This is a genomic window from Clostridium lundense DSM 17049 (assembly GCF_000619945.1).
Taxonomy (GTDB): domain Bacteria; phylum Bacillota; class Clostridia; order Clostridiales; family Clostridiaceae; genus Clostridium_AO; species Clostridium_AO lundense.
The window spans coordinates 1-57,671 of record NZ_JHVC01000016.1 but is presented as its reverse complement, the minus strand read 5'-3'; the positions used below and the strand labels follow the sequence as shown (position 1 = coordinate 57,671).

The 57,671-nt window shown below is 29.6% G+C and carries 42 protein-coding genes, 2 rRNA genes, 1 riboswitch and 1 other annotated feature; of the genes, 14 read left to right on the top strand and 30 right to left on the bottom strand.

What is annotated here, in order from left to right; translation table 11 throughout:
* The first annotated feature begins 32 nt into the window (after positions 1–32).
* The 3 genes from T514_RS0116720 (at position 33) to T514_RS27010 (ending at position 1,778) form a co-directional block, all read left to right on the top strand.
* Positions 33–1,115 carry an endospore germination permease gene (locus T514_RS0116720; protein ID WP_027625805.1) on the top strand — a complete coding sequence of 361 codons (1,083 nt, stop codon included), beginning with the start codon at positions 33–35 and terminating at the stop codon, positions 1,113–1,115.
* 204 nt (positions 1,116–1,319) lie between these two features.
* Positions 1,320–1,487: a zinc-ribbon domain-containing protein gene (locus T514_RS0116715; RefSeq protein ID WP_027625804.1), complete on the top strand. Its 168-nt coding sequence runs from the start codon at positions 1,320–1,322 to the stop codon at positions 1,485–1,487.
* A gap of 135 nt (positions 1,488–1,622) precedes the next feature.
* Positions 1,623–1,778, top strand: coding sequence for a DUF5670 family protein (locus tag T514_RS27010; protein ID WP_169735828.1), 156 nt, complete (start codon positions 1,623–1,625; stop codon positions 1,776–1,778).
* Between the two features lie 303 nt (positions 1,779–2,081).
* Here the strand turns inward: T514_RS27010 and T514_RS0116705 are convergent, their stop codons facing one another.
* Positions 2,082–3,725 (bottom strand): peptide chain release factor 3, encoded by a 1,644-nt coding sequence (locus tag T514_RS0116705; RefSeq protein ID WP_423219363.1) that lies wholly within the window; start codon positions 3,723–3,725, stop codon positions 2,082–2,084.
* Between the two features lie 216 nt (positions 3,726–3,941).
* Positions 3,942–4,946 (bottom strand): tryptophan--tRNA ligase, encoded by a 1,005-nt coding sequence (gene trpS / locus T514_RS0116700; RefSeq protein WP_027625802.1) that lies wholly within the window; start codon positions 4,944–4,946, stop codon positions 3,942–3,944.
* Between the two features lie 170 nt (positions 4,947–5,116).
* Positions 5,117–5,359: a binding site (T-box leader), on the bottom strand.
* A 222-nt stretch (positions 5,360–5,581) separates the two neighbouring features.
* Here trpS and T514_RS0116695 point away from each other — a divergent pair.
* Positions 5,582–5,776 carry a hypothetical protein gene (locus tag T514_RS0116695; RefSeq protein WP_027625801.1) on the top strand — a complete coding sequence of 65 codons (195 nt, stop codon included), beginning with the start codon at positions 5,582–5,584 and terminating at the stop codon, positions 5,774–5,776.
* A gap of 53 nt (positions 5,777–5,829) precedes the next feature.
* On the opposite strand, the gene T514_RS0116690 is transcribed toward T514_RS0116695, so the two are convergent.
* From T514_RS0116690 to T514_RS0116675, 3 genes are all read right to left on the bottom strand, one after another.
* Entirely contained in the window at positions 5,830–14,466 is an 8,637-nt protein-coding gene (locus tag T514_RS0116690) for a glycoside hydrolase family 94 protein (RefSeq protein ID WP_027625800.1), read from the bottom strand.
* 102 nt (positions 14,467–14,568) lie between these two features.
* Positions 14,569–15,867 (bottom strand): diaminopimelate decarboxylase, encoded by a 1,299-nt coding sequence (lysA, locus tag T514_RS0116685; protein ID WP_027625799.1) that lies wholly within the window; start codon positions 15,865–15,867, stop codon positions 14,569–14,571.
* A gap of 138 nt (positions 15,868–16,005) precedes the next feature.
* Positions 16,006–16,172: riboswitch (Lysine riboswitch) on the bottom strand.
* A gap of 91 nt (positions 16,173–16,263) precedes the next feature.
* Positions 16,264–17,565: a M18 family aminopeptidase gene (locus T514_RS0116675; RefSeq protein ID WP_027625797.1), complete on the bottom strand. Its 1,302-nt coding sequence runs from the start codon at positions 17,563–17,565 to the stop codon at positions 16,264–16,266.
* Positions 17,566–17,906: 341 nt separating this feature from the next.
* Between T514_RS0116675 and T514_RS0116670 the strand changes: the two genes are divergently transcribed.
* Complete coding sequence (locus tag T514_RS0116670) at positions 17,907–19,085, top strand: cation diffusion facilitator family transporter (protein WP_027625796.1); 1,179 nt, start codon at positions 17,907–17,909, stop codon at positions 19,083–19,085.
* Positions 19,086–19,178: 93 nt separating this feature from the next.
* On the top strand, positions 19,179–20,270 hold the full coding sequence (locus tag T514_RS0116665) for a PRK06851 family protein (RefSeq protein WP_027625795.1): 1,092 nt from the start codon (positions 19,179–19,181) through the stop codon (positions 20,268–20,270).
* 37 nt (positions 20,271–20,307) lie between these two features.
* On the opposite strand, the gene T514_RS0116660 is transcribed toward T514_RS0116665, so the two are convergent.
* From T514_RS0116660 to T514_RS0116620, 9 genes are all read right to left on the bottom strand, one after another.
* A complete protein-coding gene (locus T514_RS0116660) occupies positions 20,308–22,440 on the bottom strand; it encodes a HelD family protein (protein WP_027625794.1) in 2,133 nt (710 codons plus the stop codon).
* Between the two features lie 21 nt (positions 22,441–22,461).
* Positions 22,462–24,456 carry an ATP-dependent zinc metalloprotease FtsH gene (ftsH, locus tag T514_RS0116655; protein ID WP_027625793.1) on the bottom strand — a complete coding sequence of 665 codons (1,995 nt, stop codon included), beginning with the start codon at positions 24,454–24,456 and terminating at the stop codon, positions 22,462–22,464.
* Positions 24,457–24,644: 188 nt separating this feature from the next.
* Positions 24,645–26,009 carry an alanine/glycine:cation symporter family protein gene (locus tag T514_RS0116650; protein ID WP_027625792.1) on the bottom strand — a complete coding sequence of 455 codons (1,365 nt, stop codon included), beginning with the start codon at positions 26,007–26,009 and terminating at the stop codon, positions 24,645–24,647.
* A gap of 169 nt (positions 26,010–26,178) precedes the next feature.
* Positions 26,179–26,874, bottom strand: coding sequence for a response regulator transcription factor (locus tag T514_RS0116645; RefSeq protein ID WP_027625791.1), 696 nt, complete (start codon positions 26,872–26,874; stop codon positions 26,179–26,181).
* A gap of 92 nt (positions 26,875–26,966) precedes the next feature.
* On the bottom strand, positions 26,967–28,433 hold the full coding sequence (locus tag T514_RS0116640) for a sensor histidine kinase (RefSeq protein ID WP_027625790.1): 1,467 nt from the start codon (positions 28,431–28,433) through the stop codon (positions 26,967–26,969).
* Between the two features lie 9 nt (positions 28,434–28,442).
* Positions 28,443–29,195 carry an ABC transporter permease gene (locus T514_RS0116635; RefSeq protein WP_027625789.1) on the bottom strand — a complete coding sequence of 251 codons (753 nt, stop codon included), beginning with the start codon at positions 29,193–29,195 and terminating at the stop codon, positions 28,443–28,445.
* The gene (locus T514_RS0116630; RefSeq protein ID WP_027625788.1) at positions 29,182–29,907 is read right to left on the bottom strand and encodes an ABC transporter ATP-binding protein; all 726 of its coding nucleotides are present in this window, start codon (positions 29,905–29,907) and stop codon (positions 29,182–29,184) included. The genes T514_RS0116635 and T514_RS0116630 overlap by 14 nt, the downstream gene beginning before the upstream one ends.
* 215 nt (positions 29,908–30,122) lie before the next feature.
* Complete coding sequence (locus T514_RS0116625) at positions 30,123–31,355, bottom strand: hypothetical protein (protein ID WP_027625787.1); 1,233 nt, start codon at positions 31,353–31,355, stop codon at positions 30,123–30,125.
* Between the two features lie 202 nt (positions 31,356–31,557).
* Entirely contained in the window at positions 31,558–32,322 is a 765-nt protein-coding gene (locus T514_RS0116620) for a MerR family transcriptional regulator (protein WP_027625786.1), read from the bottom strand.
* Positions 32,323–32,571: 249 nt separating this feature from the next.
* Between T514_RS0116620 and T514_RS0116615 the strand changes: the two genes are divergently transcribed.
* The gene (locus tag T514_RS0116615; RefSeq protein WP_027625785.1) at positions 32,572–33,303 is read left to right on the top strand and encodes a FadR/GntR family transcriptional regulator; all 732 of its coding nucleotides are present in this window, start codon (positions 32,572–32,574) and stop codon (positions 33,301–33,303) included.
* 59 nt (positions 33,304–33,362) lie between these two features.
* Here the strand turns inward: T514_RS0116615 and T514_RS0116610 are convergent, their stop codons facing one another.
* The 10 genes from T514_RS0116610 to T514_RS0116565 form a co-directional block, all read right to left on the bottom strand.
* Complete coding sequence (locus tag T514_RS0116610; protein ID WP_027625784.1) at positions 33,363–34,301, bottom strand: AEC family transporter; 939 nt, start codon at positions 34,299–34,301, stop codon at positions 33,363–33,365.
* A gap of 85 nt (positions 34,302–34,386) precedes the next feature.
* Entirely contained in the window at positions 34,387–35,652 is a 1,266-nt protein-coding gene (locus T514_RS0116605; RefSeq protein ID WP_027625783.1) for a Glu/Leu/Phe/Val family dehydrogenase, read from the bottom strand.
* Positions 35,653–35,673: 21 nt separating this feature from the next.
* Positions 35,674–36,048 (bottom strand): DUF1667 domain-containing protein, encoded by a 375-nt coding sequence (locus tag T514_RS0116600; RefSeq protein ID WP_027625782.1) that lies wholly within the window; start codon positions 36,046–36,048, stop codon positions 35,674–35,676.
* Positions 36,045–37,286: an NAD(P)/FAD-dependent oxidoreductase gene (locus T514_RS0116595; protein ID WP_027625781.1), complete on the bottom strand. Its 1,242-nt coding sequence runs from the start codon at positions 37,284–37,286 to the stop codon at positions 36,045–36,047. The genes T514_RS0116600 and T514_RS0116595 overlap by 4 nt, the downstream gene beginning before the upstream one ends.
* A complete protein-coding gene (locus T514_RS0116590) occupies positions 37,286–38,743 on the bottom strand; it encodes an NAD(P)/FAD-dependent oxidoreductase (protein WP_027625780.1) in 1,458 nt (485 codons plus the stop codon). The genes T514_RS0116595 and T514_RS0116590 overlap by 1 nt, the downstream gene beginning before the upstream one ends.
* Positions 38,744–39,144: 401 nt before the next feature.
* On the bottom strand, positions 39,145–41,727 hold the full coding sequence (locus T514_RS0116585; protein ID WP_051542097.1) for an ABC transporter permease: 2,583 nt from the start codon (positions 41,725–41,727) through the stop codon (positions 39,145–39,147).
* Positions 41,727–42,407: an ABC transporter ATP-binding protein gene (locus T514_RS0116580; protein WP_027625778.1), complete on the bottom strand. Its 681-nt coding sequence runs from the start codon at positions 42,405–42,407 to the stop codon at positions 41,727–41,729. The genes T514_RS0116585 and T514_RS0116580 overlap by 1 nt, the downstream gene beginning before the upstream one ends.
* A gap of 110 nt (positions 42,408–42,517) precedes the next feature.
* Complete coding sequence (locus T514_RS0116575) at positions 42,518–43,558, bottom strand: sensor histidine kinase (RefSeq protein ID WP_034869471.1); 1,041 nt, start codon at positions 43,556–43,558, stop codon at positions 42,518–42,520.
* Complete coding sequence (locus T514_RS0116570; protein WP_027625776.1) at positions 43,551–44,243, bottom strand: response regulator transcription factor; 693 nt, start codon at positions 44,241–44,243, stop codon at positions 43,551–43,553. Before T514_RS0116570 ends, T514_RS0116575 begins: the two co-directional genes overlap by 8 nt.
* A 104-nt stretch (positions 44,244–44,347) precedes the next feature.
* Positions 44,348–45,106 (bottom strand): GGDEF domain-containing protein, encoded by a 759-nt coding sequence (locus tag T514_RS0116565; protein ID WP_027625775.1) that lies wholly within the window; start codon positions 45,104–45,106, stop codon positions 44,348–44,350.
* Positions 45,107–45,510: 404 nt separating this feature from the next.
* Between T514_RS0116565 and T514_RS0116560 the strand changes: the two genes are divergently transcribed.
* The 3 genes from T514_RS0116560 to T514_RS0116550 all read left to right on the top strand — a co-directional run bounded on the left by T514_RS0116560 (position 45,511) and on the right by T514_RS0116550 (position 47,790).
* Positions 45,511–46,494 (top strand): asparaginase, encoded by a 984-nt coding sequence (locus T514_RS0116560; protein WP_027625774.1) that lies wholly within the window; start codon positions 45,511–45,513, stop codon positions 46,492–46,494.
* 19 nt (positions 46,495–46,513) lie between these two features.
* A complete protein-coding gene (locus T514_RS0116555) occupies positions 46,514–46,975 on the top strand; it encodes an Lrp/AsnC family transcriptional regulator (protein WP_027625773.1) in 462 nt (153 codons plus the stop codon).
* 89 nt (positions 46,976–47,064) lie between these two features.
* The gene (locus tag T514_RS0116550) at positions 47,065–47,790 is read left to right on the top strand and encodes a hypothetical protein (protein ID WP_027625772.1); all 726 of its coding nucleotides are present in this window, start codon (positions 47,065–47,067) and stop codon (positions 47,788–47,790) included.
* Between the two features lie 99 nt (positions 47,791–47,889).
* On the opposite strand, the gene T514_RS0116545 is transcribed toward T514_RS0116550, so the two are convergent.
* Positions 47,890–48,765, bottom strand: coding sequence for a fumarylacetoacetate hydrolase family protein (locus T514_RS0116545; protein WP_027625771.1), 876 nt, complete (start codon positions 48,763–48,765; stop codon positions 47,890–47,892).
* 87 nt (positions 48,766–48,852) lie between these two features.
* Positions 48,853–50,049, bottom strand: coding sequence for a pyridoxal phosphate-dependent aminotransferase (locus tag T514_RS0116540; protein ID WP_027625770.1), 1,197 nt, complete (start codon positions 50,047–50,049; stop codon positions 48,853–48,855).
* 406 nt (positions 50,050–50,455) lie between these two features.
* Here T514_RS0116540 and T514_RS0116535 point away from each other — a divergent pair, with 406 nt between their 5' ends.
* From T514_RS0116535 to T514_RS0116525, 3 genes are all read left to right on the top strand, one after another.
* Positions 50,456–52,294 carry a sigma-54 interaction domain-containing protein gene (locus tag T514_RS0116535; protein WP_051542095.1) on the top strand — a complete coding sequence of 613 codons (1,839 nt, stop codon included), beginning with the start codon at positions 50,456–50,458 and terminating at the stop codon, positions 52,292–52,294.
* 219 nt (positions 52,295–52,513) lie between these two features.
* The gene (locus T514_RS0116530) at positions 52,514–52,933 is read left to right on the top strand and encodes a bacteriohemerythrin (protein ID WP_027625768.1); all 420 of its coding nucleotides are present in this window, start codon (positions 52,514–52,516) and stop codon (positions 52,931–52,933) included.
* On the top strand, positions 52,933–53,397 hold the full coding sequence (locus T514_RS0116525) for a chemotaxis protein CheX (protein ID WP_027625767.1): 465 nt from the start codon (positions 52,933–52,935) through the stop codon (positions 53,395–53,397). The genes T514_RS0116530 and T514_RS0116525 overlap by 1 nt, the downstream gene beginning before the upstream one ends.
* A 91-nt stretch (positions 53,398–53,488) precedes the next feature.
* Here T514_RS0116525 and T514_RS0116520 read toward each other — a convergent pair whose 3' ends face one another.
* Both T514_RS0116520 and T514_RS0116515 read right to left on the bottom strand, forming a co-directional pair.
* Entirely contained in the window at positions 53,489–54,700 is a 1,212-nt protein-coding gene (locus T514_RS0116520; protein WP_051542094.1) for an MFS transporter, read from the bottom strand.
* Between the two features lie 300 nt (positions 54,701–55,000).
* On the bottom strand, positions 55,001–56,098 hold the full coding sequence (locus T514_RS0116515; RefSeq protein WP_027625765.1) for a glycerol dehydrogenase: 1,098 nt from the start codon (positions 56,096–56,098) through the stop codon (positions 55,001–55,003).
* A 125-nt stretch (positions 56,099–56,223) separates the two neighbouring features.
* Here T514_RS0116515 and T514_RS27395 point away from each other — a divergent pair, with 125 nt between their 5' ends.
* The gene (locus T514_RS27395; protein ID WP_027625764.1) at positions 56,224–57,300 is read left to right on the top strand and encodes a helix-turn-helix transcriptional regulator; all 1,077 of its coding nucleotides are present in this window, start codon (positions 56,224–56,226) and stop codon (positions 57,298–57,300) included.
* An 87-nt stretch (positions 57,301–57,387) separates the two neighbouring features.
* Here the strand turns inward: T514_RS27395 and rrf are convergent.
* Both rrf and T514_RS0116500 read right to left on the bottom strand, forming a co-directional pair.
* Positions 57,388–57,504 (bottom strand): 5S ribosomal RNA (gene rrf, locus T514_RS0116505).
* Positions 57,505–57,584: 80 nt separating this feature from the next.
* A 23S ribosomal RNA gene (locus T514_RS0116500) occupies positions 57,585–57,671 on the bottom strand; the annotation flags it as partial.

Genomic DNA, 57,671 nt, shown 5'->3' with positions numbered 1-57,671 from the left:
TGATAAAATTATTTATTTTGAAAGGTGTGCTCATGAATAAAATAACCTCAAAACAGTTTATATTTCTAATTATGGCTTTAACCATAGTTTCACTGAAAACCTATCCAAGTATTTTTTTAAATAATGGCGGTAGGGATACTTGGATTGCTACTATTATAGCTTCAGTAATAATAGTATTTTATTTTATATTTGCTTTAAAAGTTTTCAAAAAAACAGATTGTTATAACTTGTACCATATATATATCAGTTCTTTTGGCAAAATTTTCGGGAATATCCTATATGCCTTTTTTATGATATCCTTGTTTTTAACTTTAATTGAATGTGCTGGCGTTGAGTCTAGTTCTATGCATACTAATCTACTGTTGGAAACCCCCATATGGTACTTACTATTATTTTTAATTTTCCCAGCCATATATTGCGTAAAAAAAGGATTACGAAGCTTAGTATGTCTTGCAATTGTTGGTATGATATTGATGAATTTAGCTGGAATTAATTTAGCTATATTGACTTCTACTTATAAACACTTTGAATTTTTATTACCTATACTAGAAAAAGGAATTACCTTTAATTTTTTGTTATCAATTCTAAAAATCTTAGGATTATATTCACATATAACTATTACCTTTTCTTATATGGAAAAGGTATCAAAAAAAGATACTCTCTTTAGAGATAGCCTATTAACATTCCTATTCGTTATACAGATGGAAATAGTGGGAGTTCTAGGTATTCTTACTACTTTCCAAGTTGAAAGAGCTGAGGAGTTAGTTTATCCTAAACTTTTACAAACCCAGCTAATAAGTTATTTGAGATTTATTGAAAGTGGTGAATTTTTTGTTATGCTACAAACCATAGGAGGATGGTATATAAAATATATTCTTGTCCTAAACTTAGTGATTAATAATCTAAAAAAAATATATTTTGAAAATAAATATACAGTATATATAATAAGTATTTTAACTTTCATAGCAACTAGCTATATTGCAGATAATCTATTTTACTTCTTTAAATTTTTAAACTTTTATTCATATATTTCTCTTATTAATTTCCTTATTATACCTTTTATTGCTATTATAATATTTAGTTTTAAAAACAAAAAACATATGAAATCTAAGTAAAATTAATCCCTTATTTTAAGAATTTTTAGTTATTATTTAAGACTTTAATATTGAATTTTATGGCTTTTATGCTATAATCATAAATAGAGATAATTTTCTCTATATTAACAAAGTAGGTTAATTTGTTCATGTAATTTAGCTCCTTTGTACTGGGGGAATTATCCATGAAAAAATTAATCCTATAGTTCAAAGGAGGTTTTTATAATGGCAGACAAGACTATTGTTTGTAAGGATTGTGGAAAAGAATTTATATTTACAGAAGGTGAACAGGAATTCTACAAAGAAAAAGGTTTCGAAAATGATCCTGTAAGATGTCCTGAATGTAGAAAAGCTAGAAAAGCTTCAAGAAACAATATGAGAGAAAGAAGATAAGAGAGGTATTTCCTCTCTTTTTATTTTTCTCTTAACTTGTCTATACACAAATATCTATAGGATAAATAACCTCTATTTTGCAAACAATAATATATAAAATTGTTAATAAATTTATTTAAATGGAGGTTATTGAACATGGCATTTCTTAGATGGCTAGGAGGATTCGTTATTCTATTCTGGTTAATAGGATTAATATTTAGAATAGGTGGTAGTTTAATTAATCTACTTTTATTAGTAGCAGCATTAATATTTATTGTAGATGTTTTATTTGGTAGAAAAAAAGGAGTTTAAAAAAGTATAATATACTTTTTTAGAGTACAGATGACAGAGCATAGATGACAGATTAATCAAGCTTTTCTTTCGTTGACACTATAGAAAAGCTTAAATTTAAAAAGTAATAAGTTACCACTTTAGTTTCACACTATTATCCTTTAATAAACTTTTAAAGACTAATTAAAAATTTTTCGTAACGTACATGGAGAAAAATCCTCCTTCTCTGTACTCTGTCATCTATACTCTGTACTCTAAAAAACGTGTAAAATTTGATGGCACTTTTTAGTGTCCTCAAATTTTACACGTTTTTTTATTTGTTGTTTATTCTTCACTTTTGCCTATATCTGATAATACAATATCCTTATTATGATCTAATGCCCAGCTAATTGCCCAATCACTTTGGAAAAGAACAAGGTTTCTATCTTTTAGATCTTTTACTATTTTACTATCACTAGTAATGCTCAACCTGTCGACATCTACATCCTCATTTTCTATCCATCTTACATATCTAAACGGAAGTCTTTCCATTTTGATGTCTACATTGTATTCATTCTTCATCCTATATTCAAGCACTTCAAACTGAAGTATTCCTACAACACCAACAATTATTTCTTCAATACCTATATTTATTTCCTTAAATACCTGTATTGCTCCTTCTTGTGATATTTCAGTAATACCTTTTATAAATTGTTTTCTTTTCATGGTATCTACTGTTCTTACCCTTGCAAAATGCTCTGGAGCAAAAGTAGGTATACCTTCAAATCTAAACTTATTATTAGCCTTACATAAAGTATCACCTATTCTAAAAATACCTGGATCAAACACACCTATTATATCGCCTGCATAAGCTTCTTCTACTATTTCCCTATCTTGAGCTAAAAACTGTTGAGGTTGTGCAAGCTTGACTTTACTATTGCCTTGTACATGAAAAACTTCCATTCCCTTTTTGAACTTTCCTGAACAAATTCTCATAAAAGCTATTCTATCTCTATGGGCTGGATTCATGTTAGCCTGTATTTTAAATACAAAGGCTGAAAAGTCTTCTGAAAATGTATCAATTTCTCCTACATTTGATTGTCTTGCTAATGGAGGTGTAGTTAAATTTAAAAACTGCTCTAGAAATGGTTCTACTCCAAAGTTAGTTAATGCACTACCAAAAAATACTGGAGTAAGTTCCCCATTTCTAACTTTTTCCAAATCAAACTCATCCCCTGCTATATTTAAAAGTTCTATATCTTCTATTAGTTTGTCATGTAATGATGAACCAAGTAAATCTTTAAATACAGGATCATCTACACTGCCTTCTACAGACTCTATAGTATTTTGCCCATGATTTCCATCATCAAATACTTCTATTAAGTTTTTGTTTCTATCATAAACTCCCCTAAAATCAACTCCGGAACCTATAGGCCAATTAACAGGATATGATCTTATACCAAGTACATTTTCTATTTCTTCCATCAGTTCAAAAGGATCTCTACTTTCTCTATCCATTTTGTTAACAAAAGTAAAAACAGGAATTCCCCTTAAACTACATACATGGAATAACTTCTTTGTTTGTTCCTCTACACCTTTAGCTCCATCTATAACCATAACAGCACTATCTGCTGCCATTAAAGTTCTGTATGTATCTTCACTGAAATCTTGGTGTCCAGGAGTATCTAATATATTTATACAATATCCATTATAGTTAAATTGCATAACAGAAGAGGTTACTGAAATTCCTCTTTGTTTTTCTATTTCCATCCAGTCAGAAACTGCATGTTTTGAAGCCTTTCTAGCTTTTACTGATCCTGCAAGTCTTATAGCGCCTCCATATAATAATAGTTTTTCCGTTAGCGTAGTCTTACCAGCATCTGGGTGTGATATTATGGCAAATGTTCTTCTCTTTTCTATTTCCCTTATTAAATCCTCCACTATACTCTCTCCTCTTTTATATTTATACGCAACTATATTTATATACATCAATGATTTTAACTTTTATATATTTAACTGTCAATTAAAAAAGTGCTATACACCTTTTTAATTAACAGTTAAATATAATAGATAACTCATTCAATATTATATTAAGAAAAATTTAAAGTTAAATTTTATTTTATCATTATGCTAAGTTTTCCCTATTTATAATGCCCTAAAAGGTAAAAAATAAGCAGTTTAGTTAAATAACTAAACTGCCTTATGCTATCTAGCTCTTGGAACAAATCCTATTTTTCTTTGCATTTTTGAAAGCATTTTTCCAGCTATATAATTAGCCTTATCTGCTCCATTTTTATATATGGATTCTAAGTAATCTTTATTTTCCAATAACTCTTTTACTTTTTTCTGTACTGGTTCAATTTCACTTATTATTGCTTCTGCTACATCACTCTTAAATTTAGCATATCCTATGCCATCATATTCTCTTTCTATTTCTTCAGCAGTTTTTCCTGTAGCAGTGCTCAAAATATTTATTAAATTTTTTATTCCTGGTTGATCATCAGTATATTTTACTATACCAATACTATCTGTAACGGCTCTACTTAATTTCTTTCTAATTACATCTGGTGGATCCATTATTAATACATAGCTATTTGGGTTATCTGAAGACTTAGACATTTTCTTAGTTGGGTTCTGTAAATCCATTATTTTCGCTCCAGCCTTTGGCATGTATCCATCAGGCACTTTAAAAGTTGGACTATATGTGTTATTAAATCTAATAGCAATATCTCTAGATAACTCTAAATGTTGTTTTTGGTCAATTCCTACTGGAACTAAATCTGCATTATATAATAATATATCTGCTGCCATTAAAACAGGATAATCTAAAAGACCAACACTTACAGATTCACCATACCTTTGAGACTTATCCTTAAATTGAGTCATTCTATTTAACTCTCCAATATGGGTATAGCAGTTTAAAAGCCATGCTGCTTCACTATGTGCTGGCACATGAGATTGAATAAACAATGTATTTTTATCCGGATCTACTCCACATGCGATATACGTAGCTAATACTTCTAAAGTTCTTCTTCTTAATTCTTTTGGCTCTTGTTTTACAGTTATAGCATGTAAGTCTACTACACAATAATAGCAATCATACTCATCCTGTAATTTAACCCAGCTTTTTATTGCTCCAAAATAATTCCCTATAGTTAAATTACCTGAAGGTTGTATACCACTAAATATTACCTTCTTATTTTCTTCCATTTTCATTACCTCCCTATACTTTTTTCAGAGCACAGTTGACAAAGTATAGATTACAGATAATGTAGAAAATTTATCATTATCTGTAATCTGCTATCTGTAATCTGAAAAATTTTATTCTTAGATATCTTTAAATTTCCTATATATAAATAAAAAAGCCCTATAGTAAAAAACCATAGGGCGAACTGACGCGGTGCCACCTAAATTCAAGAAGCTTATTTTACACTTCTTCTTTTAAAATGGATATATCTAACATATCCTTTCTCTATAACGTGAGAATTACGTCTAAAACTACTTTACTTTCATCTAGATTCTCTAGGACCCATTCAGCTTAATCATTATTGTTGTATTCTCACCCTCTACAACTCTCTGTGAATCTGTCTTTAAGCTTACTTGCTTCCCTTCATTGAATATAATTTTCTTTCTTAATATCATATTATATATGAAATTTTTTGTCAATAGTGTTACTTATTCCATAATCCATATAAGCCACAATGTTTTCTGGCAATAATTAATTCTTTATCTAATTTTAAAATTACTTCTCTTATTATTTATTTTTTTACTCTATAAGAATAGTATTTGTCTAATATCAAATACTAAACATAAAAGTATTTATAATTATGTAAGGAGTGATCTATTTGGCAAAAACATATGGTCCAAATGAGAGAGATTATTTAGAAGCTAATCAAAAGATAGTAAAATCTTATTCCAAAGGCAAAAAAGATTATACTAAATTACCTGACAATGTAAGAGATCCAATAGTATCCAACAATATAGCTACTTGGGAGTTTGACAATACATCTAAAGATATGGACGAACATGATTTATTCTAATAAAAGGAATCTCCTGTATTTCTAAAATACAGGAGATTCCTTTTATTAATGGACTATTTAATAACAACTTCAACCTGATGATCTCCGTCACTTAAAAATGGTACTATATCATCTTTTAATATATCTCCATTTAACTTTATACACTCTTCGTTACCTCTACTTACATTAACATTGTATACGCATTTCTCTCTTCTATAAGTCATTTTAAATCCATCCCAAGACTTTGGTATATTAGGTCTAATAGTAAATCCTTTGTCTTTAACTAGTTTAAATCCTAATATACCAGTAATAGCTGTAGTGTACATCCAGCCCGCTGCACCTGTATACCAGCTCCATCCTCCCCTTCCTACATGTGGTTCAACAGCATAAACATCTGCTGTAATTACATATGGTTCTACCTTAAATCTTTGGCAGTCTAAATACGAACCAGTATGATTTATAGGATTAATCATATTAAATATATTCCATGCCTTATCATTAAACCCTAGCATAGTTAAAGCTAATATATACCATACAGTAGCATGAGTATATTGGCCCCCATTTTCTCTAACGCCCGGCACATATCCTTTTATATATCCCGGCTCTAAGGAAGATTTATCAAAGGCTGGAGTCAATAGCTTAACTAATCCCTTATCATATTTTACAAGATATCTTTCTACAGACATCATTGCTTCTTTTGCCCTGCTTTCTCTTCCTCCTCCTGATATTACCGCCCAAGATTGAGATAAAGAGTCTATTTGTGCTTCATCATTTTCCGAAGAACCTAATGGAGTTCCATCATCAAAATATGCTCTTCTATACCAATTCCCATCCCAAGCATTTCTTTCAATATTTTCTATAATGAATTTCAACATTTCATTGTATTTTTCTTCTTTATCTTTATCTTTTTTAAAATTGCATATATTTATAAAATCTTTTAATATGGTATACAAGAACCATCCAACCCACACGCTTTCTCCTTTACCTTCATTGCCTACAGTGCTCATTCCATCATTCCAATCTCCAGATCCCATAAGAGGAATATTATGCTCTCCAAATTTAAGAGATCTATCTATAGCTTTTATACAGTGTTCATATATGCTACCAGCTTTATCAGATTTCCTAGCTATATTATATCTCTCGTCTTCTCCTTCTTTAAGAGGTTCATCTTCTAAATATGGAACCACATCATCTAATATACTATAATCTCCTGTATTATTAATATACTGTGTAGTAACATATGGAAGCCAAAGAAGATCATCAGAAAATCTTGTTCTTATTCCACTATCTACTACAGGATGCCACCAATGTTGTACATCCCCTTCCACAAACTGCCTTGAGGCACTATATAATATTTGATTTCTTGTATATTGTGGTTCTATGTATGATATAGCTAAAGAATCCTGCAGCTGATCTCTAAAACCATAAGCACCTCCAGATTGATAAAATGCTGTTCTTGCCCAATATCTACAAGCTATAACTTGATACATTAACCACCCATTTACTATTATATCCATAGTCTTATCTGGTGTTTCTATTTGTATCTTTCCTAACTTATCTCTCCAATAGTCTTTAACCTGTTCTAATTCTCTTAGTACTTTTTCTATATCACTATATCTTTCAATAACACTATGGATTCTATTAATATTTTCATCTTCTCCTAAAAGTACTACTATATACTTTTCTTCATCAGGTTTTAATATTACTTTACTATTTATAGCCATACATGGATCTAGACCAGCTCCAACAGAACCTGAAAGTCTTACTTTCTTAAGTGCCTGAGGATTTTCAATAAATCCCTCTTTACCAATAAAGTCCCCTCTATTTCCTGTAAAAGATATATCCTCTCCTCCAGCCACCTTTAAATATGCTACTAAATTTCCGAAACTACTGCTATAAGGATTTTGTGCATACATATACTCCTTTTCCTTGTCTACATAAGTTGAGATATATTGAGCTGTTTGCTGAGGCACAACACCTAATACAAGCTGTGCATAATAAGTAAGTGATAGTTTTCTTTCTATATCTGTATTATTTGTTAATTTTACAATACATATTTTTACACTATCTTCAATCGCTGCAAATACAGTTAGTTCCCCCATTATTCCATAAGCTTTATGTTTAAAATTAGAATATCCATAGCTGTGCTCTATTATATATTTCCCCCCATCCCTAATTGGTTTAGGTGATATGCTCCAAATTTCTCCACTTACTTCATCTCTTATATATAATTCTTCTGCTTCACTATCTTTAATAGGATCATTAGACCAAGTAGTTACTTTATTTTCTCTACTATTTTTGTACCAAGTATAGGATACTCCATTTTCTGAAATGTGAAATCCAAAGTTTCCATTAGATATAACATTAATCCATGGTGCAGGTGTATTCTTATAATTATCCAATATAATTATATATTTATCTCCCTCATCATTAAATCCACCCAAGCTATTAAAGTAATTAAGTTTTGGTATATCTAACTTAATATTTTTTTCTTTAAACTCTAACTTTGAACAATTTAAAGCATCCTCATTATATTCCAAACTTTCCTTTCTTCTTAGTTGAGCATTAATACTCCCCTTTTCAGGATCTATAATTAATCTCCCTATAGAAATAATAAATTTAATATCTTCTTCTGTCATAGTAGATTTATTATAACAGAAGACCCCACCTGCTCTATTTTCCTTATCTCTAGCATGACTTGATAAAATTAAATCTCTAATAGCCTCCTGTAACGCTTGAATATAAGAAGTATTTTCTAGATTTATCATTATTAAATCTACTTTTAGTCCTTTTAAACTCCAATATTCATGTGCCTTTAACATTTGTCTGGCTATTTCTATATCTTCCTCTTTTCTAAGTAATACTATAACAATAGGCAAATCTCCAGATATGCCATAAGGCCATAACGCTGATTGATCTTTATTTATATTTTTAATATATTCTTCTCTTTCTTTAAAAGTATCATTTAAAAATATAACCTTAGAAGCCATACTTTGATATAAGTTGCAAATGGATGAATTAATACCTAAATATCTAGTTTCAACTTGACTTTGTGTCCATGCAAGTTCAAATACTCTATTGACATTGTTCCAATCTCTATATTTTCTTGCAAGTCTTATAACATCTTCTTTACTTTCTCCTACTGCTGTAATATATGCTATCTTACAAGTTTCCTTTGGTGGCATTTTCACCCTTATTCTAATACTTAATATGGGATCTAGTACTGCCCCTTCAGTATTAGTTAAAGGAGAATCCTTTTCCATAATCTCCGGCTTATTAAGATCTCTGTTTCTCCCTATAAAATTTGCTCTACTAGTTTCATATTGAATTTTACCAATGACTTTCTCGTCTCCTATAACAGTTTGCATAACCCAAGGCTCTTTTCCCTCTTTCTGTCTCTTTCTCCTATATGCTAATAAACATAGAGGATCTTCCACATACTCTGTTTTTATAAATAGATTACTAAAAGCTGGATGAACCAAGTCTGAACTATAACCTGTTAACGTAACTTCACAGTAGCTAGTTATTTCTATTTCTCGGATACTATCACTATTATTAGTCAATATAATTTTTCTTACTTCCCCATCGTCCTCATTTGAAACAGCTATTTCTGTAATAGTTTTTATATTTCCATCTACTCTTCTAAATTCTGCCTTATCAACAGAAAAGTTCACTTCATACTTATCTCCTTCATATTTACAAGGTTGATAAGTATTACTCCAATACTCATTAGAATTTAAATTTTTAATATAAAAGAAAGCTCCCGTATTATCATTAGTTACATCTTCCTTCCATCTGTATATCATCATATTATCTTTTTTGCTGTATCCACTACCACTATTGGTAAGCATAATAGAGTAGCTTCCATTAGATAATAGATGAGTTTCTGGATAAGTTGTTTTTCCAGTATGGAACTTTCTTACCATACTTATATTCTTGTCATTTACAAATATCTTTTCATTAAAATCTTCTTCTCTATCATATACTACTAAGTTTGGTACCTTTTCCTGAAGTAACAATTCTGTCGCCTTTACTCTTGCATCTCTATGAAACCTTTCTTGTAATATATTGTTGTTTAACACATTATCCAAAGACATAAGACTCATACCTTCATGATGTACCATAAAAGATTTTATTAAGACAAAATCTTTACCTTTAGGTAACCTTTCCTTAGTATAATCTATTGCTTCATATAAACCATATCTTCCTTCAAAACCTTTTTCAATCATAGCTCTAATATTTTGGATAGAATCCTTCTTTTTTACTTGTAATGCCATTATAGTGGAATATGGAGATACTACTAATTCATTTGATAGCCCTCTTTTTAATCCCACTCCAGGTACACCAAACGCCTTATATTGATAATTTAAATTTACATCAAAAGCATAAAAAGCCGATTCAGATATTCCCCAAGGTACCTTTTTTGCCCTCCCATAAAATTTCTGACTTTCAACAACAAAATCATATGTTAAGCTTAATAGCGTATTAGGATATTTCTTCATTATAAGCAATGGCATCAAATACTCAAACATAGTTCCGCTCCATGAAACTAATCCCTTATTTCTATTAATCGAAGTTAAGTATCTTCCTAGACTAAACCAATGAGATTGTTCTATATCTCCTTTAGCTACAGCTACAAAACTTGCCTGCCTAGCTTCAGATGCTAATAAATCATAATAGCAATTATCTATTCTTCTCCTTTCTACATCATAGCCTATAGAAAATAAATGCTTAGGTTCATGGAAAAGCATTTTAAAATCCATTTTGTTACTAATTTCATCTATACGGAACTTAATTTTCTCTATGACCTTATAAACCTTGTTTATTTGTTGTTTCCCATTAACTATGGCTGAGTATAACTTTTTTAATTTTTCGTCCTTATTTATATCTATATTTCCTAACTTATTTTCTATATCTGTAAGTGTATTAATTAAATCTTTTATACTTTCATCTGTTGGTATACACTCTAGCTTATTTATTAAATTAACTTCGTTATTATATTTTATACCTAATACCACATCTTTATTATCCAATAAATTAACCCAAGGAAATTCATTATAAATATTATTTAACCATTTATCTAATGTACTTATTAACTTCCTATGCCAGTATAACTTTTCTTTTTCTACACTTTTATTAATAACCTCTGTAGACTTTCTTATGTCCCTTAAAATTTTTATTAAATTCTTTATATTTCCATCCCAATCTTTCAATTCTTTAATATTGATATCATAATTAATGCCACCTGTACTTTCCAACTCCTCATTACATAACCTTAATAAATCTATTAGTCCCTCATTTATATTCATATTTACAACTGGACTTTCTTGAAACTCTTCCATAAACTCATGTATTAGCCACAAATAACCTAACAGATTTCCACTATCTACTGTAGATACATATTTAGGATAAAGAGGCTCTTTACTTTTAGTGTTATACCAATTATAAAAATGTCCATTATACTTTTCTAATTCCTCCATTGTATTTAATGTTTTATTTATCCTATCTACACATTCCCATAAATCTATATAACCCAAATCGAAAGCACAAATATTAGAAGTAAGCCCCATACCTATATTCGTTGGAGAAGTTCTATAAGCTACTCCATTTTCCGGATATACTTGATAGTTATCTGGAGCTAACCAATTATTTTCTTCATTATTGAAATCCTCGAAATAAGCCCATGTCTTCCTACTAATTCTTCTAAGTAGACTTATTTCCTCTTCACTTAGGATCTCAATATTCTCTCCTCTCTCTTTACTTATGAAATATGCTATGTAAGGGCTTAAAAACCATACTATGCATGAAGGTAACATTATAAATCCTATACTAGTTGATCTATAAAATGCTAAAAGTCCCATAACCAGGGAAATAGCACTTCCAATCCACATAGATTGAATATAATTTTTTAACTTCTTGCCAGATTTAGCTTCTACATCGGCAGCAGTTTGCCATTCTAAAAGATGCTTTTTACTTATATAAACCCTATACAAAGTTCTAAATATAGCATCTAACATTAAATAAGCTTGATATGGCAAAAAAGCAAAAATTAAAAAAAACTGTTCTACTCCTATTTGCCAGCTATAAACCTTTCCAGATAAACTTATGCCTTTTATGGGAGTTATAACAGATTCCGAAACACTAAATAACATAGGTGCTAATAATGCTATAAAAGCTACTACAAGCCATTTATCTGGTGATGAAAACAACATTAAAGATACAATAATTAGCACTATAATAGAAGGTGCAATTAAACTTCTTCTCAAATTATCTATCATTTTCCATTTAGATAACTTATTTAATGAATTCTTTTTAGTAATCCAATGAAGTAGTTGCCAATCCCCTCTTACCCATCTATGTAATCTCTTTGAACTAGCATTATAATAAGCAGGATATCCATCAATTAATTCTACATCAGTTAATAGTGCCGCTCTTACATAAGATCCTTCCAATAAGTCATGACTTAGCACCGTATTCTCAGGTATTTCATCTTTAAGCATAAAATTAAATGCATCTATATCATATATGCCTTTTCCTGTAAATATTCCCTCATCAAATAGATCCTGATAAACATCTGATACCGCTGTAGTATACAGGTCTATACCTGCCTCACCCGAAAAAATTTTAGAGAACAGGGTTTTATTAGCACTATTTATTGCAACACTTATTCTTGGCTGCATCAAGCCATGACCTCTAACTACTACTTTTCTTTCTTTATCTATATAAGGTTTATTTAGTTCGTGAGCCATAGCTCCTATTAGCTTTTTAGCACTATCCCTTGGAAGCTTAGTATCTGCATCTAATGTAATAACATATTTAGTCTTATACAAAGGTTCTATATTACCACTTATAACATCATAGCTTGTGGTTTTATCTCCCCTTATCAAATTATTAAATTCTACCAATTTTCCTCTTTTTCGTTCCCACCCTAACCATATACCTTCTTTATCATTATATTGTCTATATCTATTAAAAAAATAAAATATATCTTTCCCATCTCTTTTATACTTTTCATTCAATTCTCTAATACCATCTAATCCAGATCGTACTATCTCTTCGTCTTCATCTTCATATTGATTTTTACTATCTTTAAAATCTCCTAAAATAGCATAATAAATATTTTCACTATTATTAGCTAAATAATGCACTTCCAAATCCTTTATGAGTTCTTCTACTCTTTTTTTATTATTCAATAAGGTTGGAATTACTACTAAAGAACTATATTCTTCTGGTATGCCTTCCTTAAACTCCAATTTTGGTATAAAACTAAGCTTTGTTAGATGATTTATACTCCAATTAGTTATAGATATAATTATTTCACTAACAGGTATAAAAAGGATTAGAAATCCTATAATGTATTGCCTTGAAGCTATGTTATAATCGTCAAACAAATTTATGTACGCTATTATAGCGGAAATAGCTATAGTAACTAAAGTTATAACTCTTATATAGCAATTTACTTTTATATGGTCATTTGCATTTTTAATGTTTTTTGCCCACTTATCTTTAAAACCTATTTTCTTCTTCAAACAATCTATACCATCATCAATAATATAATATCCTATATGTTTAAGATATGGTCTATCCTTTATATTCTGTGATTCTTCAGCACATTCTATAGCCTTTTTAGCTACAAAGGTTTCTCCTAATTTCATATACCTAGCTAATTTCTCTATTTCATGTCTATAATGATCCCTTGATGCAAAATCCATTTTACTATATACATTAGCTGGATCTTTTCTTAATACTTGTTCTAAACAACTTAGCCTTTCAAAAGGCTCTTGCCAATTAAATGAAGAAATTTCTCTTATGCCTGTTATACTATTTCCCATAATCATTCTAAAAATAGCCTGCTTTTGATGTTCTAATATTGTTATTCTTCTTGTATTAGTCTCCTTCATGTCTAAATTTTCATCAATCCATTTGTATATTTCTACATTTTCTACTGCACTATCCCTTAATACTCTTAATAACCTTTCAGTAAAATAAGGATTAAAATTATATTTCTCTTCAAATATTTTTTCTAAATTTTTCCTATTATCTGAACATTGTATTAATCTATCACCTAAATTTTCCCCTTTGTTTTTTTCCCTTTGAGCATATGCTATACTGCCTGTTACCTTACTTATATTTTGTATTAAAGCTATTTTCAGCATATTAGGTAAAGCCCATATTTCTCCACTCGTAAGAATTGTATGCTTTTGATATTCATCTATAAATTCCTCTATATTTTCTTTATTTATTTTTCCATCAGTTATATGTACTATTTTCTTTGCAATATAGTATATTCTTGGATACCCTTTCATTACTCCTTTGCATATTATAGGTAAATTATCATAATAACTTTTGTTCATGGTTCCCTTTACATTTTTATATTCCTTTTGAACCAAATACAAATTGTCCAAAAGCCATTCTCCTGCTGAAACTATCTCTTTTTTATTTTTTGCTTCATTATTTATGTAATCATAACTCTCTATAATATTTCTATAACCTTTATCCAGACTTTTCATAATCTTAATCTTTGCTTTAATGCTTTTACTTTTATTGTTGTATGGGCATTGTTCTATTTCTTCTCTATTATTTTCCTTATTGTTTCCATAAATAAGTTCAAAATCATCTTCATATTCACTTTTGTTATGAATATATTTATAAATAACAAATATAATTAGTATACTCAAAATAAAAATAGCCAAAATCCCGTAGTAAAGCATAATAATCCATCCTTTCCATTTGCTAAATGAATTGCTTAGATTATTATTTCCAAGAATATAAAAAAATATTAAAGAGAATTACCTAAGTAATTCTCTTTAATATTATAATAATAATTCATTTTGTATTAATTCTTCATAACTTTGTCTCTTACATATTAATTTTGATTCTCCATCTTTTACAAATACAACTGCTGGCTTCAAAATTTTATTATAATTACTACACATAGAATATCCATATGCTCCAGTAGTAAGAATGGCTAAAATATCTCCACTATGACATTCTGGTATATTCACATCTTTTATTAAAATATCTCCAGATTCACAACACTTTCCACTTATAGTTATGCATTGTTTTTCCTTATTTTCAACATTGTTAGCCAGCAAACATTCATACTCAGCATTATAAAGAGCTGGTCTAATATTGTCTGTCATTCCACCATCTACAGATACATATTTTCTTACTTCTGGTATCTCTTTAATTGAGCCTACAGAATACAGTGTTATACCTGCATTTCCTACAATAGATCTTCCCGGTTCTATTGTTAAACAAGGTAGTTTCATATTAAGTTCTTCAGATTTATATAATGCTCTATCTAAAATGGCATTGCAATATTCTTCTGTAGCTTTTGGTAAATCTCCTTCTTTATAGAATATACCAAAACCTCCTCCTAAGTCTAATTCCTTTAATTCATAGTTCAATTTGTCTTTTATTTCTTTTATTATAGACAACATTATATCCACTTCTTCTTCGTAAGGAGTAGTTTCAAATATTTGAGAACCTATGTGGCAGTGAAGACCTACTAAATCTATATTAGATGATTTAATACATTGCTCCGCCGCTCTTAAAGTTTCATTTTCCAATAAAGTAAATCCAAACTTTGAATCTATTTGTCCTGTTTTAATATAATCATGAGTATGAGCTTCTATTCCTGGAGTTATTCTTAAAAGCACCTTTTGGGTTACTCCATTTTCCTTTGCTATTTCATTTATTTTTCTTATTTCATAAAAATTATCTACAACAAATCTTCCAACGCCCAATTTTATTCCCATTTCAATTTCTTCTAAAGTTTTATTATTTCCATGAAAGTATATTCTCTCCATAGGGAAAGATGCTTTCATTGCTGTATATAATTCCCCTCCTGAAACTACATCCAAATACAAACCTTCTTCTTTAATTATTTGGCACATAGCAACAGTTAAAAATGCTTTTCCCGCATAAGCTACCTTATTTCCTAATTCTTTAACTTTGAAATTATTATAGTAATCCCTACAGTTATTTCTTATTAACTCTTCATCAAATACATATAATGGAGTTCCATATTTATTTCCTAACTCAACACAATTTACTCCACCTATATATAAATTATTATCTATAACCTTCGTAGAACCAAACAAATTCATATCTCCATCTCCTTTTCATTTTAATCATAGTATTTATTAAACAAACAGATTTCTAAGCTTCAGAGGGAGTAATCATGAGATAAAAAACAAATGCAACTAAAAGGTACACTTTTAGCTGCATTATATAAACAACTTTTGTGCCTCTGTAGCTCTCCACAATAATTAGTGACAGCCTTACACATATTTTGCGCAAAGCCAGAAAATAATTTCCCTCATTATTTTCTTCGGCTATAATTCCTTTCCTTATTCTCATTGCCCGGCGGCTCCAAATAAGTACTATTAATTACAGCACCTCTACCTCAGGTAAACTTTAATTTATTAAATTATTGAAATTAGTTTAACACAACATTGCAATTATTTCAATAGAATACTAAATAAAATAATTATCAAAATAAACTATAAATTATAGAATTCTTTAAAAGACTCTGTTATATAAAAATGATCATCTACTCCTCCAAGCTCTCTTATGGAATGCATTCCAAGTACTGCTGTTCCAATATCTACTGATGGTATATTTATATGAGTTGAAGATATAGGTCCTATTGTAGATCCTCCTCTTTCATCTGAACGATTTACAAATCTTTGCATAGGTACATTTGCTTTCTTACATATCTGCTCATAAATTGCAGAAGAAAAACTATCAGAAGTATAGCTTTGTCTTGCACTTATTTTAATTACAGGACCTTTATTAATCATAGGCCTATTTACTGGATCAGCTTTTTCTGGTGAATTAGGGTGTACTGCATGAGCTAAATCTGAAGATATAATAAATGATTTAGATAATGCTCTAAAATAAGCCTCTTTGCCACTTTCCTCTTTTTCTACTATTCTTTCTAAAATACTAGAAAGCATTATGGAATCTGCTCCTTGTTTTGTTGAACTTCCTACTTCCTCATTATCAAAAGCAACTAATACATTAGTCCCCTTTGTAGCTTTACACTGTACCAATGCCTTTAAGGACGCATGTACCATAGCTAAATCATCTAATCTAGAAGAAGATATAAATTCATTATTCATTCCCATAATACAACCTTTTTCATATTCATACAAAAATAAATCAAAATCAATTATATCTTCAGTATTAACTTCTAATTCTTTCCCTAATATATTTAAAAGATAATTATTTTTTTCCATAGTTTCATTAACAATACCCATTAATGGTAATGTGTGTTTTTGTGGATTAAGTTCCACACCTTTATTTACTTCTCTATTCATATGTATAGCTAGATTAGGTATAACTAGTAAAGGCTTATTAATATTAATTAATCTTTCTTCTGGATTCATGATATTTTCGCTCTTTAATACAACTCTACCTGCTATAGCTAATGGTCTGTCTAACCATGTATTTAATATTGGACCTCCATAAACTTCAGTATTTAATTTTAAATATCCTCCTTCACATATTATATGTGGATTAGGCTTTATTCTAAATGTTGGAGAATCTGTATGAGAACCTATTATTTTAAATCCATTTTCTACTACACTATCATTCCCCATCACAAAAGCCACAATTGCTGAATTATTTTTCTTTGTATAGTATTTCCCTTTCTTTGTTAAATTCCATTTATCACTTTCTTTTAATTCTTTAAAACCACAATTAGACAATACTTTTTCCACAGTTTCAACAGCATGAAATGCTGTAGGACTATCATATATAAAATCTATAAGTTCTTCTGCTAATTTTAACTTTTCTTTCATAACATTATCCCTCTCATTTCTAAATTTTATATTTTATCTGCTCTAATAATCCCATCTTCTTCAAAGTATGAGTAAAGAACATCTATGATTTCTAAGCTTCAGAGAGAGTAAAAATCCACTCTGAAACCAAGAGCTCTGTTTATAACTAGAATACCATACTTATCTAACGCTTTCAAACATGCCTCTTACAATATTATAGTAAAACTATTTAATAATATTTTCCACAAAATATGTTATAATAATTAACAATTGATATTATAAAAAATAATAATTTACATTGATAGCTCAGTTCATCAATTATAAATAGTAACTATCAACTTTATTAGAAAAGGGTGTTAAAAATGCTTTCACAATTTTTAGTAAAACATTATGTTAAGGATTATAATAATGTAGAGAATGAACAAGTTCGAAATAACTATGGTTTCTTGGGCAGTTTGGTGGGAATAATATCCAATACCATTCTTTTTATAACTAAATTAGTAGTTGGAATGATAACTAGCAGTATTTCTGTCACTGCCGATGCTTTTAACAATCTATCCGATGCAACCTCTTCATTAATTACAATGCTTGGATTTAAACTAGCTTCTAAACCAGCTGATAAAGAGCATCCATTTGGACATGGAAGAATAGAATATATTTCTGGATTAATTGTATCCTTTATGGTAATATTGGTTGGCTTTGAGTTTGTTAAATCATCTTATTCACGAATTACCAACCCAGTTCAAATAAATTTTCAACTAATACCATTTATATTAATACTTTTATCTATAGGAGTAAAAGTATGGCTCAGTTCATTTAATAAGTATGTTGGTAAAAGAATTAATTCATCTGCGCTGCAAGCATCTTCTTTTGACGCACTAAGTGATGTAATCACATCTAGCTGCGTTGCTTTATCATTAATACTCTCTAAATGGACTTCATTTCCTGTAGATGGCTATATTGGTATAGTTGTCTCCTTATTTATAATGTATTCAGGATTTTCTCTTATAAAAGACACATTAGATCCTATTCTAGGCGAAGTCCCAGATGAGGAACTAGTGCAAAAAATTATAAGTGGAGTATTAAGTTATAAATATATTACAGGAGTTCATGATTTAGTAATACACAATTATGGCCCAGGAAGGTTTATGGCTACAATCCATGCCGAAGTACCAGATAGTATGTCCATAGTGCAAATACATGAAATCATAGATAGAGCTGAAAAAGAGTTAAGCTCAAAATTAAATATAATATTAGTTATTCATATGGACCCTATAAATACAAATGATGAGGAAGTAAATTTTGCAAAAACTGAATTAGAAAAGATAATGGAGAATTATTCAATGATTAAATCCTTTCACGATTTTAGAATTGTGGGAGAAGGCGAAAATAAAAATTTAATTTTTGATATAGTTATAGACTATAGTCAAGCACTTACAGAAGAATTTCAAAATACTATACAAGAACAATTAAACAAAGATATAAAAAAAATTCATCCAAACTATAATTCAATAATTACAATAGACAGAGAGTTTATATAATTCCTTTAAAAAACAACTTAATTTATTTTGTTACCAAAATTCACACTTCTGCATAATATATATTGATTCTTTTATTATGGAGTGTGAATTTTTATGAGTAAAAAAGAAAGACATTTATTCCCTGGAAGCAATACATCCCAAGGCTTTTATCCTTTCTTTCAATATATTATGCCTACAGATGAAGCTAGGAGAATTTTTTATATAAAAGGTGGCCCTGGTACTGGTAAATCTTCATTAATGTATAAAATAGCAAAAGTTTTTTTAGATAAAGGTTATTTCGTTGAATTTTTTCATTGTTCCTCAGATAATGAATCATTAGATGCAATTAAAATAAGAGAGTTAAACATAGCCTTAATTGATGGTACCGCTCCTCACATGAATGACCCTGATATTCCAGGTGCTGTAGATGAAATTCTAAATTTAGGTGTTTGCTTAAATGAAAAAGAATTAACAAAACACAAAGATACTATAGCCGAAATATCTTCTGAAATAAAATATACTTTTAGTAGAGCTTTTACCTATATAAATAGTGCTAGAATGATTCATGATGACTGGAGTTATCATAATAAAAAAGCTTTAGATATTGTAGCTTTAAATTCTCTTAGTGAAAAATTAAAGAATGAAATTATTAAGAAGTCTATAGGAGGATTAGGAAAGGAAAGGCATTTCTTTGCTACTGCTTTTACTCCTAATGGCATAATTTCATATATAAATACTCTCTATGAAAATGATGATAATATATATATTCTTAAAGGTGGCCCTGGAACCGGAAAAACTACCATACTAAACTATATTAAAAATGAAGTGTTGAGAAATGGTTATTCTATAGAAGTATTCCATGATCCATTGATTCCATCTAGAGTAGAGCATATTATTATCCCTAATTTAAACACAGTATTACTAACTTCTAATGAAATAAGTAATGGTAAATTTAATGGTATAGAAATTGACATGAATAATCTACTAAACCAAAAATATTTAGATAGTGTAGAAAGTAAAATTGAAGAAGATAAAAATACCTTCTATAAACTATTAAATATCGGATTAGGTAGTCTCTCCAATTTTAAGAATGTACATGATAAATTGGAATATTTTTATGTTCAAAATATGGATTTTAAAGAAGTAGATAATATGGCTGAGCAAATAATTAACAGATTACTAGACTATGAAAAAGAAATTTTATAGTATTAAAAAGTAAAAAGGAAGCTAAATTTAGCTTCCTTTAATAATTTAATTTAAATATACATAGTTGATGTAAAGCTCTTGTAGACATAACATACATCATTTTGTCATAGTTAACATTTGATATATTATCATCAATTATTATAACCCCATCAAATTCTAACCCTTTAGCAAAATAAGATGAAATTACACTATCACCTGAATTATAAATAACATCTTCTCTATCAATAACCTTTATATACATTTTATTTTTAATTACCTTGCTTATATATTCTGTTCTGCTATTATCTTTGCATATCACTGCTATACTCTCATAGCCTCTTTGCTTTAATTCTTTTAAAGCATTTACTAATTTTTCTTGTAGTTCATCTTCACTAAATATATTTTCTTCTACAACCTTTTCTCCGTTTCTTACTAATGGCACTATATGATTATTACTCAAATATTTATTTGCATATTCCATAATCTCTGTAGTTGATCTATAGCTTTTTTGAAGCTTAAAGTTTTCTACACTCTCCAATTCCAAGTAACTCTGTAAAGAATTCATAGGAATAGTACCTTCTATAGGAATAAGTCTTTGATTACTATCTCCAACTATAGTTAATGATTGACATTTTGTTAATTCTTTTATAACCACAAATTGTAAATACGAGTAGTCCTGAGCCTCATCTATAACCACATGTTTTATTTCATTTTTAAATTTTAATCCTTCTAACTTTATCTTCAGATATAGAACAGGTGCCAAATCATCCTCAGTAAATTCCTTATTCCCATTAAAAGTATTATATATATCTAAAATATTAGGATTGTTCAACCACTTCAATTCACTTTTTACCCTTATAACTTCAGCTATAACATTTCTTATTTCTAACCTTCTCTTAAAATCTAAATCACTGCCATATAAATTTGCTTCTTCTGGTGTAAGTTTAGATATAGCCTCTTGATAATTTTTTTCTATTTCTCTTACCTTTTCATCTCTACTATCTTTTATCTTAGAATATATAGTTCTTTTAATCCTTTTGCTTCTTTTAAATAGAGGCATTGCTTTGAAATATTCATTAAACAATTTCTCTATTTCTTCTTTGTCTAAAATTACTTTTTCTAAAAGCTCTACATTTTTTATATTAAAATAATTGTTATTTAGTTCTTCTACTAAAGCATCTAATTTTTTAATATATACCTCTGAAGTTTTATATAATATTTCTTCTATAAAATTCTTATCACCATTTATTATTTTTTCCATATAGTCCTTTAGGCTCATAACATTATCCAAGCATATTAATTCTAATGCAAATTCTCTAAAAGTTGATTGTTTAACTCCTACTTCGCCAAGACTAGGTAACACCATAGATATATACTCCATAAATATATTGTTTGGACCTAATATGAGTACCTTGTCCTGCAAACTCTTTCTGTAATTATATAATAAATATGCAACTCTATGTAGGGCTACAGTAGTCTTACCACTACCTGCCACTCCATCTACTACTATGGTTTTATTTTTGGGTTGTCTTATTAAATTATCTTGTTCTTCTTGTATTGTCATAATTATATCTTTTAGTTTATCACTAGAATTACTACTTAAAACCATTTGCAATATTTCATCTTTTACATCTATTTCTGAATCAAAAATACCTAATAATTTAGCCTTTTTAATTATTAATTGTCTTTTTTCTAAAACATTAGCCTTAACTGTACCCATAGGTGCAGTATATATTATATTACCTAATTTACCTGCATAAAATACTGCCGATACAGGTGCTCTCCAATCTACTACTAAAGGTTCTAAAGCGCCTTTAGGGGTAACTCCAAACCTACCTATATAAATATTTTCGTCTTCTAAAGAATCCTCTTCCACAAAATGAACTTTTCCGAAATACGGTGATAAAGACAATATAGTTAACTCTTTTAACTTTTTATCTATAAATTTAAACTGTTCTTCTGCTATAAATCTTTCATGGTCAAAATATTCAGCTACCTTGTCTTCATCATCTTTGTATTCTTCTAATACTTGTTTTCTATATTCAGTTATATTATCAATTATGGTCTTTCTTGTATTTAAAAAAGTTGATATTTCTCTATTTATAGCATCTATAGTTTCTTCTAATTTTTCTTTTTCAAGGTTAAATTGTATCTCTTTTTCTATTTCCTTTTCTAAATCAGAATTATTCATTTACTTGTCACCAACCTAAAATTATTCTACTAGCTTATTATCATCACTATTTTCATTATTCACTATATCATCCTCTACTATACCTGCTGCATCCACTTTAACTTCATCTTTTTGGTCGCTTTCCTCTTTTAATTCAATTACATTATCTTCATTTAATGCCGCAGCTTCTTCAGCAAATTCTTCTCCCTTCACTAAAGCCATAAATTCATTTCCCATGATAGTTTCTTTTTCTAGCAATCTTTCTGCGATTTTAGTTAATAATTCTCTATTTTCATTTAATATATCTATTGCTTTTTTATGAGCTTTCTTTATTATTTTTAAAGTTTCTTCATCAATTTGTGTTTCTGTCTCAGCGCTACAATTTTTAACAGATCTTCCATCAAGATATCTATTAGACATAGATTCTAATCCCATCATATCAAATCTTTCAGTCATACCATATATAGTAACCATACTTCTAGCTGTTGATGTAGCCTTTTCTATGTCATTTGATGCCCCAGTAGATATTGCATTAAACTCTACCTCTTCTGCTGCTCTTCCCCCTAGCATTACACAAATTTGATCAAACATTTCTTCTTTTGTGTTTAAGTATTTTTCCTCTGCTGGAACTTGCATTGTATAACCTAATGCTCCCATAGTTCTTGGAACTATAGTAATCTTATGAACAGGATCTGTATGAGTTAAAAGAGCTGCTACTAAAGCATGACCCACTTCATGAAAAGCTACTGACCTCTTTTCTTTAGGTGATAATATTCTATCTTTCTTTTCTTTTCCTGCTATTATCACTTCAACAGCTTCTTGTAGATCTTCTTGAATAACTTCTTTTCTATTATTTTTTACAGCTCTTAAAGCTGCTTCATTTATTATATTCGCTAAATCTGCTCCTACAGCACCTGGAGTTGACTTAGCAATATCTTGTAAATCAACATTTTCAGCCATTTTAACACCCTTTGAATGAACCTTTAATATGTCTTCTCTTCCCTTAAGATCAGGTCTGTCCACTATTACTCTTCTATCAAATCTACCTGGTCTTAAAAGAGCCTTATCTAAAATTTCTGGTCTATTAGTAGCTGCTAAAATTACTACCCCCTTTGATGAATCAAATCCATCCATTTCAGAAAGCAACTGATTAAGAGTCTGTTCTCTTTCATCATTGCTACTTATATTCCCATCTCTACTTTTTCCAATAGCATCTATTTCATCAATAAATATTATACAAGGTGCTTTTTCCTGTGCTTGTTCAAATAAATCTCTAACTCTAGCTGCGCCCATACCAACAAACATTTCCACAAAACTTGACCCCGAAAGAGAAAAAAATGGTACCTTTGCTTCCCCAGCTACAGCCTTTGCAAGTAATGTTTTACCTGTACCAGGAGGCCCTACTAACAAAGCGCCTTTAGGTAATTTAGCTCCAATTTCAGAATACTTTTGAGTATTATGTAAAAAATCCACTATTTCTACTAATGACTCTTTTGCTTCCTCTTGACCAGCTACGTCTTCAAAAGTAATTCCTGTTTCATTTTCTGCATAAATTTTAGCAGTATTTTTACCAAAGGACATAACTCCACTGCCCATTTTTTTATCTAATCTTCCAAGTAAAAATCTTCCGAATGCCATAAGTAATATAAACGGCATTATATAATTTAATAAAAACCCTTTAACTGGACCATCTTGCTTTGGTATAACCCTATCATAAGGTATGTTTGCCTTATCTAACTTAGCCGGTAAATCTTTATCTTCTTCTAACCTACCAGTATATAATAATTTATCCCCATAGCCTGCATTTTCTTTTGGATAAATTATTATTCTATCCTTAGAAAACTGAACTTCCTTAATTTGTTTTTGAGTTATCATGTTAAGAAAATTAGTATATTTTATCTGCTTTGTTTCTGTGTTGATTACATAATCATTAATCAAAAAAACAACTATTGTCACTGCAATAGCATAATAAATAACATACTTAAATTTGTTATCGTCAAATTTATTGCCATCAGTTTTTTTCTTCTTATTAAACATATCTTTCCTCCACTTAATATAATAAATGTGCATATCACTTATATTATAATACATATTAAATGTTTTTTACAGAGTATAGAGTATAGAGTACAGAGTACAAATAATAGAGTAAATTTTACCTTTATTAGCTCTACACTAAATAAAAAACTGGTACATATTACTTTTACATATGTACCAGCTTAAATGCATTATAAATTTGCTACTTTTTCTTCCTCAACAGTATCTTCCAAATTTCCTTGCCATAAATAGTTTTTAGTTTCACTTACAATAACCCCACTTAAAGCTATTAATGATATAAGATTTGGTATAGCCATCAACCCATTAGCCAAATCAGCAAAATTCCAAACAAAATCTAAAGAAAATACAGCTCCTATATAAATAGCTATAATCCATAATATCTTATAAGGTAATATAGCTTTCTTTCCAAAAAGATATTCTATGGATTTTTCTCCATAATAGGACCAACCAAGTATAGTAGAAAAAGCAAAAGTCATTAATCCTACAGTTAAAACTATAGGTCCTATAACAGGTATGGAAGCGAATGCCTCTTTAGTTAACTGCCCACCTTGAAGTCCCTTATTCCATACTCCTGTATTAGTTAATACAAGTCCTGTAATAGCGCATACTACTACTGTATCCCAAAAAGTACCTGTAGAAGCAACCAATGCTTGTCTTACTGGATTTCTTGATTGCGCTGCTGCTGATACTATTGGAGCACTTCCTAATCCTGACTCATTTGAAAAAAGTCCTCTAGATACACCAAATCTCATTGCCATAATAACACTAGATCCTGCAAATCCTCCTACAGCTGCTTGTCCTGTAAATGCGGAAGAAATTATTGTATGTAGTGAATTTGGTATTGTTTTATAACCCATGGCTAATATTATTAAACAGCCTAAAATATAAAAACCTGCCATAAAAGGTACGAATACTTCACAAACCTTAGATATACTCTTTATTCCGCCTAGTATTACAACAGCTGTTAGTATACATATAATTACAGCTGATATTTTTGTTGGAACTTTAAAGGTATCACTTACCATCATAGAAATTGCATTAGATTGTACCATTCCACCAGTTCCTATAGCTGCTATGCTAGTAAATGTGGCAAAAAGTACTGCCAACCATTTCTTATTCATTCCGTATTCTAACACATACATAGGACCTCCTGCCATAGTACCATCTTCAGTTTTTATTCTATATTTAGTTGAAAGTAAACTTTCAGCATACTTTGTGGATATTCCAAATACACCTGTAAGCCATGTCCAAAATACTGCTCCAGGGCCTCCCAAAGATATAGCTGTTGCTACCCCAACTATATTTCCTGTACCAATGGTCGCTGCTAACGCTGTTGTTAATGCGCTAAATTGGCTTACATCGCCCTTAGCATTCTCATCCTTAACTACAGAAAGTTTTATTGCCTTTCCCAAATATCTTTGAATAAACTTCAATCTGAAAGTCAAAAATATGTGAGTTCCTAGTAATAAAATAAGTAATGGCCAATTCCATAAAAAGCTGTCTATTTTAGCTACAATGTTATTTAATGATTCCATTAGCAACCTCCCTCTCTAAAATAAAAACAGCTTTACTTAAGTAAAGCTATTCATTCATTATATTACATAATAACCTATTTTTCAATTATGGATTTAATAAATATATAATTATGTTGATATTTTTTGCCATATTATTCAATTTTATAATTAAACCTGTCATATTCGTTATTTATACCCTTACTCTATAGCCAACTCCCCATACTGTTTCAATATATTGTGGCTCCGATGGATTTGATTCAATTTTTTCTCTTATTTTTCTAATGTGTACTGTAACTGTAGCATTATCCCCAAGGGAGTCCATTCCCCAAATGCTCTCAAATAATTCATCCTTTCCAAACACCCTATTAGGATATTGAGCCATATGTAATAATAATTCAAATTCTTTTTGTGCTAAATTAACTTCTTTTCCATTTATAAATACCTGTCTAGAATCTTTATATATTTCCAATCCTCTTATAATAATGTTATTATTATTCGACTTATTTCCAAACTTATTTCTTAATCTCTCATAATTTTGAAGATGAGATTTAACTCTTGCAACTAATTCTCCTGGACTAAATGGCTTTGTTATATAATCATCTGCTCCAAGACTTAAACCTTTTATTTTATCAATCTCTTCTTTTTTAGCTGAAACCATTAAAACTGGTATATCCTTATGTTCCTGAATAATCCTTAATATATCAAAACCATCAATTTTAGGAAGCATAACATCAAGAATTATTAAATCATATTTATTTTCTTTTATTTCATTCAATCCAGATACCCCATCTGTACATATTTTTACTTCAAACCCTGAAAGTTCCAAATAATCTCTTTGAAGTTCAGCAATACTTAGGTCATCTTCCACTATTAATATCTTCTTCATATTATTAAACGCTTCCTTTCATTTATGATTAAAAGGCTTTTCTTAATAAAATAAAGAAAAACCCTTCTTTATTCTTTACAATTCATTTTTAATTATAAAAATAAATCTTCCCTTTGCCTATTTTCTATTACCTTGCCAAGGGATATCATAATACTTGTGCCTTCATTTTCATGACTAACCGCCCAAATTCTTCCCTTATGTCCTTCTACAATTTGCTTTGCAATGGATAGTCCTAATCCACTCCCCTTAGCTCCACTTCTTGCAGAATCTGCTCTGTAGAATCTATCAAATATTTTATTTATCTCATTATTATTAATTCCAGGACCATTGTCTCTTATCTCTATAACAATGCTAGAATTTGTCTCTCTTAAATTTAGAATTATTTTCCCCTGCTCTTTATTCATATATTTACGAGAATTTTCTATAATATTTAAAATAACTCTTCTCATTCTTTCCCTATCCATAATAACATATCTACAATTATTTAAGTCGTTCTTTAATTGTATTTTTATATTACTTTTTATAAGTTCAGGTTCAATCTCACATATACAATATTTAAAGTATTCAACAATATCTATTTTTTCAAAATTAAAAGGAATTTGATTTAAATCAAGCTTTGAATATAAAAGTAAATCGTCAATCATATGATCAATATGTTCAGCCTTTGAATAAATAGTTTTTAAATAGTTTTCTCTTTTTTCCGGTGTATTTGCTACCCCATCCAAAATCCCCTCAACATAGCCTTTTATTGATGTTATTGGTGTTTTTAAATCATGAGAAATGCTTGATACAAGCACTTTACGATTATCATCATACTTAATTTTCATAGATATGGAATCCTTTAACTGTACTCTCATAATCTCAAAACCACGACATAATTCCTGTATTTCCTTATCCCCATCTTCAATAATCTCACAGTTTAAATTTCCCATACTAATTTCATTTGTAGCTTTTTTCAAAATCTTAATAGGATTTATTATTCTCTTTGATAAAAGATATGACATAATTACATTAATTACTATAAAAGATATTATATAAACTATAATGACCACAACAATTAGCTTATTAAATAAATTTATGTCTTCGCCTATAGGAGCTAACAATATTAGGCTTGCAGATGTTTTGTCTTTTAGATTTAAATCTATATCTTCAATTAAATAAGAACAACCATTAATCTTAATTTTCTTATCTACTGTATTTGATTTTGCTACTTCTATACATTTTTCTATATCTATTTTATTGATCTCTTTAGAATTAACTATAATTTTATGTCCCTTAACAATTATAAATTCGCCATTTAAACTTGAAAGTCCGTGGGATACTTCCTTTTGTAATTCTGTGTCCTCTATATCTTGAATATTTTGTTTTAATATGTTATTTCTAATAGTTACTAACTCAGCCCTTATAGTTACACGGTTTTTAAATTTTTCATAGTCTACGTCTCTTTTAAGAAACTTTGATGATACAAACAAAAAACCAAATACAACTATAATTGTTATAATAACTGGTACTATAGCTATTATAGTATTAGATACTATTACTCGTTTTTTTATATCCATTTTTTCACCTTAAAATTCTTTTTTATCAAATAAATAATATCCAAATGTAAATAATAGTATGCCATAACTACACATCATCATAAACTGACGCAAAATCTTTAATATAGGTAAACTGTTCATAATCCATAGATTATACCAACTAAACATTGATGTGAAAATTATACCTGAATATTGTGAGAATATAATTTCCAACGCTTTAAGAATAATTAGAACAAAGATAGATAAAAAGAACACGCCTACTCCACTTCTTATAATATTAGTAAAAGTAGCAATTAAGAGCACTAAAATCATCATAGGTAAAACTGTAACTATATAGGATACAAATATCCTTATTATGCCTTGAAATGTAAAAGAATTTGAATTAAAAACTATTCCTGCTATAATTGAAAAAATCATTACAAACAAAAGATTAGTTAATATAAAAAGCATTATAGCTACTATTTTTGCAGTAAAAAATTTCAATCGTGTTATTGGTCTTGTAATTGCAATTTTCATAGTGTTTTGTGAAAATTCTCCTGAAAAGCTATCTATGGTAACAAGTGCAGTGAAAAGAGGCAAAATGGTATTAACTACTACAGACAATACTAATATAGGAAACTCCATACTGGAAGTTCCTCTTAATCCAAAGCCACTCCTTAAACCAACAACAGCAAGTTGTCCTATTACTATGAAAATTAGTGATACTATTGCTGCCACTATAATCTTCTTCTTTTTATATAACTTTTCAATTTCATTAATTACAGTAGCCTTAAATTCTACCATTTCGTTCCACCTCGCTTATAAAATAGTTCTCCAGTGAAGCATAATTATTTAATATGTTTTTAGTTGTATCTACATTAAGTATCCTTCCGTTATAAAGAACGCCTATCTTATTACAAGTAAGCTCTACATCATGAATAAGATGACTTGATATGAAGAAAGTAGTTTTCTCTTCCTCAGCAAGACTTTTTATAAGATTTCTTATATCAAGCATTCCCTCAACATCCAATCCATTTAGAGGTTCGTCCAAAATAACAACTTCAGGCTTAGATAAAATCGCTGCTGCAATCCCTAGCCTTTGCTTCATTCCAAGTGAAAACTTTCTTGTTTTTTCATTTTTAAACTTTTGAAGCCCTATAATTTCTAATACCTCTTCAATTCTCTTATCATCAACATCTTTATAATATCTTGAAAATTGTTTAAGATTTTCATAAGCAGTTAAATAAGAATAAGACTCTGCAGTCTCAATAATACATCCTACCTTTGACATAGCTTTTTCAAAATCTTCTAATACACTATATCCTAAAATTTTAACATCACCACTATCTGGCTTTATTAATCCAGTCATAATTTTCATAGCAGTAGTTTTTCCTGCTCCATTTGGCCCTAAAAATCCAAATATCTCTCCCCTATTTATTTCTAAATTAATATCTGTTATTCCTCTACCATTCTTATAAAGTTTGCTTAGGTTATTTATCTCAATAACTTTCTCCAATTTTTACCCCCCTAAAAAGTACACCGCACTTTTTTAGATAACAGAGCACAGATAACAGAGTACAGATATAGATAATTTTTCTTCGCTTCATTACTAAAAATTTTTAATTTGAAGTTTTCTGTAGTGTAATGGAAGAAAAGTCTCCTTATTTGTACTCTGTGCTCTGTAATCTGTACTCTAAAAAAATTGATTACATTTTTTTATTTTATATATAATTAATCAAACACTCTATTAAACTCACCATCATAGTTTACTCCACCCTTTGATGAATGTGGCATATAAAAATACACGCTTACGTTATGTCTATTAACGCTTATATTACCTTTATCTGAGGAACCTTCAATATCAAATCTTGCATTGTATTTATCTTTGCCATATTTTGCGTCAAACTTTAAGTCTTTTGTTGCATAACTTTCATATCCTTTTATATACTGTTCATGATATGATCCAGAAATAGATTCATTATCAGAATGAGCTATAGTTAATGTTCTCTCTCCAATTTTTTGGAACTTACCATCTTTCTCTATAATTATATCATTCTTATACTTACCAACATACTTTTCAGGATTTGCAAACTCGTTGTTGTTTCTTTGTATACTCTTTTCTACTTTCTTTCCTGAAAGATTTGGTTTATTTACAACAGTAGAGTTAATACTAGTTGTTTTTCCAAGAACTTCAAAAGTTAAATCATGCTGCTTACCCTGATCATCCTTACCTGAAAGTATTGCTGTACCAAGAACACTTTGTATTAAACCATTCTTATCTACAACCATCTTACCTTTAACTTCTTTAACATATACGTCTTTAGTAATTCTAGGCATAACATTTACTTCTTCAGGATTTCTATTAGATGAAGCTTCATTTTTTAATGCATAGGATGTAACTGCATTTATAAGTGCAGGTATTTGGGCTTCAGTTATAGAACCAGATAATTCTTTGCTTCCATCAGCTTTTTCATCTACTACAACATAATCTTTTAAATTGCCTACAGCAGCATCTATTATTTTTTCAATATCTCCCGCTTCTTTTTCTTTAAATGGATCTCTAAAGTCTCTTCCTTTATCTGGAGTTTCATATTCAGTTACATAATAAATACTTTTATCTTCATTAGTTGTAATCATACCGTTTTTATCTCCATAGAAGTAACGCTCTGTCTTTTTTCCTCCTTTAACGGTAGTCTCAACATTTTCGGAAGCTTTTTTATTTATATCACATTTATTTAGTGCATTCTGTGAAATAATAACTTTACCATTGTCCTTCACAGTCATAGATATATCCATAGTATAACTTGAAAGTTTACTACTAAAACTATCTGATGAATACTTTATTGCATCTTTAGCTTGCTCATATCCACTTTTAGACATTACTTCTGCCATAGCTGTTGTTGCAAACATTAAAGTGCCAACAGCAACACTTATAATCATAGCGGTTTTCTTTTTAATTTTCAATTTATAACATCTCCCTTTTTTATTTCATAATAACTTAGGAAAGCCTTCCATATTTTCATTTTAATCTAATGAGCTATAGTTTTTATAAACTAATTATAAAGAAATTCTAAACTTTTAAAAAGAGGTTATAGTATACATTATATATACTATAACCTCAAATATTAAAAATTTATACTTTAAATCCAGAAGTTAGCTTGCTTAATCACTTTTCAGTCCCTGTATAAATAAGGATAGCATCCCTTAAAAACTCTGCCATTCCTGTTTGTTTCTTATCATAATACGCTTTAAATCTTTCATCATCAACATACATTTGCGCAAGTCCAGCATGAGCTTCTTTACTATAATTGTTCCAATAAAAGCTTATCCATTGACGATGTAAATCCGCGGCTTTTTGAGCTAGTTCTCCTGATGGATTAGAAGTTTTAAATGCTAAATAAAGAGTTTCCATAATTTCATTTTCAAGCTCAGTAATTTTCTTATACTCTTCCTTACTCATATTATTTAGCTTCTTATTTGATTCATCAATAACTTTATTACCATACTTTTCACGAATTTCTTTTCCATATTTTTTTTCATTATCATCAATTAGTTTTTGCTTAAACCCCTTAAATTTCTCTTTATCATTCATAATAGTTCTCCCTTCTATTGTTTCAATTGTTTTATTAACATTGGCAATTAATAAATCTAATTGCATTCTTTTTTCAAGAAGCTTTTGATGATGTTCCCTCAGTGCTTTTTCCCTATCAAAACTAGGTGAGGCTATAATCTCTTTAATATTTTCTAAACTTATACCCAATTCTTTATAAAAAAGTATTTGTTGTAACATATTAACCTCGTTTTCACCATAAATACGATATCCTGATGAATTAATCCTTGCCGGCTTAAGGATTCCAATTTCATCATAATATCTAAGTGTTCGTGTGCTAACACCTGCTATATGCGCTAGCTTTTGCACTGTATATTCCATATTCTCGCCTCCTGATAGTATAAATATAAACTTTCACGTAGCGTTAATGTCAATACATATATAAAATATTTTTTCTGAAGCATTATATTATATTCATATTACCAATAATCATAATAAGATTTATCTAATAGACCAATTACTTTTGTAGTGTTAGTATAATATATAGACACACGAAGCTCTACCATTTAGAATATAATAAAGAACTTATTTTAGATAATTGTTGTAAAATATATTAATTGAGGTGCCAATATGAATAAAATAGATATGAAACCTGTTAAAAATAAGAAAGCATATTTTCATATAATTGAGACCTTTATTCATTTAATAATGGATAATCAACTTGAATATGGCGAGAGATTATATAATGAAGCAGAATTAATGGAAATTTTAAATGTAAGCCGTCCAACTTTGCGTGAAGCCTTACGAGTTATGGAGTTTTTAGGAATAGTCACTGTATCTCCACGAAAGGGAATTGTTATTAGTAATCCTAAGAATAATAATTATTATTTACCACTAACCTACATTTTAGCCTTTGAAAAAACAAGTAATACAGACCTTTTTGAACTTAGAATGTCCATAGAATTAGAAATGGTTGGCCTTGCTACATCTAGGGCAACAGAAGAAGATTTTGCTGAGTTAAAAAGAGTTTCTGACGAACTTATTAATCTTCCTAGAGGAGATATAAAAAATTTTACTAGGTTAGATCAATTATTTCATATTACTATATTAAATTGTGCTAAAAATGAGTTGTGTTCTAAATTAATGAATACTCTTAATACATTAATTTATGATCAACTAGAGCAAATCCATAGAGCTTTAACAAATGATGATAGAAACAATACAATAGAGAAACATCGTGCAATATATGAGGCACTTATAAGCAGAAATGAAGAACTAGCTAGGAAAGCAATGAGGGATCATCTAGAACATGCTTATGGTGTTACTAAGCAATTACCAAATGTTTTTTATCCAAACTTTTAAACAAGATACTTTATTCTAAAAAACCTTCTTTTCAGCTAAAACTGAAAAGAAGGCTTTTTCTATTGAAGTAATATTTTATATATAGGAATTATAAATAAACTTAATATAGTAGTTACAGTAATCATAATAGCTGCATATTGATAATCTGCATCATAAGACTTAGATACTATAGCAGTATTAGTCATTACTGGCATGGCTGCTTGAATAATAAATACCTTTTTCATAAGTTCAGGTAAAGGGAAAAACTTACACAATAATACTACTAATAAAGGTGATATTATAAATCTTCCTAATAAAATACCTAAATTATCTTTGCTAAAACCTATTCCCTTTAAATCTATATAATACATTGTATTGCCTATAAACAACATAGACAACGGCGTAGTTAGGTTACCTAAATACTTACAAGTATCCATTATAAACTTAGGTACAGGTATAGCTAAAAGTATTAATATTATAGCTACTATAAACCCCATTAATGGAGGTGAGAATATTCTCTTTATGGTACTTATTGATAGAAATCCTTGAGTCTCACCTTTTCCATCTTTACTTATTTCAAAAACACCTATAGTCCAAAAGAATGTGGTATTAGCTATATAATATAATAAAACATAAGGAACACTTTCTGATCCAAATAAAGCCAGATTAACTGGCAATCCAATAAATATAGTATTAGATACAAAAAACATAGATAAAAATGATCCTCGTCTCTTTGGAGTAATATTAAAAACCTTTATAAATATTTTGCCTAGTAAATAGGTACAAGCTATAGATAGAAATGGAACTATAAGTCCCCTTCCCAAACTTAGAAGCTTTGCTCTATCAAAGTCTGACATAAGGTTATTAATCATTAACGCTGGTAAGGATACATTTATAACTATTTTTGAAAATAACTTAGCCCCAGCCTTATCTATCCATCCTTTTTGAGTTAAAATATATCCAATAGCTATCATTATAATAATACTAAATATACTACCAAAAGCATGAAGAAGTTCCACAAGATATCCCCCTTTCAATAATAGAGGAGTGTATTGCTATTATAAACTTATTTATATTTTGAAATATTATTTATGTCCCTTAAACTCAATACCACCCTCTATATTTCATTCCTTCTGCTAATTTATTTATAGCATACATATAAGCAGCATTTCTCATAGTAAAATTATCCTTATCTTTCATTGCCCAAACATTTTTAAATGCCTCTACCAAAAATTTTTCTTCTTTTGTTTTAATATCTTTTTCATTCCAATAGTAATTATTTAAATTTTGCACCCATTCAAAATAAGATACTATAACTCCACCTGCATTTGTTAGTATATCTGGTGTAACTTCAATCCCTTTTTCTTCTAATATCTCGTCAGCTGCTGGTGTTAAAGGACCATTTGCTCCTTCACAAATTAGTTTTGCATTTATTAAATTAGCATTATTAGCATTTATAGAGTTTTCCAAAGCTGCAGGTACCAACACATCTACAGATAGGCTCCAAAACTCCTCTTCTTTTATTTCACAGCTTCCAGAAAATCCGAGCAAAGTTCCTTTTTCATGAAAATAGCTCATTAATTCTTTAATATTTAATCCTTTTTCATCATATATAGCATAAAACCCTTTTTCTCTATCCCATTCTGATACGCTAACTACTCTTCCACCTAAATTTTCTATACAAAGTGCAGCATTACTTCCTACATTTCCAAACCCTTGTATTGCTACTGATGAATGATTTAAGCTTTTACTTAACTTTTTTAAAGCTTCTCTAGCAACTATAGCTATACCTAAACCTGTTGCTTCAGTTCTTCCTTTTGAACCATTTAATACTACTGGTTTACCTGTAAAAGTTCCCCAATGATTCTTTCCGGAGAGCTTATTATATTCATCTGCCATCCATGAAATTATCTGTGCGTTGGTATTTACATCTGGAGCTGGTATGTCTAAATCTTCACCTAAAAATTCACAGAGTTTTTGAACATAACCTCTACTTAATTTTTCCAATTCGCATTTAGATAATGTTTTAGGATCTACTATAACTCCTCCTTTACCTCCTCCAAAAGGAATATTAGCTATGGCACATTTAAATGTCATCCATATTGATAATGCCTTTACTTCATCTAAATTTACTTTTTCATGAAATCTGATTCCGCCCTTTGTAGGCCCCATTGCATTGTTATGCTGACTTCTATATCCCTTAAACACCTTTATAGATCCATCGTCCATTTGCACTGGAATATTAATTTCTACAACCCTGCTAGGCTCCTTAATTAATTCATAGACACTTTCACTTAAATTTAGATTTTTACAGGTTTCTTTAATTGTTTTTTGTACATTTACAAGTGGATTTAACTCCTCAACAATCATAATTTCATCTCCCAAATTTCGTTAAATAGTTACTTGTTCCTTTTCCACAAACTTTGTGGAAATAATATCTGAACCAAGTCCCAGAATGTTTTTAACAATTACTTGATTAATTTTTACTGGTGCATTAACTTCTAACTTTTTAATTTCTTCCATAACATCAAATATCTTTTCCTTTGGAATAGCCTTTGTTGTTCTTACACTAACCAATGGTATTTCACCATTATTTACTTTAACTAAAGATGCAATAGTTCTTTTGGGATTTTGTATTTCTTGTGTCACATACTCCTCTCCTCTTTTACACAAAGCTCCATTTATATTTTTTATACTCTTTTCTTCCCATTCTACAGACAATTCGCATCCATTAGGGCAAATTATGCATGTGATCTGTTTATTCATTGAGCAACCACCACCTTAATATTTTCTTTACTAATAAGTTCTTGCTTTTTTAATATTATGTGTATCATTTCTGCTGGATTTAATTTTTTTAGTTTCTCAACTTTAATAATTTCTTCACCTTGCTTAACTTCTATTGCTCCATCTCTTGAAGGTCTACTTACTCTTAAATATATCTCTACATCTTTTTCTCCGCTTATCTTTTGTGGAACTACATTATTAATAGTCTTATCTGTTGTTATCAAAATTTTATTTTCATTTTGTTTTTCTTCTTTTATATATTTTGCTGCTGCCTCTGCAAGTTTTTCTCCTTCGTTTGATACAAAGTCTACCAAATCATGTACATGAAGAACATTTCCTGCAGCATAAATTCCTTCAACACTTGTCTGTAAATTTTCATCTACAATTGGACCTTTTGTTCTTTCATCTAATTTTACTCCAGCTTTAAGCGACAATTCATTTTCAGGAATAAGTCCAACAGATAATATCAAAGTATCACATTTATATTCCTTTTCTGTTCCCTGGATCGGTTGTCCATTTTCATCTACTTTACTTACAGTTACTGCCTCTAATCTTCCTTTTCCTTTGATATTTGTTACAGTATGACTTAAAAATAGAGGAATATCATAATCATTTAAACACTGTTGTATATTTCTAGGTAATCCACTAGGATAAGGCAATTTTTCTATTACTGCAAGTACCTTTGCTCCCTCAAGTGTCATTCTTCTTGCCATTATAAGTCCTATATCTCCAGAGCCTAGTATAACTACTCTCTCTCCTACCATAATGTTTTTTAAATTCATATAACTTTGAGCTACACCTGCTGTAAATACGCCTGCTGGTCTTGTACCAGGTATGCTAATAGCTCCTCTTGTTCTTTCTCTACATCCCATTGTTAGTACTACTACTTTAGCTTGATATTTCCTTAATCCTTCTCTTGTGGCTACTATAACTTCCTTGTCATTTGTAAGATTTATTACAGTAGCCTCTGTTTGTATTTCAATATTCTCTTTCTCTACCTCTTCTATAAATCTATTTGCATATTCTGGCCCGCTAAGTGCCTCATTAAATCTTACTAAACCAAATCCATCATGAATGCATTGTCTTAATATTCCACCGGGTTTCTTTTCCCTTTCCAATATTAAAATGTCGTCTATTCCTTTTTCTTTTAGCTTTAAGGCTGCTGCAAGTCCAGCTGGACCTGCTCCAATAATAACCGCATCTTTTAATATTGCTTCCATTATCTCACCCTCCCTAAAAACATTTGCCCATTTTCTCTTAAGTAGGTTACTTCGTCTACCTTTTTATTTTTTTCTTTCATAATCATTTTCGTAATTCTAGTCTGACAATATCCTCCTTGACATCTTCCCATCATAGATCTTGTCCTATACTTAATTCCAGTCACTGTACCTACCCCTAATGGATTATTTATCGCCTGCATGATTTCTGCTTTTGTAACTGTTTCACATCTACAAATAATTTCTCCATAATCTGGGTTTTCTTTTATAAGTTCAGCTTGCTTTTCCTCAGATTGCTCTGAGAATTTTAATATTCCCTTTCTTATAGGATTAAAATCTTTATTTTCTTTTAAATCTTCCTTATTTCTGATCTTACCTAATACATATCTTGCAATTGGAACTGCCGAAGTTAATCCTGGAGATTCAATTCCAATTAGGTTAATCATATTTGGTACCTCTTCTCTTTCTTCAATTACAAAGTCTGCATATCCACCTTTTTCTTTGCTCACTAGTTTAGGTCTAATACCTGAGAAGTTTCTAATAAAATGCTCTCTTTTTATTTGAGGTAATATTTTTCTCCCTTCTTTCACAAGCATGTCCATAACTTCTTCGGTAGCCGAATAGTTATCGTTTTCATCAATATATTGAGCACTTGGTCCAATAAATATATTTCCATGAATAGAAGGGGTAAGATGTATTCCAAGTCCTCCTTCTTTTTTATTTGGAACTGGATATGCTGGAATTTGAAGAAATTCCCCTGCCTTTTTATCTAAAATAAAATATTCTCCTCTACATGGATATATGGTATAGTCTGTAATACCAACCATTTTCGCTATTTTATCAGAATTTAATCCTGCACTATTAATTAGCCACTTAGTATGATAAGTTTCTTTATTTTTTGTAGTAACTTCATAATATCCTTCTTTTCTTTGGATACCAGTTACTTCTCTACCAAAGTAAAAATCCACACCATTTTCACAAGCATTTTCTGCTAAAGCTATTGTATATATAAATGGATCTAGTATTCCTGTCATAGGTGAATATAATGCTGCTTTTCCTTCTACATTAGGTGCTAATTCTTTAATTCTTTCTCGAGATACAATTTCTAATCCCGGCACACCATTTTTGTCTCCCTGTTCCTTTAATGCTTTAAGTCCCTTTATATCCTCATCTGTAAAACCAGTTACTAGTTTTCCTAGTCTTTTAAAAGGAATATGGAGTTCTTCTGCTACTTTGTCAAAGCCTAAATTACCTTCTACACAAAACTTTGCCATAAGTGTTCCTGGTTTATTATTAAAACCTGCATGAAGAACTCCACTATTTCTACCACTAGTCTCACATACCACATCTAATTCTTTTTCTAATACACCTATTTTTAATTCATATCTTGAAAATTCTCTTGCAATTGCACTACCAACTACTCCTGAGCCAATAATCATTATGTCATATTGTTTTTGCATTCTCCTCACCTCTCCCTATATTATTAAAGCTTTTACTGAATTATTAAAAATATATTTTCCATTGAATTATCTTATTAAGTTAATTTAGTATACTCAATTAACTTAATATTATTTTAACTTCTTCGGAATATTTTGTCAATATAATTTTCTAAATATTTAATCAATTCTTTTTTCTCTTTTCCTTCTAAAATTATCAATTAATTTAGTGTCTTACAGATTAATAAAAAATAGGTTATAGTGCTAATTACACCATAACCTATTTTTTCTATTTATCAGTGTTAAGTTCCACTCTTGTTTTAAGCCATTCATTAATAGCATTCTTACTAATCCTGTATTCCGAATTTATTTTAACATAAGGCAAATTATACTTCTTATCTTCAATAAGTTTATATTTAATACCTTTATTCTATTTCTCTTAATCTCTCTACTATACTCATCTTGCTAGTAGTTTTGTGGCATACCACGGGTATAATAACAGAAATTGCTACAAGAAATGGCGTACAAATTAATATAGGTATAAGTGTAAAGTGATAGGTAAAAAACCACTTACTTGCTGCAATTGCATCTACAATTAAATAATTAAGCCCCATACCAATTGTAGAAACCATTAATATGGTAAATAAAGAATAGTACAATCCTTCAAATATAAGCATTCTATTGAGCTGCTTACTTGTCATTCCTATACTTTGGAACATTGCATGTTCACGTCTACGTGATATTATACTTGTAATCATAGAGTTAGTAAAATTCAGAATTCCTATTAATGCTACTACAAAACTAAGGGAATATCCTACTGTATTATAGGTTGTTTGAGTTTTCTTAAACTCCTTTACAAATAAATCTCTAGATTCATATCCTAATAAGGGTTCCTTTGTTTTTATATAATCAGCAAGGTAATTTTCAACATTGTCTATATATTTATCTTCTACATCAAATAAAGTTGTCAGTATAATAGGTCTATTTATATTAGACTTAAATTCATCTGATGGAATATAAACTTCTGTTCCATCTCCATAATATTTTCTTGAGCCAATATTGTGGGGCATACTAGCTATTGCCATTACTTTATAGTTTTTTTCATTGCCATTATCATAAGTTATTTTAATATTTTCACCCACATCATAATAAGAGTAAGTATGCTCTCTATCTACATTTTGCATTTTACTTGTATCTACAGGAAATTTTGTTTCAAAACAAGGAAAGCTAATTATAACATAATCTCCTGTAGCAAATTTATCTCCATCAAATTTCCCCTTTTTAATCTCAAATTTATTCCATATAAATTTATCTAATCCGCTAATGTGTAGGGTTATTTCACCAGATTTAAGTGCCTCCTTTGCATCAGTTTTTGTATAAAAGTCATTACTATTTAAGTCAATTGAGTTTTTAAACCAATTCAAAGATTGGTCACTTAGTTTATGCTTAAGCTCTTTATAGTATATTCTTCCAACATCCTTAATTCCTTTAACAGACCCTATTTCATTTACTATATTTTCTGTGACAGTATCTTGACCATTGTACCCTCTTTGAGGATTAAAGTAATTTACATCGGCTATGGCAAAGTCGCTACATATCTCTCCACTAACATATTTATCCATATCAAAGCCTGTAACTATTGTATAAACGCTATTAAAAAGTATTATGCTAAGTGAAAGAGAAGTTATTACAATTAATGCCTTCTTCTTATTTCTAAATATATTAGATAAAGCCATTTTGTGAAGTTTTGCTCCATTAATTGATTTTTTCTTATTTCTCTTTTCGCTAATTGAAGCATCAGTATATCGTACTGCCTCAATAGGTGATATTTTTGAAGCTATTTTTCTAGGTTTACGGCAGCTTATCCATACAGTTATAATTGAAAATAATGCTGAACCTATAAATATTAAAGGATTAGAATCAGTTTTTGCATAAGGATACGCTAATACCTGCATTGCAAAAGGTAAAAGTATTGAGCCTAATATATATCCCATCACTAATCCTATAGGTATTCCTATAATACAGAGTATTATAGCTTGTTTTTTTACTATACTCCTTATTTGTTTTGGAGTAGTTCCTATAGTTTTCAGCACCCCATAAAATTTAGTATCTTTTGCTATTGAAATGTAGAATATATTATAAATTATAAGATATCCACTGAATGTAATAAGTAGTATTGCACCTATTATACTAAGTATTGTTCCTAAACTTGCTACAATATTTGATGCAGTATATGCCCAATTTACACCTATAGGTATATCATCTTTTGTATATCCATTATCATTTAGTACCGTTAGCATCTTTTTTTCTACATTAAAGCTGTTTGAAAACATTACGTCTGCAAAAATAAGTCCTGTAAACCCCACTTCTTTCATATGTTTTTTTACATACTTCTGATCTATTCCTGCAAGATTTGTTTTGACAAACTTTTCTGATACCCATGCCATACTTGAAGTAGCCACATTATCTCCTTTAAAGTATCCTGAAAGAATAAAATCTCGAGTTACTTTTCTACCGTTAATAACATAAGATAGTGTAACCTTTTCTCCTATTTTATGTGGAATTTTAAGCTTATCAAGAACTATTGTATCTGTAGCTATTTCATTTTCCTCTTCAGGCATTCTTCCTGTAGTTGGCAAAGAAAACATAAATTTTGCTCCCTTATCAGTAGCATATCGCATTTCTGTTGGTCTTCTTAAAAGCTCCTTGTTTTCCGCTGGGCTAACAAATATAGAATAGCCAATATCCTTAATAAGCTTATGATCTTTTAATTGATTAAATTCTTCTATAGTAAGAAATTTAAAGGTACCATGAGCACTTCCCCCAACTTGTCTCATAGTACTCTGTTCTATGGATTTACTCATGCTAATTCCTATTGTTAAAAGACTTGTAAATAATATAGTAGTCAATGCTATTGCAACTATTGCAAATATATTTCTCATTTTATTTGCCTTTATACTTTTAAAGGCAATATTGTTAATTGCTCTTTTATTTCTAGTGCCTATCATCAGTCCTTCACCGCCTTGTTCATTATCTTCCCATCTTCAATTCTGATGGTGCGGTCTGCCATTTGAGCTATTTCCTCATTATGAGTTATCATAACTATGGTTTGGTTGAAACGTTGACCTGTGGTTTTTAAAAGTCCTAATACATCCAAGCTTGTTTTGCTATCAAGGTTACCAGTAGGCTCATCTGCAAGAATTATTGCAGGTCTAGTTGCTAACGCTCTTGCAATAGCTACACGCTGCTGCTGTCCGCCTGAAAGGTTATTAGGATAATTTCTAATTTTGCTTTCAATTCCAAGAACAGATATTACACTGTTTACATACCTTTTATCAACCTTATTTCCATCCAGCTCAATTGGAAGGATAATATTTTCATAGGCATTTAATATAGGAATAAGATTATAATTCTGAAATATAAAACCTATTTTTCTGCGTCGAAATATAGTAAGCTCTTCATCATCAAATTCAAATATATTTTTACCTTCAACTTCTACAGTACCTGATGTGGGACGATCAAGTCCACCAAGCATATGCAAAAGAGTACTTTTACCACTTCCAGATGTTCCCACAATAGCAACAAATTCTCCTTGTTCTATATTTAAATCTACTCCATCTAAAGCACTTACTGTATTTTCTCCTTTTCCATAACATTTTTTTAATCCTTTAGTTCTTAACACTGACATTATAATTTCCCCCTAAAAAATATTAGTATATACCTTGTTATGTATATACTATATTATTTAAATCTAACAAACTGCTATCTCAAATATAACAGTTTTGAAATATTTAGGATCTATTTAGTATTGGGTAGAAATATTGAAAATACAGACCCTTTATTAATCTGTGATTTAACCTTAATGTATCCACCCTGTGATGAAATAATTTTTCTTGTAAGATAAAGCCCTATGCCAACCCCCTCATATTGAGATACTCTATCACTTCTGTAAAAACGTTTAAATATATTATTAAATTCATTTTCATGGATTCCTATGCCAGTATCCGAAATATCTATTCTAGTAAATATCTCATACTGCTTAACTGTAACATTAATCTTTCCATTTGCATGTGTATATTTAATAGCATTTTCAAATATGTTAATAAGAGCTTCACTTGTCCATTTGCTATCATGATATGCTTTTATGTCTTCACTACAAGATACTGTAATCTGTATTTTCTTTTTGTCAGCAGAAGAAAATACCTGCTCAACGGAGTTGCTTATTGTTCCAAATACTGGAATCAAAACTTTATTGGCCGACACAATACCTACTTCAAGTCGTGACATTTTGACAAGAGATTGTATCAACCATTTAAGCTTTTCAGATTGAACCTTTATTCCCTTAACTAATTGTTTCTCATCATTATTTATTATAGATTTATCAAGTAGTAATTCTGAATACAGCAAGATATTTGCTATTGGAGTTTTAGTTTGATGTGAAATATCTGAAATAAGACTTTTAATCTTATTTCGTTCCTTATTAATTGCATCTGTATTAGATTTTGATATTGTGACAAAATGATACATTTTGCTTTCCAATGCAGAAATAGAAGTTTCATCGTAATCTATATCTTTATTATCTTTTCCACTTATTGCATCATCTATGATTTCATCAATAGTCTTCATAACTATTGTTACCTTTGATTTTAGTATAAAAACAAAAAAAATTGACAGCATTAACACAGCCAAAGCATATATAAATATAATCCTAACAAAAGTTATTTTTACTACATTTATCCCAGATAATAAAAATGATAACATCCCCACAGTTAGTAGTATAAACAATCCTCCAAAAATGAAATAAACCCTATGAAATGAGTTTTGAGTAACTTTATTCATTAACTTCACCACCAGACCACATATATCCCATGCCATATATTGTTTTTATATATTTGGGGGAATTAGGAGTATCCTCTATTTTATTTCTAAGCCTGCTTACTGTTACAGTAAGAGCATTTTCATCCACATACTCAGATCCATCAGTCCAAATTTTATCAACAAGCTGTGAACGCGATAAAATATTACCTTTGTTAGCTAAAAATATTTTAAGAAGCCTTTGCTCTGTTTTGCTAAGAATAATTCTTTCATCATTTTTAGTAAATTCCATAGTATCAAAATTAAATATCATATTGTCTATTTGAATTTTGTCATCAGTTTTTATACTCTTAGAACGCCTTAATATTGCCATTACTCTTGCTCGTAAAATCATAAGACTAAATGGCTTGGTAATATAATCATCTCCCCCAAGTTCTAATCCTGTAACCACATCAATTTCCATATCATTAGCAGTCAAAAATATTATAGGAACAGAAGATGTCTGACGAATTTCCTTGCATAGATCAAATCCGCTTCCATCTGGTAAGTTTACATCAAGAATAATAAGATCAATTGTTTTATCTAATAGTATCTTCTTTGTTTGTTTAATATTATAGGCTTGTTTAATATCTATATCCTTTTGTCGCAAGGATAACATAATTCCATTATTTAGGGTAATATCATCTTCAACTATAAGTATTGTTAACATAAAACCGCCCTCTTTTTTAATGCAATATAATATATTAATAATCATTTAATTACAGTTAAATTATAACATACGCCTATATACCATTCTATAAAGTTATATATTCATTATGCACGCTTTTTCCTAATTTGTTTATCCTTATACATTCTTTCATCTGCAACTTTTATTAGATCTTCAAGGTTCTTTCCATCATCAGGAAACAGTGAATATCCTAGACTTATTCCTGTATTTTTTTGAGGAAAAATTTCGTAAACCAACTTTTTTATTGTAAATACAATTTCTTCAATTTGTTGTATATCTTCATATTCTAAAATTATAATAAATTCATCTCCACCAATTCTTCCAATATATCCCCTTGTACCTATTGCATCCGTAATAATTTTAGCAGTACTTGTAATATATTCATCTCCCTGTAAATGACCATATCTATCATTAATTTTTTTCATTTCATCAAGATCACAAATAATAACATAAAAAGGACTATTCCTTTCATAAATCTCCTTATATGCTTTCTCCATTCCTTTTCTGTTGAATAAATTTGTCATAGAATCTTTTAATGCTAATTCTTCAAATTTTTCAATAACTTTCTTTGTATAATTACTCCACAATATTATACCTATTATATAAATAATAGCTCCCAAGGTAAAACATGCTTTTATCAATGCATGTATTGATTTAATATTAATTATAGGAGATACCATATCAAAAAAAGTAGCAATTGTAATCAATGATAATCCCATAAGCAATATTCTAAAGGTATAAGTCTTTAATTCCCACTTTTGTCTTGTAAAATGTGATAATCGTATCATATAAAAGAGCAGTAATATAACAAATAAACATACAATTATTTTTTCGATATCCCACATAAAAATACCTCCATAATATTACATTTATCGGTTTATGTATTCTTAACAATTATATATCTCTTATTATTTTTCGTAAATACTACAATATATATTTATATTCAACACAATATTACATAAAGCAACATTAAATCACATGCAAATTTTCATAGTATATAATTTTTATAAAATTTATAACCCATAAATATGGTATTAATTTCATTGATTATTAAATTAAGATATAACCTTATTATTCTTAATTTAATTCATTAAATTTAATAAATTTAATAATTTTATTAAATTTAAACATCATCATACCTTTTATAATGCATGTACACTTAAAATTAGCCATGTTAAACTTAAATTGTTGGTTAAAAGCTGTAGTTAAACAGCTTTTTTATACTATAATATAAGGAAGGATCGTAACAATGAAAAACATTATTATCATCTTTACTGGTGGAACAATATCCATGAAACAGAGCGAAATTACTCATGCAGCTGTACCTGCTATGACAGGTGATGACATTATAAAGCTTACTCCTGGAATTGAAAAAGTAGCAAATGTTGATTTTATAAATTTTGGTATGCTTCCAGGTCCTCATATGACTCCTAAGAAAATGCTTGAACTGTCACAAATAATAAATGATAAAGTTACCTTAGAAGGTTATGATGGTGTTGTTGTTACTCATGGAACAGATTCACTAGAAGAAACAGCCTACTTAGTAGATCTCACATATAAATACACTAATCCTGTAATTTTTGTAGGTTCTATGAAAAACAGCTCAGAATTTGGTTGGGATGGCCCTAGAAACCTAATTGATGCAGTAAATACAGCTGCAGCAGATGAAGCATATAACAGAGGTGTTATGGTAGTTATGAATAATGAGATACATGCTGCTTCACAAGTCACTAAAACTAATACTCATACTCTCGACACTTTTAAGAGCATGGATTTTGGCCCTATCGGCTTTGTTGACAATGAAAAAGTATATTTCTACTACAACTATACCAAAAGACAATATATCCCAGCTGCAAATACCACTAGTCAAGTGGATATAATAAAATGTGGCTGTGGTATGGATGATCGCCTCATAAGATTTTGTGTAGACTCAGGTACGCAAGGTTTAATCATTGAAGGAATGGGCAGAGGAAATATTCCACCAAAGATGGTTCCAGGTGTAGAATATGCTTTAAATAAAAATATCCCTGTAGTTCTAGTTTCAAGATGTCTTATGGGCAAAGTTCTTGATGACTACGGTTATGAAGGCGCAGGAAGAGAACTTACTCAAAAGGGAGTTATTTTAGGAGATAATCTTAACGCACATAAAGCAAGAATAAAGCTTATTGTCGCACTTGGATATACAAATAAAGTATCTGAAATAAAGGATATATTTGAAAAGGATTATTATTGATAACAAGGAGGCATTATATATGGATTCTACCGATCATAAAATTCTAAAAGTACTTTTACAGGATGGAAGAATATCCATGAAGGAACTTTCCCAAAAAGTATCCCTTTCAGCACCTGCAACCGCTGAAAGAGTAAAAAGACTTGAAGAAATTGGTGTGATAAATGGCTATAAGGCTATTATTAACTATGAAAAAATAGGGCAAACAATCAATGTTCTTATTAATGTAGACATGAACATTCAGCAAAACGAAAAATTTATGGAGTTCATTAAAACTGAGGATTCAATTATAGAGTGTCATCATGTAACAGGACCCTATTGCAAAATTCTAAAAGCCAGAGTTCCTGATATGCCGAGCCTAGAAAAGTTGATCGGAAAAATTCAGGTATTCGGAAATACTGAAACATTCATAATCCTCTCTTCTACTATAAAAGACAATGTAAACATTGCCCCCCAAAAATACTCCATGAAAGGTAGAGAATAAAACTAGGTCTATCTAATGGTTTAAACTTATAGCATATTTGCTTCTTAAGGCATAATATATAGAAATCTTATAATGTAAAGGAGCAATTTATGTATAATTGTTATTTTAGAGCTGATAATATGTATCCAAGCATCGTTTCTTATGCATGGGGAGATGTTACTGGCGACAAAATACCAGACAACATATATTTAACTGGTATAAGAACCCCACCTAGTCCATTTACCCAAAATATTACCCTTGTAATACAGGATGGAGTTACAGGCAAGTTTACTAGTATACCATTAGCTGAAAATACAGGATATAATCCTAATTTGCTTTTAAATGATTTTACTGGAGATGGTGTAGCAGATATACTAATAAGCATTGATTCAGGTGGTAGTGGCGCAATAATGTATCATTATATTTATTCATTTATCAATAATAAGGAAAAATTATTATTTGACTTTAATGCATATAATGAGGAATATAAATATGATGTTACTTATAAAGATAATTACAAGGTCGAAGTTATCAGTAGAAAAAATAATCTGAAATATATTATAGATATATCTAATAAAAGCGCTACTTACTTAAATGAAATATATGATAAAAACGGTAAACTAAGAGCCCCAATTAGTGGATTTGTAAATCCGTTAAGCGGATTGTATCCTGTGGATTTTGATTCTAATAAAGTATATGAACTATTGGCATATCAAAAAATAGCTGGAAGATATAATGCAGACTCCTTAGGATATGTTTTGAATACTTTAAAATGGGAAAATAATAAGTTTGTTTTAATTAATCAAAATGTAGTTATTTGGGGCTCAGAAGTATAAAACCTTTTTTCACTCAAAGCAGAAGAAGTTATGCTACTATATACCATCGCTTTTTCTGCTTTGAATGAGGTTATTATTATATCAGTATCCTCCATCGTTTTATAATTTTTTATCAATAACTGGATTAATCAAACTTTGAAATCCATCAATCCAGCATTCTGCAACATCACCATGATTAATTTGAACAGCTCTAGGTGTACCAGTTGAAATAATATCACCTGGAAACATTCTCATAACCTTTGAGTGAAATGAAACCAAATAATCTGGTGGAAAAGTCATATTTTTTACAAAATTTTGGCCTTGTACCTTTCCATTTAATACAGTGGATACTTTTAATTTTAAAACATCCTCAATCTCGTCAGGCGTGACCAACTGTGGTCCAAAGCTAAAAAAAGTTTGAAAACTTTTTGCACGGGTCAAATATCTAGGATTTTTCCTCAAAATATCTTCTGCTGTCATATCCATTATTGTTGTAAAACCTGCAATAACATTTAACCAATCTTCTTTTTCAACATTTTCACATTCCTTGCTAAAGATTATTCCTAGTTCTGCCTCTGCAGTAGTTTTTTCAGATTGAATGGGTATTTTAATTGTATCACCATGTCCAATAATAGTTGTATCAGGTTTAAAAAAACTAGCAGGCTCAGTATTAGGTGCTTTCTCAGATAAATCAGCTGCATGTTCCACATAATTAAGTCCTATACCAAAAATTTTTCTCGGATAACGATATAAGGGAGCAAATTTAATTTCCGGAAAATAAATAACATCTTCCTTCAATGCTTCTAATTGCTCTTTGCCACCATGACAATACCAACTGTTTATCTCTTCAAGTTGACCAGATTTAATAATTCCAAATGTATCAGTTTCCCAATTCTCATTAAATCTTTTATTTATTGAACTTATCGGTACAACACCATTTGAAGTTACAATACTTCCTACTTCTAAACCATTTAACTTTATTGTTGATATTCTCATATTATATTTCTCCTTTATACTTAAAAAATTTTATAATATCCATAATTTTAGCTTTTTTAATTAAGTCTCTCTATAAAGAAATTTTCATTAAACATTATCAAGTTTTTTTAACGCTTTCTCTATTTGATTTAATGCCCTTTTAATGTCTTCAATAGGGGTAACATATGATAGCCTAATATACCCCTCCGCAGCAAAGGCTTCTCCAGGAACTACTGCCACATGAGCTTCATCAAGTAAAAAAGTAGCTACATCCATTGAACTATTTATTATTTTATTTCCCACTTTCTTTCCATACAATCCTTTAACATTTGGAAAAACATAAAATGCACCTTTAGGTATCCTACAGTTGATACCATTAAGTGAATTAAGCTTATCTACTATATATTTTCGTCTCCTATTATATTCAGGTATCATTAAATTATAATCTTCATTATAGAGCAATGCATATAGTCCAGCCTTTTGTGAAATAGAATTAGGATTTCCTGTAATATGTCCCTGAAGTTTATCAATTGCTTCTATAATATCAACAGGTCCTGCTGCATAACCAAGTCTCCAACCAGTCATGGCATAAGCTTTGGACCACCCGTTTATAGTTACAGTAAGTTCTTTAATTTTCTCATTAATCCCTGCTATGCTTATATGCTTTTCACTGTCATAAATCAACTTTTCATAAACTTCATCTGCAATAATAAATATCTGATTTTTCACTGCTAATTCAGCAATTTCCTTTAAAACATCTTTTCCATAAACTGCGCCTGTTGGATTGTTTGGCGTACTTAATATGATAGCTTTTGTCTTTGGAGTTATCTTCTCAGCTATAGCATGTGGCTCAGGTACAAAATTTTTTGCTTCCAATGTTTCTACTAAAATCGGTTTAGCCCCAACCATCTTAACCTGTTCTGTGTAACTTACCCAGCAAGGTGTAGGAATAATCACTTCATCACCCGATCCACATAAAGATAGTAATGTATTATAAATTACCTGCTTTGCACCAGTAGATACCACAATCTCTTCAGGGCTGTATTCTATTCCATTTTCATTTTTTAATTTTAAGGAAATTGCCTCTTTAAGTTCTTTAATCCCAGAAGTAGCAGTGTATCTGGTAAAATTATCCTCAATGGCTTTTATACCTGCTTGTTTTATTGCTTCAGGAGTATTAAAATCTGGCTCTCCCTGAGCAAATGAAATAATATCAATTCCCTCTTTTTTTAGCTTTTTAGCCTTTTCTCCAATTGATAAGGTCATAGATGGAGAAATATTATTTGCAGTAAAGGATGTTCTCATTTAACTAATTACCTCCTTATTCTAGTATTTTTTATAATGTCATTAGCTATATTTGTAATTACTAATTGTTATAAAGCAATTTTCATACCAGTTAACATCAAATATTCTAAATAAGAAGTTACAAGCTATATATATGTACTGAAAAAATCTTAATAAAATTCATTTACTACTGGAAACCTTAGCTATAAACAGCATATAATAAACTTTCAACTTATATGCAAAAAACTTAGTAAATCCCATCTGCTACTTATCAGTTTTCGTTTCTTAATTCCCAATGCTTTTCTCACTTTTGGCAATAAATTTCTGATTTTTACCAATATATTTCTCATTATCAAGAATACTTTCGAAGGAATTTGAGAGTTTTTATAGAACCTTTTATAATAAATACATGAAAGAGGTGAGCATAGTGCCTATTTTAAAAACTAAAGAAATCCAAAGCTTTGCTCAACAGATTGCGGAAGCTATTAGCTCAGTTTTAGATATCGATATTACAATTGTAGATACTAATATGACAAGAATTGCTGGTACCGGAGTATATTATAAAGATATTAACACTGTATTACCAGAAAGTTATACATTTCAAAAAGTTTTAAACACCGGCAAAAATTATTTTATATCAAATCCTGGTAGTTCAGAAACCTGCAAAAGTTGTATAGGAAAGAGCTTCTGCAAGGAAAAGGTCACAATGCTTATTCCAGTAATAGTTGATGGGAAAACAGTAGCTGCAATAGGTTTAATTGCTCTTACAATTGAACTTGCAAACAAAATCTTAAGTAACTATGAAAATTATTTAAATTACATGGAAAAAATGTCGGATTTGTTAGCTACAAAGATAAAAAATGAACTAATGCTTAAACAAACCTTATTACTAGCTCAAAATCTTAGTGCAATAACTGAAGCTTATACTGAGGGTATAATCTCAATTAACTCTGAAGGAATAGTAATTCATTTTAATCATAACGCTGAAATTATTCTAGGAATGAAAGCACATTCAATATTAAATAAAAACTTTGAAGACAAAATAACCTGCGATTCTATTACAAAAACCTTAGAAACTGGAGTACCGTTAGATTCAGTACATTCGATTTTTAAAACTATTAATCGTAAAATTCCAGTAATACTAACCATACAACCACTTAAATATAACTATATAACTCAAGGTATTGTATGCTTTTTTCAGGAATTAAATAAAACCAGAAAAAAGTTTGAATCTTTTACATTAGCCAACACAAGATATACATTCGATTATATAAAAGGTGGCAGTTCTTCAATTGAAAAAGTAAAAAATCTAGCTAAAAAAATAGCTCCGTCTGATTCCACTGTACTTCTATCTGGTGAAAGTGGTACTGGAAAAGAATTATTTGCAAAAGCAATTCACTCATCAAGTAAAAGAAAAGATATGCCTTTTATAGCCATTAATTGTAGTGCAATACCTGATACTTTGTTAGAAAGTGAACTATTTGGATATGAAAGTGGCTCTTTTACGGGGGCAAGCAAAAGTGGAAAACCTGGAAAATTCGAATTAGCTCACCAAGGTACACTTTTTTTAGATGAAATAGGTGATATGCCTTTAAGCTTACAACCTAAAATTCTTAGAGTACTTCAGGAAAAGGTTATTGAAAGAGTTGGGGGGATTATGCCTAAACCTGTAGATGTAAGAATTATTGCAGCTACAAATAGAAATTTACAGCAACTTATTAAAAAAAATTTATTTAGACAGGACTTATACTATAGAATTAATGTTATTCCTATAAACATCCCTCCACTAAGACAAAGAAAAGAAGATATTATTCCTCTATCCAGATGCTTTTTAAAAAAATATGCTAACCTATTATCAAAAGATATTAATGATTTTGAACAATATAGTATCATAAAATTAATAAATTATCATTGGCCAGGTAATGTAAGAGAATTAGAAAATGCTATAGAATATGCTGTTAACATAGAAACAAACCACCTTATCTCACCATATAGTTTACCTGAATTAATAATATCTTCTCAATCACGTGTAAATAATAAAACAGAAGATGTTTCTTATGAAGAACCTATACCAAGTTTAAATAGATCTTTAAAAATATCAATTAATGAATCTGAAAGACAACAAATTATAAATGCACTTTATATATATGGATATTCAACTCAAGGCAAGAAACAGGCTGCTGAGTATTTAGGTATTGGGCTAAGCACACTATACAGGAAAATTAAAAAATTAAATATAACCTTTAATTCTAAAGACATCTCCTAATCTCGAATAACTACTATATGTTTCTTAAACTTAAAAACAATAATTTAACTAAAGATGAAGGTAAAAAAGCATCTTTTACACATTTATTTTTTCTTAAAATGTTACCTACATCATTTAATCTACATAAATGAATATTTGACAATACTTGAATTAATATATATAATCACCTTAAATGTATACCATATTTATATAATTTCAAATAAGGGGATGGATTTAAAAATGATGTGGAAAGAAAAGTATAAAGTTGGCGTAGAATTAATTGATACCCAGCATGAAGAGTTATTTAAACGTGTATCAGAATTTATAGAAGTAGTTCAGAATGAAAATAATTGGGAAGATAAGATAGATAAAGTTAAAGAAACTATGATTTTTATGCAAGAATATGTAATAACCCATTTTAATTCCGAGGAAATTTATCAAGAAAAAATAAATTATCCAGATTTAGAAAGTCATAAAAAAATACATAGTGATTTTAAAAAAATGGTTAATGACTATGCAACTATTCTAGAAAGAGATGGGTATCCTAAAAAAGTAGTACAAGAACTTGCTGGTAAACTAATGGCTTGGCTTATTATGCATGTAGCTCAAACAGACCAAAAAATTGGTTTGTACGTAAAACATCAAGGAGGCGAAATGTAGTGAAGTCAGAATATATAAATGCATTTTATAAAGCAACTATAGATGTATTCCACTTAATGCTTGATGTTGAAATAAAAAGAGGAGATTTATCACTAGTTGAAGGAATGATAAGCAGTAAAGATGCAAATGTTGTTCTTGGTGTAACTGGAGACCTTAAAGGCTCAATTCTCTTTGGTTTACCTAAAGAAATGGCTTTAAAAATGATAAAAATCATGTGCAGCATGGAAATGGACGAGATAGACAGTTTTGTATCTTCTGCTTTAGGAGAAATGGCCAACATTATAGGTGGTAATGCTTTAACAATTTTAAATTCTAATAATTATGTATGTGATATTGTACCACCACAAATTTTTATAGGTGAATATAAATCTTATTCAATGGCTAATAAAAAAGCTTTACTTCTACCAATTTTAACATCAATAGGTAATTTTGATATACACATATTTTTAGAAGAAGAAAATTAAGTTTTATTAAAATTTTACTAATGTTGCCAGAAAGTATCAATACTTTCTGGCTTTAATTTTTTATATTTCTCTACAACTTACACTCTCACTATTACCTATAACCCCTATTCTTGATCAAATAGGATACATATATAATTAAATACACTACAAATAATAAAGATGAATATAAAAACATATCACTATAACTTGTTAATTGAACTACTAAACCTAAAATTATAGTGCCTCCGCCTATACCTAAATCAAAAGCGTTATAAAATGTAGCACTAGCTAAATTTCTTTTATCTTCTGGAACAATATTAATAGTTAAAGCTTGTAATGATGGAAAAAGTGCACCAAAGCCAATTCCATAAAATAAGGAAGATATCATCATATTAGTATTATTAGATATTTTAGCTAGTATAATAGTTCCTATTAATGCAAATACAGCACCAGGAATTAAAACCCAAGCTGGGCCTTTTGTATCAAATATTTTCCCTACAAACAATCTTACAATAATTTCACATATAGCAACTCCCATAAAGAACCAACCTACATTACTAATACCAACTTGTCTCCCAAATAAAGCAATAAACCCTAAAATACCACCATAAGAGAATCCTAAAAGCATAATAAGAATAGATGGTACTAATGCTTTTGGTTCAAAAAAGCTAGACATATCTAATTTAACTTTTTTCTTTTCTTTCCTATTTAATTTTGGTCCTTCATCTTTTGATATTAAGCACATAAAAATAATTGCTATTACTACCAAGATAGCTGCAAAGGTAAATAATCCTTTAACCTTAAAAGAATTAAGAACCCAAATTCCAAGAAAAGAACCTAAAGACATTGCAATAGTAGACCCTAATCCAAAGTATCCTATACCTTCTCCCATACGTTCATTGGGGATTGAGTTGGTAACTATAGTGACTAATAATGTTGTCACTAATCCAAAACCAAAACCATGTAAAATACGATCAACTAATATTATTCCTACAGTTTTTGACAAATAGTAACCTATAGTAGTAACTACACAAATCCAAGAGCCTAGCATTAGTGATTTTTTTCTACTAAAACCAGGCATTGCTGTATCAGAAAAAGGCCTTATTATGATAGCTGAAATAGTAAACATACCCATTATTATTCCAACTATAGAGTCACTTCCACCACATTGAGAAATATATACCGGTAATGTTGGAAGCAGCATTTCAAAAGATAAAAAAAAGAAAAAATTAGCAATAGACAAATATATAAATTGGCTTGTCCATAAAGTTTGTTTTTTTGTTATAATCTCATTATCAATATCATTTTCCTGTAAGTTTTCCATAGTTATCTCCAATCCTAAATATATAATAATTTACTACATATTAAATAAAATATTTTAAACAAGCTTATTTGTAAAATATAATATTATGTAAACATGCGAGTTAAATTATAACATATAATACTTTATTAGGCTACGCTTATAATCATATTTTGTTAACAATTACTATAATTTTCTTAATTATAGTAAACATGTGTATAAAATAACTTATCCATAACAAAAATGAAATACTAAAAATCCGTTTATTATACTTCTAAATATAATAAACGGATTTCCTTTTCCTAACATTAAGCAATATCTATTTTATTTCTTTAAATATTCCTGACCTAACAAATCTACAGTGAGTAATGCATCATATAACTGATCTGGTGTCACATCACCAGCCATATTATGTATTGTTTCCCCTGGTATACATGCTTTTTCAGCTGCAATACGTACTCTTGTTACATCAGTTACCCCAACTTCTTTTAATGTAACTGGTAGTCCTACACTATAACAAAAATCCATTACTTCCTTTATTTCTTCTTTTGGAGCGTTTTCTATAATTAATTGAGCAATAGTCCCAAATGCAACTAAAGAACCATGCATAGTCTTTTCACATTCTGGCAATGCAGTAAATCCATTGTATACAGAATGAGCCACTGCTAGTCCACCATTATCAGCACCTACTCCACTTAAATAAGTTGTAGCTTCTACAATTGCTTCAAATGCTGAGGTTACTAAATGATTTTCACAAGCTAACTTTGCTTGATAACCACATTTAATTAATGTTTTATAACATAATTCACAAAGAGCCATTGCGGATAATGCAATGCCACCATTTTCTAAACTTGGCGCATCAGTCCTCACACAAGCTCTTGCTTCAAAATAAGTTCCAAGTGCATCTCCCATACCTGCTACTAAAAATTTCACTGGAGCATTTGCAATAACCTGTGAATCAACAATAACCGCTTCTGGATTTCTTGGATAAAATAAATAACTATCAAATGTACCATCATCATTATAAATAACAGAAAGTCCAGTACATGGTGCATCAGTTGCACATACAGTAGGTATAACTACTACTGGACATTTTTCATAATGCGCTGTTGCTTTAGCAGTATCAATTGCAGAACCACCACCAATTCCTACAACAACTTCAATTTTATCTTCTCTTACTATCTTTCTCATCTTTTCAATTTCGCCATTAGAACTAATTCCACCAAAGACTTCAAAACGTAGTTTACAATTTGTTCCTTCAAAACTCTTCTCTATTTTTTCATAGCAACTCTTATATCCACTATTGCTACAGATAAATAGAAAAGATTTTCCTAAGTCCTTTGTTTCATCATAAAGTTTCAATAATGCACCTTTGCCTTGAACATATTTTAATGGGGCACGTAACAACTTCAATACAGCCATAATGATACCTTCCTTTCAGAAAATATTGTTAATTTATTGACAAACATATTGTAGCATTTATATAATAAAATCACAATTACACAAACACCCTATTTATATAGGGCATTTGTCCTAGAGGTGATAAAATGGATATTTTGGATAAAGAAGATTACAAAAAATTATTAGAATTTTCAAAAGGATTAAATCCTATAGATATTAATTTTCAAGAAAATACTCTTAAATTAATACTACAGTATTTCGATTTTTCTGGTGCTGCCTTCCCAATAATAGATGACAACGGTTATTATCATCGTCTTGCTTATGCAAATTTCAATCAATTATCTATGGTCATCTATAATAATTATTGCTATGAGCAAGATTTTTTTGCTCCAGCTAATTACAATAAAAATTTAGAAAAGACTGTTTTAATGGTAGATGATTTTATGACTTTTGATGAGTACGAATCTTCTGCTTTATATAATGACGTATTATCTCGTAATAATTTCTATTATGAAGCATTAGTACTTCTAAGAGGAGAACATAATGAATATATTGGAGCTGTAGCAGTTTATCATAAAAGGGATTCCTTTGGATTTACTGAAAAAGAACGACTAATTCTAAAAGAAATTGGTATTATTATTGAAAAACAGTTTCAATTTTATCTCCACCTTCATGAGAAAAATCTAAATTCTACTACCATTCATAATCTATTATTTCGTTTACCTATTGGTATGATTTTGTGTAACAGTAACTTTCAAATTCTTCAAATTAATCAGGAAGCTATGCGAATTTTAGAATTATTCACAGGTAAGAATTCTATTAATTCCATTGAGAAATTAATTAAAGATCAGATTTTACCAATACATATTCAGTGTGGAATGACGCAATATCATTTGCAAGGAAAAATGGATTTAGAGATTTCCATAGAACATTTAATTACTAAAGACTCGGAAAAAAATCAGTATTTAACTAATTATGCTATCTTCTTTCAATATATTCGTGAAAAAAAAGATATAAAATGGATTAACTTAATGGAAAGTAAAGGAATAACTAAACGTGAATGTCAAATAGCGGATTTTCTTCGCATGGGCTATACTAATGCTAAGATTGCAGAGAACCTAGGCATTAGTGAAAATACAGTTAAACGTCATAAAGAAAAAATCTATAAAAAACTAGAAATCAATCGTGTAAATCAGTTAAATTTACTATATGAACAAATATAATTATTATTTACATAATAAAAAGCTTAATATATACACAAACTATAAAAATAAAAAAACACCAAGTAAAACCTTGGTGTTTTTATAATTACCTGGCGACGACTTACTCTCCCACAAGGCCTCCCTTGCAGTACCATCAGCGCTTCAAAGCTTAACCTTCGTGTTCGGTATGGGAACGGGTGTTACCTTTGAGCCATAATCACCAGATGCTGATTTACAGAAATCTTCGATTTCGTTTTAAATCAGTTTGAAAGAAATATTCTTTCAAAATTGCACAAAGTAATTTTAAGATCAAGCCCTCGACCTATTAGTACTAGTCAGCTGAATGTATTGCTACACTTACACCTCTAGCCTATCAACCTTGTGTTCTTCAA

Excerpts from the sequence above, each read along its gene's own strand:
- T514_RS0116720 (WP_027625805.1), top strand. The coding sequence starts at position 33 with ATGAATAAAATAACCTCAAAACAGTTTATATTTCTAATTATGGCTTTA.
- T514_RS0116715 (WP_027625804.1), top strand. The coding sequence starts at position 1,320 with ATGGCAGACAAGACTATTGTTTGTAAGGATTGTGGAAAAGAATTTATA.
- T514_RS27010 (WP_169735828.1), top strand. The coding sequence starts at position 1,623 with ATGGCATTTCTTAGATGGCTAGGAGGATTCGTTATTCTATTCTGGTTA.
- T514_RS0116705 (WP_423219363.1), bottom strand. The coding sequence starts at position 3,725 with ATGTATATAAATATAGTTGCGTATAAATATAAAAGAGGAGAGAGTATA.
- trpS (WP_027625802.1), bottom strand. The coding sequence starts at position 4,946 with ATGGAAGAAAATAAGAAGGTAATATTTAGTGGTATACAACCTTCAGGT.
- T514_RS0116690 (WP_027625800.1), bottom strand. The coding sequence starts at position 14,466 with ATGCTTTACTACGGGATTTTGGCTATTTTTATTTTGAGTATACTAATT.
- lysA (WP_027625799.1), bottom strand. The coding sequence starts at position 15,867 with ATGAATTTGTTTGGTTCTACGAAGGTTATAGATAATAATTTATATATA.
- T514_RS0116675 (WP_027625797.1), bottom strand. The coding sequence starts at position 17,565 with ATGAAAGAAAAGTTAAAATTAGCAGAAGAACTTATAGATTTTATATAT.
- T514_RS0116670 (WP_027625796.1), top strand. The coding sequence starts at position 17,907 with ATGCTTTCACAATTTTTAGTAAAACATTATGTTAAGGATTATAATAAT.
- T514_RS0116665 (WP_027625795.1), top strand. The coding sequence starts at position 19,179 with ATGAGTAAAAAAGAAAGACATTTATTCCCTGGAAGCAATACATCCCAA.
- T514_RS0116660 (WP_027625794.1), bottom strand. The coding sequence starts at position 22,440 with ATGAATAATTCTGATTTAGAAAAGGAAATAGAAAAAGAGATACAATTT.
- ftsH (WP_027625793.1), bottom strand. The coding sequence starts at position 24,456 with ATGTTTAATAAGAAGAAAAAAACTGATGGCAATAAATTTGACGATAAC.
- T514_RS0116650 (WP_027625792.1), bottom strand. The coding sequence starts at position 26,009 with ATGGAATCATTAAATAACATTGTAGCTAAAATAGACAGCTTTTTATGG.
- T514_RS0116645 (WP_027625791.1), bottom strand. The coding sequence starts at position 26,874 with ATGAAGAAGATATTAATAGTGGAAGATGACCTAAGTATTGCTGAACTT.
- T514_RS0116640 (WP_027625790.1), bottom strand. The coding sequence starts at position 28,433 with ATGGATATAAAAAAACGAGTAATAGTATCTAATACTATAATAGCTATA.
- T514_RS0116635 (WP_027625789.1), bottom strand. The coding sequence starts at position 29,195 with ATGGTAGAATTTAAGGCTACTGTAATTAATGAAATTGAAAAGTTATAT.
- T514_RS0116620 (WP_027625786.1), bottom strand. The coding sequence starts at position 32,322 with ATGGAATATACAGTGCAAAAGCTAGCGCATATAGCAGGTGTTAGCACA.
- T514_RS0116615 (WP_027625785.1), top strand. The coding sequence starts at position 32,572 with ATGAATAAAATAGATATGAAACCTGTTAAAAATAAGAAAGCATATTTT.
- T514_RS0116605 (WP_027625783.1), bottom strand. The coding sequence starts at position 35,652 with ATGATTGTTGAGGAGTTAAATCCACTTGTAAATGTACAAAAAACAATT.
- T514_RS0116600 (WP_027625782.1), bottom strand. The coding sequence starts at position 36,048 with ATGAATAAACAGATCACATGCATAATTTGCCCTAATGGATGCGAATTG.
- T514_RS0116595 (WP_027625781.1), bottom strand. The coding sequence starts at position 37,286 with ATGGAAGCAATATTAAAAGATGCGGTTATTATTGGAGCAGGTCCAGCT.
- T514_RS0116590 (WP_027625780.1), bottom strand. The coding sequence starts at position 38,743 with ATGCAAAAACAATATGACATAATGATTATTGGCTCAGGAGTAGTTGGT.
- T514_RS0116585 (WP_051542097.1), bottom strand. The coding sequence starts at position 41,727 with ATGATAGGCACTAGAAATAAAAGAGCAATTAACAATATTGCCTTTAAA.
- T514_RS0116580 (WP_027625778.1), bottom strand. The coding sequence starts at position 42,407 with ATGTCAGTGTTAAGAACTAAAGGATTAAAAAAATGTTATGGAAAAGGA.
- T514_RS0116575 (WP_034869471.1), bottom strand. The coding sequence starts at position 43,558 with ATGAATAAAGTTACTCAAAACTCATTTCATAGGGTTTATTTCATTTTT.
- T514_RS0116570 (WP_027625776.1), bottom strand. The coding sequence starts at position 44,243 with ATGTTAACAATACTTATAGTTGAAGATGATATTACCCTAAATAATGGA.
- T514_RS0116565 (WP_027625775.1), bottom strand. The coding sequence starts at position 45,106 with ATGTGGGATATCGAAAAAATAATTGTATGTTTATTTGTTATATTACTG.
- T514_RS0116560 (WP_027625774.1), top strand. The coding sequence starts at position 45,511 with ATGAAAAACATTATTATCATCTTTACTGGTGGAACAATATCCATGAAA.
- T514_RS0116555 (WP_027625773.1), top strand. The coding sequence starts at position 46,514 with ATGGATTCTACCGATCATAAAATTCTAAAAGTACTTTTACAGGATGGA.
- T514_RS0116550 (WP_027625772.1), top strand. The coding sequence starts at position 47,065 with ATGTATAATTGTTATTTTAGAGCTGATAATATGTATCCAAGCATCGTT.
- T514_RS0116545 (WP_027625771.1), bottom strand. The coding sequence starts at position 48,765 with ATGAGAATATCAACAATAAAGTTAAATGGTTTAGAAGTAGGAAGTATT.
- T514_RS0116540 (WP_027625770.1), bottom strand. The coding sequence starts at position 50,049 with ATGAGAACATCCTTTACTGCAAATAATATTTCTCCATCTATGACCTTA.
- T514_RS0116530 (WP_027625768.1), top strand. The coding sequence starts at position 52,514 with ATGATGTGGAAAGAAAAGTATAAAGTTGGCGTAGAATTAATTGATACC.
- T514_RS0116520 (WP_051542094.1), bottom strand. The coding sequence starts at position 54,700 with ATGGAAAACTTACAGGAAAATGATATTGATAATGAGATTATAACAAAA.
- T514_RS0116515 (WP_027625765.1), bottom strand. The coding sequence starts at position 56,098 with ATGGCTGTATTGAAGTTGTTACGTGCCCCATTAAAATATGTTCAAGGC.
- T514_RS27395 (WP_027625764.1), top strand. The coding sequence starts at position 56,224 with ATGGATATTTTGGATAAAGAAGATTACAAAAAATTATTAGAATTTTCA.